Annotated in this window: 49 protein-coding genes and 7 pseudogenes (2 of these 56 cut by a window edge); 22 read left to right on the forward strand and 34 right to left on the reverse strand. The window is 41.9% G+C overall.

The features are described from left to right. Positions 1–1,409: the 3' portion of a glycosyltransferase family 39 protein gene (locus tag ACE3JL_RS12435; protein ID WP_375327607.1), read on the forward strand. Its footprint begins 313 nt before the window's first position; 1,409 of the gene's 1,722 nt are visible here — the last part of the coding sequence; its start codon lies beyond the left edge, outside the window; its stop codon occupies positions 1,407–1,409. On the opposite strand, the pseudogene ACE3JL_RS12440 reads toward ACE3JL_RS12435, so the two are convergent. Continuing rightward, positions 1,406–1,662, reverse strand: a pseudogene (locus ACE3JL_RS12440) (carotenoid oxygenase family protein); the annotation flags it as partial. The gene ACE3JL_RS12435 and the pseudogene ACE3JL_RS12440 overlap by 4 nt on opposite strands. A gap of 287 nt (positions 1,663–1,949) precedes the next feature. After that, a pseudogene (locus tag ACE3JL_RS12445) lies at positions 1,950–3,335 on the reverse strand (TIGR03032 family protein); the annotation flags it as partial. A gap of 211 nt (positions 3,336–3,546) precedes the next feature. Here ACE3JL_RS12445 and tumA point away from each other — a divergent pair. Both tumA and tumE read left to right on the forward strand, forming a co-directional pair. Continuing rightward, entirely contained in the window at positions 3,547–3,777 is a 231-nt protein-coding gene (tumA, locus tag ACE3JL_RS12450) for an antitoxin TumA (RefSeq protein WP_002771674.1), read from the forward strand. Beyond that, positions 3,767–4,150, forward strand: coding sequence for a toxin TumE (gene tumE / locus ACE3JL_RS12455; RefSeq protein WP_271991124.1), 384 nt, complete (start codon positions 3,767–3,769; stop codon positions 4,148–4,150). The genes tumA and tumE overlap by 11 nt, the downstream gene beginning before the upstream one ends. Positions 4,151–4,310: 160 nt before the next feature. On the opposite strand, the gene ACE3JL_RS12460 is transcribed toward tumE, so the two are convergent. From ACE3JL_RS12460 to ACE3JL_RS12485, 6 genes are all read right to left on the reverse strand, one after another. Further along, the gene (locus ACE3JL_RS12460) at positions 4,311–5,144 is read right to left on the reverse strand and encodes an IS5 family transposase (RefSeq protein WP_375327608.1); all 834 of its coding nucleotides are present in this window, start codon (positions 5,142–5,144) and stop codon (positions 4,311–4,313) included. A 30-nt stretch (positions 5,145–5,174) separates the two neighbouring features. Further along, complete coding sequence (locus ACE3JL_RS12465; protein WP_002733391.1) at positions 5,175–5,438, reverse strand: DUF3146 family protein; 264 nt, start codon at positions 5,436–5,438, stop codon at positions 5,175–5,177. An 86-nt stretch (positions 5,439–5,524) separates the two neighbouring features. Beyond that, a complete protein-coding gene (locus tag ACE3JL_RS12470; RefSeq protein ID WP_271992724.1) occupies positions 5,525–6,514 on the reverse strand; it encodes a DUF389 domain-containing protein in 990 nt (329 codons plus the stop codon). Positions 6,515–6,765: 251 nt separating this feature from the next. Continuing rightward, entirely contained in the window at positions 6,766–7,560 is a 795-nt protein-coding gene (locus ACE3JL_RS12475; protein WP_190359655.1) for an MlaE family lipid ABC transporter permease subunit, read from the reverse strand. Continuing rightward, positions 7,544–7,678, reverse strand: a complete 135-nt coding sequence (locus ACE3JL_RS12480; RefSeq protein WP_375327609.1) for a hypothetical protein — start codon at positions 7,676–7,678, stop codon at positions 7,544–7,546. Before ACE3JL_RS12480 ends, ACE3JL_RS12475 begins: the two co-directional genes overlap by 17 nt. A 6-nt stretch (positions 7,679–7,684) precedes the next feature. Beyond that, complete coding sequence (locus ACE3JL_RS12485; RefSeq protein ID WP_271992723.1) at positions 7,685–7,816, reverse strand: hypothetical protein; 132 nt, start codon at positions 7,814–7,816, stop codon at positions 7,685–7,687. Here ACE3JL_RS12485 and ACE3JL_RS12490 point away from each other — a divergent pair. Further along, on the forward strand, positions 7,815–8,999 hold the full coding sequence (locus tag ACE3JL_RS12490) for a class I SAM-dependent rRNA methyltransferase (protein ID WP_375327610.1): 1,185 nt from the start codon (positions 7,815–7,817) through the stop codon (positions 8,997–8,999). The two genes, ACE3JL_RS12485 and ACE3JL_RS12490, sit on opposite strands and share 2 nt — an antisense overlap. On the opposite strand, the gene ACE3JL_RS12495 is transcribed toward ACE3JL_RS12490, so the two are convergent. The 5 genes from ACE3JL_RS12495 to ilvA all read right to left on the reverse strand — a co-directional run bounded on the left by ACE3JL_RS12495 (position 8,966) and on the right by ilvA (position 13,363). Further along, complete coding sequence (locus ACE3JL_RS12495; protein WP_271992719.1) at positions 8,966–9,376, reverse strand: VOC family protein; 411 nt, start codon at positions 9,374–9,376, stop codon at positions 8,966–8,968. The two genes, ACE3JL_RS12490 and ACE3JL_RS12495, sit on opposite strands and share 34 nt — an antisense overlap. Positions 9,377–9,683: 307 nt before the next feature. Next, positions 9,684–10,394: a hypothetical protein gene (locus ACE3JL_RS12500; protein WP_271992717.1), complete on the reverse strand. Its 711-nt coding sequence runs from the start codon at positions 10,392–10,394 to the stop codon at positions 9,684–9,686. 365 nt (positions 10,395–10,759) lie between these two features. Next, entirely contained in the window at positions 10,760–10,927 is a 168-nt protein-coding gene (locus tag ACE3JL_RS12505) for a hypothetical protein (protein ID WP_271992716.1), read from the reverse strand. Between the two features lie 14 nt (positions 10,928–10,941). After that, positions 10,942–11,823 carry a 16S rRNA (cytosine(1402)-N(4))-methyltransferase RsmH gene (rsmH, locus tag ACE3JL_RS12510; protein ID WP_271992714.1) on the reverse strand — a complete coding sequence of 294 codons (882 nt, stop codon included), beginning with the start codon at positions 11,821–11,823 and terminating at the stop codon, positions 10,942–10,944. A gap of 28 nt (positions 11,824–11,851) precedes the next feature. Further along, positions 11,852–13,363, reverse strand: a complete 1,512-nt coding sequence (gene ilvA, locus ACE3JL_RS12515) for a threonine ammonia-lyase, biosynthetic (RefSeq protein ID WP_271992713.1) — start codon at positions 13,361–13,363, stop codon at positions 11,852–11,854. A gap of 197 nt (positions 13,364–13,560) precedes the next feature. On the opposite strand from ilvA, the pseudogene ACE3JL_RS12520 reads away from it, so the two are divergent. Further along, positions 13,561–13,830, forward strand: a pseudogene (locus tag ACE3JL_RS12520) (transposase family protein); the annotation flags it as partial. A 596-nt stretch (positions 13,831–14,426) separates the two neighbouring features. Here ACE3JL_RS12520 and ACE3JL_RS12525 read toward each other — a convergent pair. The 5 genes and pseudogenes from ACE3JL_RS12525 to scpB all read right to left on the reverse strand — a co-directional run. Then, a pseudogene (locus tag ACE3JL_RS12525) lies at positions 14,427–14,675 on the reverse strand (RNA-guided endonuclease TnpB family protein); the annotation flags it as partial. Positions 14,676–14,788: 113 nt separating this feature from the next. After that, positions 14,789–15,805 carry an RNA-guided endonuclease InsQ/TnpB family protein gene (locus tag ACE3JL_RS12530; protein ID WP_375327611.1) on the reverse strand — a complete coding sequence of 339 codons (1,017 nt, stop codon included), beginning with the start codon at positions 15,803–15,805 and terminating at the stop codon, positions 14,789–14,791. Beyond that, positions 15,777–16,369: pseudogene (locus tag ACE3JL_RS12535) on the reverse strand (IS607 family transposase). The gene ACE3JL_RS12530 and the pseudogene ACE3JL_RS12535 overlap by 29 nt, the downstream one beginning before the upstream one ends. A 497-nt stretch (positions 16,370–16,866) precedes the next feature. After that, positions 16,867–17,217, reverse strand: coding sequence for a DUF760 domain-containing protein (locus tag ACE3JL_RS12540; protein ID WP_002803308.1), 351 nt, complete (start codon positions 17,215–17,217; stop codon positions 16,867–16,869). A gap of 136 nt (positions 17,218–17,353) precedes the next feature. After that, the gene (gene scpB, locus ACE3JL_RS12545; RefSeq protein ID WP_271991680.1) at positions 17,354–17,872 is read right to left on the reverse strand and encodes an SMC-Scp complex subunit ScpB; all 519 of its coding nucleotides are present in this window, start codon (positions 17,870–17,872) and stop codon (positions 17,354–17,356) included. A 61-nt stretch (positions 17,873–17,933) separates the two neighbouring features. Between scpB and ACE3JL_RS12550 the strand changes: the two genes are divergently transcribed. The 4 genes from ACE3JL_RS12550 to ACE3JL_RS12565 all read left to right on the forward strand — a co-directional run bounded on the left by ACE3JL_RS12550 (position 17,934) and on the right by ACE3JL_RS12565 (position 25,137). Then, a complete protein-coding gene (locus ACE3JL_RS12550) occupies positions 17,934–18,746 on the forward strand; it encodes an inositol monophosphatase family protein (protein WP_271991683.1) in 813 nt (270 codons plus the stop codon). 152 nt (positions 18,747–18,898) lie between these two features. Further along, positions 18,899–19,663: an ABC transporter ATP-binding protein gene (locus ACE3JL_RS12555; protein WP_271991685.1), complete on the forward strand. Its 765-nt coding sequence runs from the start codon at positions 18,899–18,901 to the stop codon at positions 19,661–19,663. A 776-nt stretch (positions 19,664–20,439) separates the two neighbouring features. After that, the gene (locus ACE3JL_RS12560) at positions 20,440–20,910 is read left to right on the forward strand and encodes a DUF29 domain-containing protein (protein WP_375327612.1); all 471 of its coding nucleotides are present in this window, start codon (positions 20,440–20,442) and stop codon (positions 20,908–20,910) included. Positions 20,911–20,964: 54 nt separating this feature from the next. Further along, on the forward strand, positions 20,965–25,137 hold the full coding sequence (locus ACE3JL_RS12565; protein ID WP_375327613.1) for a DEAD/DEAH box helicase: 4,173 nt from the start codon (positions 20,965–20,967) through the stop codon (positions 25,135–25,137). 18 nt (positions 25,138–25,155) lie between these two features. Here the strand turns inward: ACE3JL_RS12565 and ACE3JL_RS12570 are convergent, their stop codons facing one another. Then, complete coding sequence (locus ACE3JL_RS12570; RefSeq protein ID WP_375327614.1) at positions 25,156–26,370, reverse strand: aminotransferase class V-fold PLP-dependent enzyme; 1,215 nt, start codon at positions 26,368–26,370, stop codon at positions 25,156–25,158. Between the two features lie 57 nt (positions 26,371–26,427). Then, positions 26,428–26,724 carry a DUF3082 domain-containing protein gene (locus ACE3JL_RS12575; RefSeq protein ID WP_271991695.1) on the reverse strand — a complete coding sequence of 99 codons (297 nt, stop codon included), beginning with the start codon at positions 26,722–26,724 and terminating at the stop codon, positions 26,428–26,430. Positions 26,725–27,214: 490 nt separating this feature from the next. Here ACE3JL_RS12575 and ACE3JL_RS12580 point away from each other — a divergent pair, with 490 nt between their 5' ends. Then, positions 27,215–27,409 (forward strand): hypothetical protein, encoded by a 195-nt coding sequence (locus ACE3JL_RS12580; RefSeq protein ID WP_150975929.1) that lies wholly within the window; start codon positions 27,215–27,217, stop codon positions 27,407–27,409. 26 nt (positions 27,410–27,435) lie between these two features. Here the strand turns inward: ACE3JL_RS12580 and ACE3JL_RS12585 are convergent, their stop codons facing one another. Beyond that, on the reverse strand, positions 27,436–27,852 hold the full coding sequence (locus tag ACE3JL_RS12585) for a DUF1816 domain-containing protein (protein ID WP_271991697.1): 417 nt from the start codon (positions 27,850–27,852) through the stop codon (positions 27,436–27,438). A 557-nt stretch (positions 27,853–28,409) separates the two neighbouring features. Here ACE3JL_RS12585 and ACE3JL_RS12590 point away from each other — a divergent pair. Both ACE3JL_RS12590 and ACE3JL_RS12595 read left to right on the forward strand, forming a co-directional pair. Further along, positions 28,410–29,516 carry a cell wall metabolism sensor histidine kinase WalK gene (locus ACE3JL_RS12590; RefSeq protein ID WP_271991699.1) on the forward strand — a complete coding sequence of 369 codons (1,107 nt, stop codon included), beginning with the start codon at positions 28,410–28,412 and terminating at the stop codon, positions 29,514–29,516. Between the two features lie 26 nt (positions 29,517–29,542). Then, positions 29,543–29,776 (forward strand): annotated as a pseudogene (locus ACE3JL_RS12595) (hypothetical protein). A gap of 107 nt (positions 29,777–29,883) precedes the next feature. On the opposite strand, the gene mutL reads toward ACE3JL_RS12595, so the two are convergent. The 5 genes from mutL to ACE3JL_RS12620 all read right to left on the reverse strand — a co-directional run bounded on the left by mutL (position 29,884) and on the right by ACE3JL_RS12620 (position 34,627). Continuing rightward, on the reverse strand, positions 29,884–31,536 hold the full coding sequence (gene mutL, locus ACE3JL_RS12600; RefSeq protein WP_375327615.1) for a DNA mismatch repair endonuclease MutL: 1,653 nt from the start codon (positions 31,534–31,536) through the stop codon (positions 29,884–29,886). Between the two features lie 12 nt (positions 31,537–31,548). After that, positions 31,549–31,887 carry a XisI protein gene (locus ACE3JL_RS12605; RefSeq protein ID WP_271991703.1) on the reverse strand — a complete coding sequence of 113 codons (339 nt, stop codon included), beginning with the start codon at positions 31,885–31,887 and terminating at the stop codon, positions 31,549–31,551. A gap of 44 nt (positions 31,888–31,931) precedes the next feature. Beyond that, positions 31,932–32,291, reverse strand: coding sequence for a XisH family protein (locus ACE3JL_RS12610; protein WP_271991705.1), 360 nt, complete (start codon positions 32,289–32,291; stop codon positions 31,932–31,934). A 136-nt stretch (positions 32,292–32,427) separates the two neighbouring features. After that, positions 32,428–32,883: a peroxiredoxin gene (locus ACE3JL_RS12615; protein WP_271974459.1), complete on the reverse strand. Its 456-nt coding sequence runs from the start codon at positions 32,881–32,883 to the stop codon at positions 32,428–32,430. A 49-nt stretch (positions 32,884–32,932) separates the two neighbouring features. After that, positions 32,933–34,627 (reverse strand): ABC-F family ATP-binding cassette domain-containing protein, encoded by a 1,695-nt coding sequence (locus ACE3JL_RS12620; protein ID WP_271991708.1) that lies wholly within the window; start codon positions 34,625–34,627, stop codon positions 32,933–32,935. Positions 34,628–34,900: 273 nt separating this feature from the next. Here ACE3JL_RS12620 and ACE3JL_RS12625 point away from each other — a divergent pair, with 273 nt between their 5' ends. Further along, on the forward strand, positions 34,901–36,544 hold the full coding sequence (locus tag ACE3JL_RS12625) for a CocE/NonD family hydrolase (RefSeq protein ID WP_375327616.1): 1,644 nt from the start codon (positions 34,901–34,903) through the stop codon (positions 36,542–36,544). On the opposite strand, the gene ACE3JL_RS12630 is transcribed toward ACE3JL_RS12625, so the two are convergent. Continuing rightward, complete coding sequence (locus ACE3JL_RS12630) at positions 36,527–37,102, reverse strand: hypothetical protein (RefSeq protein WP_150975942.1); 576 nt, start codon at positions 37,100–37,102, stop codon at positions 36,527–36,529. The genes ACE3JL_RS12625 and ACE3JL_RS12630 overlap by 18 nt on opposite strands. A 202-nt stretch (positions 37,103–37,304) precedes the next feature. On the opposite strand from ACE3JL_RS12630, the gene ACE3JL_RS12635 reads away from it, so the two are divergent. Then, complete coding sequence (locus ACE3JL_RS12635) at positions 37,305–37,520, forward strand: hypothetical protein (RefSeq protein WP_375327617.1); 216 nt, start codon at positions 37,305–37,307, stop codon at positions 37,518–37,520. A gap of 99 nt (positions 37,521–37,619) precedes the next feature. On the opposite strand, the gene ACE3JL_RS12640 is transcribed toward ACE3JL_RS12635, so the two are convergent. The 3 genes from ACE3JL_RS12640 to ACE3JL_RS12650 form a co-directional block, all read right to left on the reverse strand. Then, positions 37,620–38,579, reverse strand: coding sequence for an aldo/keto reductase (locus tag ACE3JL_RS12640; protein WP_375327618.1), 960 nt, complete (start codon positions 38,577–38,579; stop codon positions 37,620–37,622). Between the two features lie 61 nt (positions 38,580–38,640). Further along, complete coding sequence (locus ACE3JL_RS12645) at positions 38,641–38,817, reverse strand: hypothetical protein (protein ID WP_271991717.1); 177 nt, start codon at positions 38,815–38,817, stop codon at positions 38,641–38,643. Between the two features lie 120 nt (positions 38,818–38,937). Further along, positions 38,938–40,431, reverse strand: a complete 1,494-nt coding sequence (locus tag ACE3JL_RS12650) for an SLBB domain-containing protein (protein ID WP_375327619.1) — start codon at positions 40,429–40,431, stop codon at positions 38,938–38,940. 130 nt (positions 40,432–40,561) lie between these two features. On the opposite strand from ACE3JL_RS12650, the gene ACE3JL_RS12655 reads away from it, so the two are divergent. Then, positions 40,562–42,760, forward strand: a complete 2,199-nt coding sequence (locus ACE3JL_RS12655) for a phosphoketolase (RefSeq protein ID WP_375327620.1) — start codon at positions 40,562–40,564, stop codon at positions 42,758–42,760. A 68-nt stretch (positions 42,761–42,828) separates the two neighbouring features. Here ACE3JL_RS12655 and ACE3JL_RS12660 read toward each other — a convergent pair whose 3' ends face one another. Then, complete coding sequence (locus tag ACE3JL_RS12660; RefSeq protein WP_271991724.1) at positions 42,829–43,764, reverse strand: 2OG-Fe(II) oxygenase; 936 nt, start codon at positions 43,762–43,764, stop codon at positions 42,829–42,831. A gap of 84 nt (positions 43,765–43,848) precedes the next feature. Here ACE3JL_RS12660 and ACE3JL_RS12665 point away from each other — a divergent pair, with 84 nt between their 5' ends. From ACE3JL_RS12665 to ACE3JL_RS12675, 3 genes are all read left to right on the forward strand, one after another. Further along, positions 43,849–44,976, forward strand: coding sequence for an ABC transporter permease (locus tag ACE3JL_RS12665; RefSeq protein WP_271991726.1), 1,128 nt, complete (start codon positions 43,849–43,851; stop codon positions 44,974–44,976). Positions 44,977–45,095: 119 nt separating this feature from the next. Then, the gene (locus tag ACE3JL_RS12670) at positions 45,096–46,322 is read left to right on the forward strand and encodes a glycoside hydrolase family 10 protein (protein ID WP_271991728.1); all 1,227 of its coding nucleotides are present in this window, start codon (positions 45,096–45,098) and stop codon (positions 46,320–46,322) included. A 135-nt stretch (positions 46,323–46,457) separates the two neighbouring features. Further along, positions 46,458–49,337: a UPF0182 family protein gene (locus ACE3JL_RS12675; protein ID WP_271991730.1), complete on the forward strand. Its 2,880-nt coding sequence runs from the start codon at positions 46,458–46,460 to the stop codon at positions 49,335–49,337. A 150-nt stretch (positions 49,338–49,487) separates the two neighbouring features. On the opposite strand, the gene ACE3JL_RS12680 is transcribed toward ACE3JL_RS12675, so the two are convergent. Together ACE3JL_RS12680 and uvrB are read right to left on the reverse strand one after the other, a co-directional pair. Next, positions 49,488–50,555: a flagellar assembly protein H gene (locus tag ACE3JL_RS12680; protein ID WP_375327621.1), complete on the reverse strand. Its 1,068-nt coding sequence runs from the start codon at positions 50,553–50,555 to the stop codon at positions 49,488–49,490. 4 nt (positions 50,556–50,559) lie between these two features. Beyond that, positions 50,560–52,563: an excinuclease ABC subunit UvrB gene (gene uvrB / locus ACE3JL_RS12685; protein WP_271992475.1), complete on the reverse strand. Its 2,004-nt coding sequence runs from the start codon at positions 52,561–52,563 to the stop codon at positions 50,560–50,562. A gap of 192 nt (positions 52,564–52,755) precedes the next feature. On the opposite strand from uvrB, the gene ACE3JL_RS12690 reads away from it, so the two are divergent. The 4 genes from ACE3JL_RS12690 to ACE3JL_RS12705 all read left to right on the forward strand — a co-directional run bounded on the left by ACE3JL_RS12690 (position 52,756) and on the right by ACE3JL_RS12705 (position 55,081). After that, a complete protein-coding gene (locus ACE3JL_RS12690) occupies positions 52,756–53,247 on the forward strand; it encodes a hypothetical protein (RefSeq protein ID WP_271992474.1) in 492 nt (163 codons plus the stop codon). A gap of 81 nt (positions 53,248–53,328) precedes the next feature. Continuing rightward, positions 53,329–54,081, forward strand: coding sequence for a class I SAM-dependent methyltransferase (locus tag ACE3JL_RS12695; RefSeq protein WP_375329611.1), 753 nt, complete (start codon positions 53,329–53,331; stop codon positions 54,079–54,081). Between the two features lie 49 nt (positions 54,082–54,130). Next, positions 54,131–54,658 (forward strand): hypothetical protein, encoded by a 528-nt coding sequence (locus ACE3JL_RS12700; protein WP_271992472.1) that lies wholly within the window; start codon positions 54,131–54,133, stop codon positions 54,656–54,658. 24 nt (positions 54,659–54,682) lie between these two features. After that, positions 54,683–55,081 carry a hypothetical protein gene (locus ACE3JL_RS12705; RefSeq protein ID WP_375327622.1) on the forward strand — a complete coding sequence of 133 codons (399 nt, stop codon included), beginning with the start codon at positions 54,683–54,685 and terminating at the stop codon, positions 55,079–55,081. 12 nt (positions 55,082–55,093) lie between these two features. Here ACE3JL_RS12705 and ACE3JL_RS12710 read toward each other — a convergent pair. Continuing rightward, positions 55,094–57,671, reverse strand: a pseudogene (locus ACE3JL_RS12710) (response regulator) (it continues 361 nt past the right edge of the window).

Raw genomic sequence — 57,671 nt, forward strand, 5'->3', positions numbered from 1 at the left:
CCACGATTATTATCTCAGTAATTCTAGCCATATATGTTTTTATATGGTCAAAACAACTCTATGGAGTGTTAGCGGGATTTTTAGCTTTAATTCTCTATATTCTCGATCCTAATATTATCGGGCATTCACGGATAATTACTCAAGATTTATTCGGAGCAACTTCAATTTTTATTGCCGTTTATTATTTCTGGTCTTTCCTGAGATTTGGGGGCAGAAAAAATCTAGTTTTAAGTATATTAACTTTTGGAGTTGCCCAGATTTGTCGATTGACAGCCGTTTATTTAGTTCCCATCTATATAATTTTAGGTTTTGGTTTTTACCATCGGGAAATTATTCAATCTATTCAACAGAAAAATATTGTAGTTATTCAACAAAGAATTAAGCGCAGTATTTTCTACATATTGGCTCTAATTTTATCAACAATATTAATCATAAATATTGGTTATTCTTTCGAGAGAAGTGGTACACAATTGGGAGATTATCAATTTCTCAGTCATAGTTTTAAGCAACTGCAAACCTATCCTGTCTTAAAATCTTTGTCGATTCCCATTCCCGATGCTTATCTGCAAGCATTAGACTTCGGTAAGTATAAACAAGAAACGGGTTTTGGTAGTGGAATGCCCTATCTTTTGGGACAGTTAGGATTTATAGTTGATCCAGTACAAGGATTTAAAATTAAGGGATTTCCCCAATATTTTTTGATCGCTTTTCTCTATAAAGTACCCATAGCTACCCAAATATTTATCTGGTTGGGATTTATCAGTTTATTTTTCTGGAGAAAACAGTTAAATTTTTGGCAGAATGAAGCTTTTTTGATTATTCCCACTCTCTTATATTTCATCTTAATGAGTTTTAACACTGCTCAAATAGGTATTAGATATATTTTGATGATTTTCCCCTTTTTATTTGTCTTTGCTAGTCGGATTGTTACCGGTTGGCCAGCTTATAAAAGATCCTATCGCATTTTAATTATTGTCCTGACCTTTTACCTACTAATTTCCAATCTCTCCTATTTTCCCCATTATATTTCCTACTTTAACGAATTAGTTATTGATCGCAAAATGAACTATCAAGTTCTGGTCGATTCTAATTTAGATTGGGGACAAAATAAAAATTATCTGCAAGACTATCTCCAAAAACACCCCAACGCTCTCTTTATTCGTTATGACGGAGATAATAAACTTAATTTAGTCATCGAGAATCAAAAAGTTGCACCCTCACAGGTTTCTCTCGATAATCCGATTAATTTACTGGTGATAGAAGCTAATCAATTAATCGGTATTACCACCGATTCTAACCATTTTTACTGGCTGCGTTCCAGTCGTCAACCTATTGATCATCTTGCTTATAGTTACCTAATTTTCAATATTTCCTCTCAAGACGCAGCCAATATTTTTGGTAAAAACTAGAAACTGTTCACCAATACTTTTTCTGATTTTTCTTGCCAAGTACCATGAAAATGGGAGGGATAACACTGGGTAATTGCAGACAGCAAAGGGGTTCTTTTTCTAACTGCTGACTGTCATAGATTCTCCCTTGGCTGCTGTGATTATTGCCTAACCATTCCGTTTCTGGAGATAAACCATCGCAGACAAAAATCGGTTCACTTCCATAACAGTTATTTTCTAGATAAGCAATAGTTAACTTACCCGTGGAGTGATTAGAGTTCTTAAGTACAGGGTGAGAGCATATCAAACGCTATTGACAATTGGCCAATTTTGTGATCCGCTTGCTGTGTGAACATTTCAAGTGATACCAGTCAATTAGAATAGTTACGAAATCGACCAAATGGGTCGATTTTTGCTTAACAATTGAGATGGCAAATTCTCCTTGAATATGCCTAAATCGCACTCAGGGTAAGCAAATCACATAAAGTTCATTTTATCAAGGATTGTTAAGATGCGTTTACCCTGATAATTCCAGTGATCAATTGGCTATCCTGATCATCTAATCGCCTCATCTAAATCTCCCTTGCCAACTGCTATTATTCCCAAATTATTGTGAGTTTCTGCATAATTAGGGTTAATAAGTAAAGCTTGCTTGTAAGCCAAAATAGCTTGATCAATTTGTCCTAAACTATCCATAATTACCCCCAAATGATGCCAAGCAGCTGCATATTGAGGATATTGATTAATTAATTGTTGATAGAGAGCGATCGCTTCTTCAAGCTTAAGCTGTTTTTGCAAGGTGTATGCTTGCTGATAAAGGGTATCTGCTGGGGAAGTATCAGGCTGATTATTTGCTATATTTACCCCAACTAAAGGAGAAATAGGATCGAGAGTAATAATTTTACTAATGTCATCATTTTGGAATCCTAAAGCTTGGGGACGTTTAACTCCTTCTAAGACTTGTACATCATAAAGTTCAGTCACTTCACCTTCTAAGCGTATCCAGTTAATAACTTCACCTGTTTTTAAATCAATAATTAGCAGACCACAGCGAGGTTCTGCTTCTTTAGCTATTAAATTATTATCTAGTATTAACCCCGAAAAAGTCTTATCTCCCCCACGACTTTTAGATAATCCAACAATGGCATAATTTCTGACAAATGCTAAACCGCGCAGAAACCCAGGACAAAAAGTAACAGGCTCAAAAATGCCTTTGTCTTGATCAATATAACCAAAGTAACCCGTACCCGCATTTAATAACCATAACTTACCCTGATAAAATCGGGGAGAATGAGGCATAGATAAACCAGTAGCAATCACTTCATTAGACTGAATATCAATGACACAACCGCCAGTTTCCCTTCTGTCTCTCCACCCATCCACCACATCTGATTGACTACAAGCGGTGACATAACGCGCCTTGCCATCTACCAAAGCTAAACCATTGAGATGACAACGATCTTCATTGACTAAAGCGGAAATAAACGATGGTTTCCATAGAGGAATACAACTATGGCGATCGCTGACTGTGGCCAAACAATTTAACATGGTACTGATAAATATAATTCTTTCAGAGAGATTTTCTATTGCTAAATCGTGAATATCTAAATCCCCAGTGGTATAACCAATTCTAGGAATATAAAGTTTATCATAACCCTCATAAAGTTGTCCCGATGATAGCACATTATCTAGTTGCCAGATTTGATAGCGGGAACTAAGATAAATCCTTTCTGGGGTAGTATATAAACCCATGGCGCGGTCAAATATCCGCTCAAATCCCGACATCCCTCTTTCGGGGTTAACTCCTAAAAACATCAGTCGAGAACTTTGATAGGTAGTAAAAGCCAGACTAATCTGCTGAGACTCTAACCAATCAATGAAGTTACGGGAAGCAATTATCTCTACGGGGATAGATTGATTAGTATTGGGAGTTGATTGATTCATCATAACCACAAAGACACAAAGAACACAAAGATTAGCCTGTAGGGTGTGAAGCGCGATAGCATCACGCACCAATCTAATAATAGAGGTGGTGCGTTACGGCGGATTGTTAATTTTGGTTTTTTGACCGAATTGATGGCCGCCTAACGCACCCTACTAGATTGTTTGAGCGCGATCGTTTATAATCAAAATATCATTATTTTGGAGTAAAAGAAAAATGCGTAAACAGACCATTCAATATACATCATCTTTAGATGCTTTGATTGCTGTTGCCAAGCGACTTAGCGTCTATGAGAATCAACATAAAATGGATTCCGAAGATTTTTATAACCAATACAATCAGGGAACATTATCAGATGATATAATATTTATAGAATGGGCAAACGATTATCGTCATTACCTTGCTTTGCGTCAAGAATTAGAACAAATATTAAATCATGCTGCTTAAACTTTTATGTGATTACCTCAATCAAGTAGAGCAAGCAATTGTGCAGTGTGAAAATGCTTATGTAGAACGTTATCAAGAAGAAATACTGACATCACAAAGAGCCAACTTAAGAATTAGGTTGCGTTTCAAGCAGACCCATTTATTAGAAATAAACGAAGCTATAGTAATCACAGATAATTGCTTAGAATTCCTAGATTATCGTTACCATTTCCAAGATGAAAAAAACAACCTAGTTTTTCGTTATGATAGTACCCCTCACTTTCCCAATCTCTCTACTTTTCCCCATCACAAGCATTTACCAAACGATGTAGTTAGTTGTCACAAACCTGAAATTACTCAAGTCTTAAAAGAAGCAACAGAGTTATTGAGGTAAATAAAACGTATTTAATGCGATCGCCTGATCTGGTAGTGGACTATTTCAGCTAAAATAGGGCAATATATTTCGGCTTAAAGTCTTAGATTATAGAATTTATAGCATTTTTCTAATGTACCAAATTAGTTGAAACAATCCACTATATCTCTTGCAAAAGTAATCAAGATATATATTTTTCTCGGTAACGAAGTTCGTAATTGTAGATACCAGCAATCAAATTCAATCTCAGACCAAATCGCCGTCTGCGATTTCTGTATCTTGATGAAAGTATCCGAAATATTTTGAGACGACGATGAATATGTTCTATAACTATGCGCCGTTGTGATAACTGACGGTTGGCTTTTTTTTGCTCTTTACTTAGTTTTTCTTTTTTCTTTTTTTTATGAGGAATCTGACTGTTTTGATGGATTTTCTGAATCCCTTGATAGCCTTTGTCCCCTAATATTTCTATTTCCTTATTTAACCCTATTTTGCTCTCTTGACCCAGTCGAAAATCATGGACTCTTCCTTTCTCACAACGGACACAGATTACCTGCTCGCTTTTTTGGTCGCAACGCGCTCGCTGCGCGAGATCGGCAACGACTTGCGACTTTAATGTGTGGTATCCCTGCTTGCCACTATAGTATGATTTCTGTTTTTTTTTGGGTCTTTCTATCTCATGTTCTGACACATCCACCACTATTACTTCTATTTCACTATTACTTTCTAATAGGGCTTTTTTTCCAGGTAGATTAAACAGACCTGATTTGATGAGAATATTCTCTACTTTCCTAACAATTCTATACGCCGTTGATTCGTTAATACCCCAGCTATTTCCCAGATGAAAATAGGTGCGATATTCTCGCCAATACTCTAATGTTATTAGTAGTTGGTCTTCTGTACTCAATTTGCTCGGTCTACCTGTCTTTTTTTGCCAAAGTTTTTCTGCCTTTAGGACTGTTACCATATCCTTAAATGTATCTGGATACACGCCACACAAGTCTCGGTGAACCAAGAATCCCCACGCCTTTAGGCAACGGGAGTGTCAAAATTTTGATCGCACTGTAAATTCATAATCTCCTCCCGGTTCTAATTGATAATCGTAGCGTTCTAAAAACCGATTCAAGGGTTCAAAAATCAAAGCCCTACCTAGGGAAGGTTGTACTAATAACTTGCCTTGAAGAAAATGCCATTGAAAACGCCATTGATATTGTTCCGTCCGCACTTCTCCCTCTAATTTCCCCGTTTGCCAAGATTGCTTAATTATCCGCACATAAGCCGTGCTTTCTGGTCGATTGCCGCCACTCACCTGAACCCTACCTATAGATTAAATATCAAATATTAAGATAGCGAATTAATCCTTGTTTGTCATTACTTGACCTAATTTTCTCGACGCTATTCCGGTGAAGTGACTTCATTAACCTTAGAAACCAAGACATTTAATTGAAAAGGTCGCCCCATTTCCTTAGTAATAAATTCTTGCAATAATTCTACCTGTCTGGGGGTAATGCTTTCCGGAGTTCTTACTACTAATCTCACCTGGGGAGGTTGATTGAGCCAATTAATCGAAGATTCCAATAATTCTGTCCGTTGAAAAGTAACTGTTCGCTGTAATAAAGCTTTTTTGATTAGCCTTTCTAAGCGAGCTTGATTGGCCAGAGTTGCAAAACTTATTCCTAAGGGAATTAGCAGCACTGCTGTCAGGATAGAAGTCAAAATTAGAGCGTTACGCGCCCGATGAAAATTAGAATAACCTGCCAGCAAAAAGACCAACAAACAGGAGAGAGCAATACCTAATAAATTGGTAATATATAACAGAGTTGCCCCCAAACTTAGTATCCAATTCCCTTGGGATAATCCTAAACCAATAGTGCAAACTGGTGGCATTAAAGCCACGGCGATCGCTGTTCCCGCTAAAGTACCTGAAATTTTCGGCTCTATTTTAGCATAACCACTGATTGCCCCCGCGGTAATTGCCACTCCTAAATCTAAAAGATTCGGTTGAGAACGGGCTTGAATTTCACTACCAAATTCGGAAATTCCGATCAATAATCCCAGCAACCAAGCTATCGCTAAAGCAATAATCGTACCAACTAAAATCGCCAAGGATGACTTACGAATTAATCGCCAACTACCAATTAAACCACCAAAAGCCAGACTACGAATCGGAAACATTAAAGGGGCAATAATCATCGCTCCAATAATCACGGCCGCGCTATTAGCGACTAAGCCAAAGGTAGCGATCGCACAAGAACTAACAATCAAAGCTAGATAGGGAAAATCGAGGGACGCTTCTAACCATAAATCGCGCCACATAGCCCGCGATTGTTGCCAGGTCAAGGGTTTTCTTGAGAACCACGAGTAGAGCCGTTCTTTTCTCTTCATTGGTTTTAGTAAAATTGACTTTCCTTTTATTTATAGCTTTTTTTGTCCAATTAATGTACATTCAAGTGAGTGGCTTCAATTTAATTATAATCGGCTACTTAAGCTAAGAGGCATTCAAACCGCTTATTCTTAGGTTAGCCGAATCTGTCCCCCCCTTGCCTCCCCGAAGTCGGTGGGTGCTGCCTTTTGTCGTTTGGCATTTCGTCCGAGTTCACACCGAAGTCTCTTGTCTTCAGAAGCTAACTACTGTCTTAGCCGATTTCCACATTGCCTGTCCCTTGAAACATCAGCCAAGAGAGGAAAAAATTAGCCACAAAAATCGCTAATAAAGAAGTTACCACAGCCGTGGTAGTAGATTGACCAACTCCTTTAGCACCGCCGGTGGTTGTTAAACCCCAACTGCAGCCGATAATGGCAATTAAAATCCCAAAAATTAGGGACTTTAACATAGAACTAATTAAATCCCATGTTTCCAGAAAATTTTGGGCTGATTGCAAGAATAGGGAATAGGAAATACCGTAAAGACTATCAGAAATCAATAAACCGCCCAGTAACCCTGTGACTAAAGAGATAATAGTGAGCAGGGGTAACATTAAACTACAGGCAATCACCCTGGGAATGACCAAATAATCGATCGGATCGGTTTTTAAAATATATAAAGCGTCAATTTGTTCTGTTACTCGCATTGTACCAATTTCGGCGGCAAAAGCCGAGCCAACTCTCCCCGCCACCACCACTGCGGTTAAAACTGGCGCTAATTCCCTGGTTAAAGCCAAGGAAAGGACTCCCCCAACAAAACTACCCGCCCCAAAAAAAATAAATTCTCTGGCTACCTGAATAGTGAAAACCATACCCACAAAAGCAGCAGTAATTAGGGCAATTGTCAAGGATTCTGGCCCAACAATACTCATTTGTTCCAGAGTATTACGCCGGTGGATTTTGCCATTAAGAATATGTAAAAAAGTTTGTCCCGCTAACAAACTGGCAGCCCCCAAACGTTGGAACCATAAACTTAAACCACCGGCAGCATCACTTTTTCTTGGCATTTGTCGAGGGACTATCGCTAAAATCTAACTTATTATAGGCGAGAATTCCCTCTGATACTAAATCTGTTGAGTAACGCACAGAAAACGGGTTTCTCCGAGAAAACCGTTTTCTACTCATGTATGATTATCCCTTGATTGTGGGGACTTGCTTTGATGCCACTCGATCGAGGGATAACAAATTATGGTTTTGTGCTGCGGGCAGGGGATAATAGAATTTCCAGTAGCCGTCAGCTATCAACCCTGATTCTTTATCCATGCCAGATTTACCGAAAATTATCCTGAGAAACCATAAAATTGATGCCGTTAAACGATTCCATCCTTGGATATTTTCCGGGGCGATTAAGGAGATGGAGGAGGAAGTCAAAGAGGGTGCTATCGTGGAGGTTTATAGCGATCGAGGCGAATATCTAGCCACTGGACTGTATAATCCTAGCAATATTGCCGTTAAAATTCTTTCTTTCCCAAAAGTCAGCGATATTGCTCAATTATTTCTCGAAAAGTTCCAGAATGCCTATCAGCTGCGGCAACAAATCGGTTTAGTGGATAACCCGAAAACTAACTGTTATCGTTTAATTAACGCTGAAGGAGACGGTTTACCCAGTTTAATCGTCGATTGGTACAATGGCACGGCAGTTATTCAAGCTTATTCCTTAGCTTTATACCAACGTCTTGATCTGATTGTCGATTGCCTGAAAACTATCTACGCTGATAATTTACGGGCAGTTTACGATAAAAGTGCCGCAGTTTTGGCGAAAAGCGCCCATATTTCCGAAAATAAATACTTATTTGGTCAAAAAACCAGCGATGAGGTGTTAGAATCTGGCCATCGCTTTATTATTGATTGGGAAAAGGGACAAAAAACAGGATTCTTCCTCGATCAAAGGGAAAATAGAGCCTTATTATCTCAATATTCCCAGAATAAACGGGTTTTAAACACTTTTTCTTATTCTGGCGGCTTTTCTGTCTATGCTATGCAAGCGGGGGCTGCCCTAGTCCATTCCGTTGATAGTTCCCACGGTGCGATCGATCTTACCGAAAAAAATATCGCCCTGAATAATCTCAGCGAAGTTCCCCATCAATCCTACAGCACCGATGTTTTTAACTTTTTGCGCGACTGTGAGGAGGATTACGATCTGATTGTTCTCGATCCTCCCGCTTTTGCCAAAAGTATCCAATCCCGTCATCAGGCGGTTATGGCTTATAAAAGATTAAATCAGCAAGCTTTCCAGAAAATTCGCCACCAAGGTATTATTTTCACCTTTTCCTGTTCCCAAGTGGTTAACGAAGAGCATTTTCAGGGGGCTGTCATGGCTGCCGCTATTGAATCAGCCCGCCCAGTGCGAATTTTAGCACGTTTAAGCCAACCAGCCGACCATCCCACCAGTATCTATCACTCGGAAGGTTCCTACCTGAAAGGATTGGTTTTAGCGGTGGATTGATGGAAAATTAAACGATTACCATCCGGATCATAGATGTAGATTTCCGGACCGTGGGAAGCTTGGCTAATTTCTCCCCTAGCACCATAGCCGATTTCGCTCCAATGCTCGATCGCTTTTTCGAGACTCTCCACCTCGAAACAAATGCTCATGCCACTGCCCCTAGAATCGCTAAATTCCTCTCTGTGGGACTCTTTAGGGCAAAAAAGACCTAATTTAAGGTTAATCAGCCTAAATTCCGCATAAACGGCGACGAGATAGGGATTTGGTTCCTGTTGCAACAGTTGACGATAAAACTGCACCGAGCGATCGAAATTACTCGTGCCTAGGGCAATAAAAGCCTCTGTGTAATTGAATGGACTATCGGGGGGGTTATTCATTGGGGTTGGGGGAATTATGAATTATGAATTATGGTTCTTCGTTACTTGGTATGGTTTGATAGGGGGGGCATAAATCGACTAAATCCTTATCTGGCAACAGATTTAATTGATTAGTTCGCTCTAGATCAAAAGCAATTGACAAAAATCGCCAAATGCTTTTCTATATAAGGGTTCCATCCCTTATAATCCCCGTCCATTGCATGACACAAACTGAAGAACCTGAATTATGAAGTGGGGAAAAGGGAGAATAAGTAAAATAATCTGCCGAATCCTAACCCCACCAACAAACTTTTTTAGCCAACCCTATTTATTGAATTTTAACATTTAATTTATAGGTGGCATTGCCGCGAGTTCCCCCTACAATTATTTCATAATTTCCAGTAGCAGGTAATTTTAGACTAGATTGGGTAGCTTCTCCTGTCAATATTTCCCCATTCGGTGCAATCACATCAAATACGGCATTATTTTCTAAGGATGTAATTTTCAGATCCATTCTCTGTCCTCGATTTGCTCTTAAGAGATAAATATTTCTACTCCCTCGCACAACCGATTGATTAACGGTGGCGCTATTAGTTCCGGGTGCAAACTGGATTTGAGACAATAAACAAGGTTGTCTTTGATAAACGACCCGTCCCGTATTCAAAGAATCTGCGGTTAATGTCCAGATTTCTTGAGTTTTTTGGGTGTCTAACTCAATTTTTGTCGTGATATTTAAGTTTAACTGATTCCCCTTTTTTGTTCCTCGTAAAGTTTGAGTATAGGAAGTATAATAGGATTCTTGTTCATTCTGAATCGTAGCTTGTACCCGACCTGTGACTTGATTTCCCTGAATATAAATCCTTGCGGTAGCATCCAGACCATCATTAGTAGCGACTGAAAAACAATAACCTTGAATCGAAGAAGTGCTAGACGCTTGGGCAATTTGTCGGGGGGGATGATTTGCTATCCCTGGTGTAACATTGACTAAACTTGTAAAAATGACTAGACATCCTAATAATTTCATCATCATCATGACCATTTCAAGTTTTCACTAAGTAGTCGTGCAAAATTAATTTCTTAGTCGAGATAGGAGACGGAAGACAGCTATCAGGGATCGGATTTGAGTTTTCAGTTTACTGTTTACTGATCACAACAGAAGTTTAACGGAGTAGTGGCTTAGATGTGTAATTAATTTTGCTTAGATACTTAAGTAGTCGTGCAAAATAAATTTCCTAGTGAAGAAAGGCAAAAGGCAAGGGGGGGTTAGATATGTGTAATTAATTTTGCCTAGATACTTAATACTAAACTAATTATCGCCCCAGCCACCATATTTCTGGACTTCCCCGTTGACAAAAAGCCATAACCTTTGCTTTAGAAGGGATTAAGAGAATTTGTAGTACCCCGTTACTGGATACAAATCAGGGAAACTCCCAATAAATCTAACGCCTGTTGTTGCAGTTGGGTCGGTCGAGTTATCTTAGAAAAACGATAACTTCCCTCCCTAATCATACATTCCACTGTGTTTAAGCAAATTGTCCCCAGGTCTTCAAAACCGGAGACTTTGTACCTCATAATTAAGATAACTACTATAGGATAACCTCTGATTCGATCTTTTGGGCTATTCTTAGTTTAGCCGAACGAGAACGAGGATTTTTAGCCTGTTCTTCTCGGCTGGGAATAATCGGCTTTTTCGTGATAATTTTCAAGGAATTATTTTCGCGAAAACCATACTTGATCAGACGATCTTCTAGACTATGAAAACTGATCATAGCGATAATTCCCCCGAATTTTAGCCAGTGGGGGGCTTGATTTAACAATTGTTGCAGAGAATCTAATTCTTGATTAACAGCGATACGTAAGGACTGAAAAACCCGCGTTGCCGGATGAATACGTCCATAACGGTAACTAGCGGGTACAGAACTAGCGATGACGGCTGCTAATTCAGTGGTGGTAGTAAAGGGACGTTTTTGGACGATCGAGCGAGCAATAGGACGAGATAAACGTTCTTCTCCGTATTGATAAAAAAGATCGGCTAATTCTTTTTCCTGCCAATGATTAATAATATCGGCTGCTGTCAGGGATTGACAGCGATCCATCCGCATATCTAAGGCTGCCGTGTGGCGAAAACTAAAGCCGCGCTCGCTCTGATCGAATTGGGGAGAACTGACCCCTAAATCGGCGATAATGCCATCAAAACTGCTATTTTGTCCCTTATAATCGGCGAAGTTCCCCCACCAGAGGGTTAAACGGCTATCTAGATAGGGAGCGAGACTAATTTTAGCGGCTTCTAGGGCGCTTTGATCGCGATCAATTGCGGTTACTGTCGTTTCGGGATGGGCTTCTAAAAGCAAGCGGCTGTGTCCACCACCGCCTAGGGTAAGATCGAGATAATGACCCCCGGGTTGAATATTTAAACCAGCGATTAATTCTTGACTCAAAACGGAAATATGGGGAAAATCTTGATTCATCTGCTGATAACTTCCTGAAAATGGCGATTTAACCTAAAAATAACTGATAGGCCGGGTTTTGACTTTCATCCCAATAGCGATAGCCGAGAGTATCGAGAAAAGCTTGCCATTGATTCATTTCATCGGGGGGGACCTGTATGCCCACGACGATGCGCCCATAATCAGCCCCGTTATTGCGATAATGGAAAACGCTGATATTCCAGTGGGGACTCATGGAGGCGACAAATTTCATTAAAGCCCCCGGTCGTTCGGGAAACTCGAAGCGATAAAATAATTCATGATCGGCTAAATGCGATCGCCCTCCCACCATGTGGCGCAGATGCAATTTAGTCAATTCATCATCGCTAATATCAAGGGTTTTAAAGCCGCAAGCTTCAAAACTCTCGGCTAATTTCTTGGCATCGCTGCGATTTTCGATCTGGGCGCCGACAAAAATATGCGCTTCTTTTTCATCGGCAATACGATAACTAAATTCGGTTAAATTGCGTTTGCCGACACATTCGCAAAAACGCCGTAAACTGCCCGGTTGTTCGGGAATAGTCACAGCATACAACGCCTCGCGCCGTTCCCCTAATTCCGCCCTTTCCGCCACAAACCGCAGACGATCAAAGTTCATATTCGCCCCACAAGCTACAGCAACGAGCGTTTTATCCTCAATTCCTTCTCTTTCTACATAAGCTTTCGCTCCTGCTACCGCTAACGCCCCCGCAGGTTCTAAAATCGAGCGTGTATCTTGAAAAACATCCTTAATCGCCGCACAAATATCATCCGTATCCACGAGGATAATCTCGTCCACATACTGCTGACAGAGACGAAAAGTCTCCTCTCCCACCTCCCGCACCGCCACCCCATCGGCAAATAATCCCACTTGAGACAAACGCACCCGATAACCAGCTTTTAGGGATTGATTCATCGCGTCTGAGTCCACAGGTTCCACCCCGATAATTTTAATTTCTGGGCGTAAACGCTTGACATAGGCTGCAATACCTGATATTAAGCCACCGCCACCAATAGCGACAAAAATGGCCTCGATCGGTTGCTGATATTGTCGTAAAATTTCCATACCGATCGTACCCTGGCCGGCGATTACCTCCGGATCATCGAAGGGATGGATAAAAGTTAAGCCTTTTTCCGCTTCTAACTGCCGCGCGTAGGTGTATGAATCATCGTAGGTGTCACCGTGCAGGACGACAATCCCCCCCCGGGCTTTTACTGCGTCAATTTTGACTTGGGGAGTGGTGACAGGCATAACGATAATCGCTTGGGTTCCCAATTGCCGCGCCCCCAAAGCGACTCCCTGGGCATGATTTCCCGCCGAAGCAGCAATTACACCTTTTTGTAACAAATCCCTTGACAAATACGCCATTTTGTTGTAAGCGCCGCGCAGTTTAAAAGAGAAAACCGACTGCATATCCTCGCGCTTGAGTAAAAGTTGATTGTGCAAGCGTTGAGAGAGATTGGGGGCAGGTTCCAAGGGGGTTTCTTGGGCAACATCATAAACCCGTGCGGTGAGGATTTGAACCAGGTAATCGCAGTACATTATTCTTTTTTGGCGGTGGGGATTCGCGAATCGGGCTAGGATACAGAATAGATCATCGTCGGTTCAGTTAGCAATAGACCTCCTGCACAATTTTTTTATGGTATAACAGAGGCTTTTGCTTTTTTCTTGATTTTTAGATGGAAGTGGAAAACAAATAAAATGTGATCTTAGGTCAGGAAATCATCTATAATTTTGCTATGGTTATTAGAAAAATTATAGATTATCAAAACTTATCAGATGAACAGTTCAAACGTCGTTTTTGCTTGTATAAACAAACCTATAAAAAGATGGTGGAATCAGTAAAAAGTGTTGAAGTTGAATCTAATTCAGTATCTAAAAAGGGATCGAACCCTAAACTATTTATAGAAGAACAAGTTTTAGTAACGTTGGAATATTGGCGAGAATATAGAACATATCTTCAAATTAATACAAGCGGTCAAATATCAGAATCAACTATAGTTCGGATAACCTGCTGGCAGCTATTTATGACTATGAGTTAGGGATAGATATAGCAACTTATTAAAAGTTACCAAACATTGATCAAGTCAAGAAGAATTTACTCTCAATTATAAAAGAGGTTTTGATAACCAAATTAAAGCATATCTAAAAGACCTCTCCATAATATAATCTCAAAACTAAAAGTCTTTCTAGTTAAGGAATCTAACCGAATAAAAATTATTTTAATTGCCTCATATTTTTTCAGTAAAATTGAATTAGCAACGATAGATATACATTACAGATATCGAACTGTTTAGCTAGTACATAAACCAAAAGCAAGCTGTGACTGGGTTATAATTTTTGGAGATGTCTAAAGATTTTTGAGTTAAAAGTAAAACATTAGGTCTTCATCAAGAACAAATGTACAGACTAACTAATTTTACTCCAAAAATTAGTCAAACCATAACCTTAACATATAATTAATTTGCAAGAGTCCTAATGATTTAAGAGTCACTGATAATTGCTGATTGTCGGTGTTTCTGCAAATGTGTGATGCACCCTCTCTTTGGTTTGTCTAGTCTGATAAAAGTAAACATTATTAAGATAACTGCTATAGTTATAGTTACTAATTCTGTCCGCAAATATTGCATCTAGAATTAGCTTTGTACGCTTTGACCCGTACTGGGTTAACTACGAACCTCTCTATCGGATTCCCGCTAAAGGCGGCCTCTCCGACTACCTTTCTTCCAATATTTAAGGAACCATTAATATCTGCTCCATAGAAATAACCCGACGAGCTTCTGAATAGTCCTCTTTTAATTCTCTTGCCTAAATAGCTTTTTTGCTTTTGAATAGACTCTAAGTCCAAGAAACTACGGCTCTTCTGGTTTCTGTGTGGAAACGGGGTCTATACTGATAGTTTGTTCAGCAAAATAGTCCTAAAAGTCTTTCCAGGTAAATATTTCACGATTCTATAAGCAAAAATTATCACACAAAGTCGAGAAGAGCCAAACTACATTTAGAGGTATAGCTTTCATTAGTTGTTTTGACCTCTATTCCTACTAAATTTGCTTTATAGGTAAGTTGTTCGATAAACCTTGAATGAGGAATATTTACGAATGACTGGTTATTTCTATCTCCAATATTAAGGTTTTGTTTCCAGCCTTGATTATGACCAATAACTAAAAGGTTAATTTGATGAGCTAGTAATTTATCAATAATATATTTACTAGCGGTGTGGAGGTAATAATCCACCTGGCAATTACGCTTTAAAGTTAAACCTTGTATTCTTTTACTGGTCTTCTGGAGACTGGGTAATTCCGATTTGAGTTTAGCTAGTGTCTTGTTGTACTTTTGATTGCAGGATTTTAAGGCTTTTCCACATACTAACGTTGGCTGAAATTCGGGAATATTAGAGGTAACAGCAGCTAGGTTATTTAAGCCTAAATCGATAAAAGCATATCTTTCTCCCTCTTGACTTGATGAGGATGGTTGTTCATAGACAATCTCTAAACAATAAGCACCCAATTTAGGAATAATCCTAACCTCTAAGACTTCCTTTAAATTAGTTTTAAATTCTAAATTAGTCCCTGATAGCTTGATTAAACCTTGCTTCAACGCTTTTTTAGAAATGGCTTGATAGTTATAAGTTAAAACGTTTCTACCTTTTTTCTTGTCTTTGTATCTTGGCAACTTAGGCTCTCCTGTAAATTTATCTGGCGATTTTTTGTATTGTTCTTTCGCTTTTTGGTAGGATTTAAAGGTTTTTTCTACTTGCTTTAATACTAACTGACTTACTTTGGCGGGTAAGGCTTGATAATCTGGACTCATTTTTAAGGCATGATGTAACTCAGTCATTGTTAAAAATGGTTGATGTGAAAAGAAAACTTGACGGTTTAAATAAACAGCACAATTATACAGATTCTTCGATAAAAATCCTAATTTATCAATTACTGAATAATTTTTGTGATTAAATTTAATTAGATGTTTTTGAACTAATTTCATCATTCTCCTCAAGGCATTTAATTAAACATTCTGTCTTTCTATTTCGTCGTCTTAATGAGTATAATCGAGCGCAAAATGAGGTAATTATACTCACGAAGTCTGCATTAAATCGTCTTTTCTTTCTTCTGCTAGATTAACGACCTCTAGATCTCTATTTGTTTGAGTTAAAAGAACTTTCAGATAATTAAACCCTACTCTGCTTAAACGATCTTTGTGTTCTACGACAATCAAATTATAATCAGTTTGTTCTAGAAGTTTTAATAATAGCTTTCGATGCTCATTGACTCCACTTCCTACTTCTTTAACTACTCGAACAATTTGATAGCCTTTCGCCATACAATAAGCTTCCAATCTTTTTGCCTGAGTCTCTAAGTTAGATTTATTTTCTGAACTAGAAACTCGCGCATAAATAGCTACTTTATTTTCACCGCAAGAACGGTCATCTTCAAAAATAATAATTGTTCCTGTAGGAAGACGTTCTCCTTGTAACTGCCCTCGATTCCACATTCTCCAAGCAGTGTCATAACTGATCCCTTTTTTCTTAGCATAATCTGATAGTTTCATGTGAACTGCAACGTAAACTTGCACTAACCATATTAGCAGTTGTTTGCAGTCATTTGCATATATTTTTTTACAAAACCTTACAATACTAAATCCGTTGGGCATAGGCTACTTATAAGGACAGGTAAAAAACAACAGTCCCCGGCTGCGAGCGGATCGTTCGACAAAAGCTCACACCGAAGTCCTAACGGCAAAAGGGGGAATAAATAATCAGTTTTTAATAACAAGATTTAGTATGACTTTAGTGGTAGGAGAAAAACTGGTAAAAGGCTTTAAATTTTCCTTAAGCTTTGTTGAGGTAGCCGGAAGAGGGGGTTAGAGTGGGAAGTGATGGAATTTTGGGCATATTTTCCTATGACGCTGACTGAATTTGGATTATTAGCGGGTTTACTTGTCCCCGGTATCCTACTCTCGATTTTAGTGATGGTGAGTTTTGCCAAAGGGGGTTAAAAACTGATAGAGACACCGATGAAAGTGTCTCTATCTTTTTGGGGTGAGGATTAATCTATTTTTGGTTTTTTGCCTAATTTAATTGATTCTGTAGCTAACAAAATTGATTCTAAATGATGGCGCTTCTCCACTTGACCGAGGAAATAACCTGTCATCATCGCTGAAGCGAGAAGATTCGCCAAATTCTCGCGGTCTGTGGTAATTTGTACCGCAAAATCCTCTGAGGGCAACATTCCTACCAATCCCTTGACGTTTTGCGAGATAATATCTTTAATTTCGCTACTGACCGATTGGGCTATTCTCTCAAGGGTTTCAGGATGCTGCTGCTGGAGATACTGCATCAGACAGTTATCATTTTGTTCTTCGGTTTCCCAGGGAAAAAAATCAGGATTAAAAGTCATCAGAACTCCCACGCTGTAGTGGTTATTGGATCTAGGTTAACAAATCGCTCTTCTTGATTGCCTGAAGTTCCCCCCATTTTCTTCAAGTTTAGCTCAGTAATCAGAAATATTTACCCTTAATATAACCTCTATCTTCTTATTCCTGATCGGTAGATTCCAGAATACCCTGTTCTCTAAGATTGTCAACCTCGAAATATTGATGAAATTTATCGGTTACTTCTAACCAGTAGGATCTACCTTCATTTTGCTTGCGTTTTCTCACAAATCCTCGTTCTACCAAGTCCTGAACTTGTTGATAGGCCGTACTGCCCCGTAAATTAATTAAATCCGCTTGTAAAATCGGTTCTTTTATTGCGATCGCTGCTAAAGTGCGGAGAGTTCCCGTGCCTAATTCGGCCGGGATCAGGTCTTCGATCAAATTCTGATAAGCTGACCGCAATTGTAAACTATAACCGAGGGGGGTTTCCACCACTTCCAAGGCACTATCCCGGTGGGCATAATCGGACATTAATTCGATCATAGCATCTGCCACCGTCAAGCGATCGCTGTTGGTTAACGTCACCATCTCGGTTAACGGGACAGGCTGCCCTTTTAGGTAAAGTATCGCTTCTAGACGGGTAGCTAGTCTAATCTCTTGGTGGGCTTCCGCGCTCAATCTCGACTACCTAAGTTTAGACACTAAGCTAATATTCTACTAGAAGACGAACGAGAAAATTATGGAAACTTTTTGGAGTCAGGTTTTAGACTTTTGTTATCAGGCTACCGGCCAGGTGGGCGATCGCCTACTAGCCGATTTTGGCAAATTACAGGCCACCAATAAAGCAGACGGGACTTTAGTGACGGCTGCCGACCGTTGGTCCGATGGCGAACTGCGATCGCTAATTGCCCGCACTTTCCCAGATCATGGAGTCTTAACCGAGGAAACTACCCATATTTTCCCGGATCAAGAATGGTGTTGGGTAGTGGATCCGATCGACGGTACGACTAATTTTACTCGCGGTATTCCCATCTGGGGCATTTCCCTGGGACTTCTCTACCGGGGGACTCCCGTGTTCGGATTTGTTTATTTCCCCTGCCTGAAACAGTCCTATTATGGTTATTGGTACGGTGAGACGGGTTTAACCGGTCCAGAGGGAGCCTACCGCAACGGTCAACCGATTCACACCAGCGACGATTTTCCCAGCAAAAATCATCTGTTTAATCTCTGCGCTCGTAGTACGGATGTATTCAAAAACCCCTTTCCCTGCAAAGTGCGGATGATAGGAGTAGCTAGTTATAATCTGCTTTTGGTTGCCGATGGCACGGTTTTGGGAGGAGTGGAAGCAACCCCGAAAGTCTGGGATATTGCCGCAGTTTGGGCAATTCTACAGGCCGCAGACGGGGTATTTATCTCTTTAGGAGAAAAGATTTTTCCCTTACAGGTGGGGGAAAATTATAGCGATCGATCCTATCCCTGTTTAGCCGTAGCTCGATCGAATTTAGCACCGGTTTTCTTGCCTTTAGTCGGTTTTCTCAAGGATGTTGCTTGAATGGAGAATTGCTCAGGTTAGAATAGCTGCATTTATTCGTTTTATCTCTATTTACAGCGATTCTCACACCTGTGTGGCACAGTTAAACCTTTGCTGATTAAGCTTTTCAACATCGATAATGTACCTCTTGCGAACAGGAAACGCTATATTTCATGAGTTTTGATACTTCCTCTCTCAGCGAACGCAACGATAAAGCCGAAGTGTATCAACCGGTAATTATTCGCCTCGAAAATGTGTCTAAAATCTACGGCAGTGGCGAAACCATGGTTAAAGCCCTCAATAACGTCAATTTAAGCCTAAAAAAAGGGGAATATTGCGCTATTATGGGGGCTTCGGGTTCGGGAAAATCCACAGCCATGAATATTATCGGCTGTCTTGATCGTCCCACCTCGGGGTCTTATTATCTAGAAAATCTCGACGTTTCCACGCTGCCGGATGGGGATTTAGCTCAGATTCGCAATCGTAAAATCGGCTTTGTTTTCCAGCAATTCCATCTTTTACCCCAGATGAGTGCGCTAGAAAATGTCATGTTACCGATGATTTATGCTGGGGTTCCTCCCCAAGAAAGAAAGGAAAGAGCGATCGCTGCTTTAACAAAGGTAAAATTGGATAATCGACTGCACAATAAACCCAATCAATTATCGGGGGGACAACAGCAGCGCGTCGCTATTGCTAGGGCAATTGTCAATCAACCCATATTATTACTTGCCGATGAACCGACGGGGGCGCTAGACTCGAAAACTACCCAAGAGGTGATGGCTATTTTCTCGGAATTGAATAACAGTGGCATTACTATCGTCATGGTAACTCACGAGGCCGATGTGGCGCGTAATTCCTGGCGCATTATTTGGTTTAAGGACGGTGAAGTGGTTTATCCTAACCTCTCACCGACGGATTTACATGAGGTGATTGGGTAGGGTGGGGATTTTTCGGTTCTTCGTTACTTAGTATGATTCGATAGGGGGGCATAAATCGACTAAATCCTTATCTGGCAAGAGACTTCATTGATTAGTTCGCTCTAGAGCAAAAACAATTGACAAAAATCGCTAAATGCCTTTCTATATAAGGGTTCCATCCCTTATAATCCCCGTCCATTGCATAACACAAACCGAAAAGCCAAGAAAAGGACAACTTCCTAATTAGGGTTAGCTGAATAAATCTAAAAACCTTGTTGAGTAAAACTTTTAGACTTTTGGAAAATCAAAAAGTGCCAGCCCTTGCAGTGATCGGGAGGGAAATTTAGGCACTTTTTCCCTGAAAATGTAGGTATTGACCCCATTAATACTAAATCCGTTGAGTACAGGTTAGTTATGAGGAGAGGCAAAAGGCAAAGGGGAATAAATAATCAGTTTTTAATAACCGGATTTAGTATTAATCCTATTTTATGGCACTAATATCAGATTTTAACAGGTCAAAAGCCTTATTTTAAAAGGGTTTTACCATTATTCAGCAAGCCCTACTTAAACAATATTAGTGACTTTCTCTCTTTCCCCCCTTTTTAGCCCAGACGTTGCTCAAAATGTTTGTGTACTTTTGTTAAAAAGAAAAAGTTTTCTTGACAAAAAAATAACTTGTGCTAGGAGATAAATCTCTAACTTGGCAAAAATTCCCCAGACTAGAAGCCGATCGAGGATAGCGATCGAGCGTTATAATCGAGCCATTACCCCGCGCTCCCGGTCGGGATGAGAAATCTATGATGACCGCTCTCTACGAAGAAGATTTTGTTCTCTGGACAGAAAAAACCGCCGAACTGTTAAAGCGAAAAGAGTTTGACCTGGTGGACTGGGAAAACCTGATCGAGGAAGTGGAGTGCATGGGAAAAAGCGAGAGACAGGCAATAACGAGTTTATTAACCGTTTTAATCGAACACTTGCTCAAACTATCCTATTGGGAATCGGAAAAAGAACGGAATGCCCGTCATTGGATAGTGGAGATCGCCGCTTTCCGATCGCAATTAGAACAAAAAATAGATAGTGCCACCCTCGTCAACCATACCCGCGATTCTTGGAAAAAAGCCTATTTAACCGCCAGAAAATCCCTGATTAATGCGCGGATAGTCGATAAAAATGCGATTCCCCTAGAGCCTATATTCACTCTCCAACAGGTATTAGACGGGGACTGGTTCCCGATCGATATCGAACCTTTTTTGGAAACCCGTCCATAAATTGCCGCCATATCCCCGCCAAAAGATTAGGATTATCAGCGAATATAACCGAATATGCAAGATATCGAGCAAATCCGCCGTCAAATCATCGAACGCTACCAACAATTATCGGCACTAGATCAGGTGATCGTCCGTTTTTTTTCCCTAATCTATGAACCGATCGCCCGCAGCACTTTTCTAGAATGTTTAAATCAAGCTCATTACCGCGACGAGAACAACCGGCGACTTAACGGCCAAACCCTGAAATCCCATTTAGATCTCCTCCTAGAAGCAGAAGTCATCACCCAGGACAAAGGCTACGGGCCGCGCTGTCATCCCCTCCTCGTCGAGATTGCCAGCCGTGATAGCATTAGCAAGGGAGAATTCAAGCGTTTTGCCGAGATTATCAAGGCAAAACTGCCGCAGCCCCGAACTCGTTGGGATGAAAGCCTAGTTTTTCAGGGAAAAGAGCAATTAATCCGAGAAATCCGTCTGGCCATCTATCGTCAGGATTTCGACTCGGTCGAACAACAAATCGCCGATTATCAGAAAACCAGCTATTCTTCCCCAAAAACCAGCCTAGAAGACCTTCTTATCCTCATCTACGATAACCCCTTCGATGGGGATTGGTTACGGACGCAACCGACCAAATTTCAAGCCATAGCACTAAATAGCATTCTTGTCAAGGCTTTTGAAAAAATAACTCGCGCCGATGGAGCTTTTTCCCTCCTAGAAGAACTCTGTCAAGACCAGACCAGTGTTTCCGAAGCCCATTTGTGGCTCGAACAGGCAATCATCCGAGGACAAAGCGATAAAGTGCGTCGGTATCTCGATCGCCCCTTCCCGGAAAGCCAAGCAGCAGCAATCGGGGCGATACGGGGTTGGATTGCCTTTCTGGGCGGGGAAAACAGCAAAGCGATCCAAGAATATACCCTCGCCCTTAAAGCCCTAAAAAAAGCCAAAGGAAAACAAAAAATCTATTTTTCTTCGATTAGCGGCTTCTCCTTTATTTTTGCCCTCCTCAAAGAAGGAACCCCCGAACGTCTCGCCGAAGCCGCCAACTATATCAGTTGGGTGACGCGTCAAAACGATCATCCTTTCAGTCCTATCTATGCCCGTCTGGAAAAAATCATCGCTGCCCGTCAGGGAGATATGCAGGCCAAAGACGCAATCATCGACGCGACGATCAATCCCTACCAAATGGGCCAGGGTCTAGAGACTCTTATCTGTAGTATCTGTCTCTACTGGATGAGTAGCGGCATCGCTAAAAAACATCTGCCCCGCCTACTCTTGCCCCTCTACAAAGATGCCAAGGCGGCTGGCTACCATTGGTTAGCCCTAGAAACCGGGTCCCTACTGTCCCGACTCGATCGAGCGCCGGAAGCGGAGGTGCTTAAAAACCAGCGTCTCCCTTCCCCCCTGGTAGATGCGATCGAACCCCAAGAAGCTTGGCAACTGTGCCTGAATGCCTTGACTAATCTGTGCGCGCCAACACCAACCCCAGGTAAATCCAACCCCGTCGTCCGCCTTGCTTGGTTTCTCACTATCCATTCCGAGGATTATTTCCTGCAACCAAAAGAACAGAAACTCGACGCGCGGGGTAATTGGAGTCGTGGCCGTCCTGTTTCCCTTAAACGTCTGCGAAAAACTGGGGAAATTGACTATTTAACCCCGCAAGACCTGAAAATTTGCGCCCATATCTTCGTGGAATCCAGTTACTATGGCCAGAACGAGTATCACTTTGAGCGCCGGGCTATTATCGAACTGATCGGTCATCCCCTGGTGTTTTGGGAAGATTCCCCCGGAACGCGGGTAGAAATCGTCGCTGGGGAACCAGAATTGCGAGTAAGAAAGGAAAAATCGGGTAAATTAATCCTGTCTTTACTGCCCGATCTCAGCGATCGCCAAGAAGTGCTGATTTGGAAAGAAACCCCCACTCGCGTTAAGGTAATCGAAGTCAAGCCGGAACACCGAAGCATCGCCGACATTATCGGCAAAAGCAACCGCCTAGAAGTACCCGACAAAGGCCGGGAAAAAGTCCTGGCCGCAATCAATTCCCTGTCCGGGATAGTGACAGTACATTCCGATATCGGCGGAGGAAAAGCAGCCCGGTCAGTGGCAGCCGATAGTCAACCCCGGATTCATCTCTTACCGGCCGGAGAGGGTTTAAAAGTGGCGGTTCTCAGCCGTCCTTTTGGGGCAGCCGGTCCCTATTTCCAGCCCGGAAAAGGGGGAGAAACAGTAATCGCCGAGATCGAGGGGGAACGGCTGCAAACCACCAGAGATCTAGCCCTAGAGAAAAAACTGGCCCAAACAGCGATCGATTCTTGTCCGATCCTGATCAGTTTTGAGGAAGAAAATGGCGAATGGCGGCTAGAAAATCCAGAGGATTGTCTAGATCTACTGCTGGAATTGCGGGAATTAAGCGATAGCGTCCTTGTGGAATGGCCAGAAGGGGAAAAATGGCGGGTGTCGCGTCAGCTTCGATTACAAGACCTACACCTAAATATCCACAGTCAACGGGATTGGTTTGCCGTCAGTGGGGAACTGCACCTAGAGGAGAAATCGGTGCTGAGTATGCAGGAGTTGATGAAATTGCTAGAGGGAGCGCCGGGGCGGTTTATTCCCCTCGGAGATGGTCAATTTCTGGCATTAACCGAGGCATTTCGGGAACGGTTACAGGAAATGCGTGCTTTCTCGGAAAAGTCCGGCGACGGTTTGCGGTTTCATCCCTTCGCTGCCCCGATTCTCTCGGAACTCAGCGAGGAAGTGGGACAACTCAAGGCCGATAAACGTTGGCGCGATAATTTACAACGCTTTCAGGAGAGTCAGGATTTTACCCCAGAAGTCCCCTCAACTCTACAGGCAGAATTGCGTGACTATCAATTGGAAGGCTTTCGTTGGTTAGCTAGGCTGGCCCGGTGGGGGGCCGGGGCCTGTTTGGCCGATGATATGGGATTAGGGAAAACTTTACAAGCTCTGGCAGTGATCCTTACCCGCGCCTCGGAGGGACCGACTTTAGCGATCGCTCCTACTTCAGTATGTTTGAACTGGATTAGTGAGGCGGAAAGGTTCGCACCCACCTTAAATATCATCCAATTGGGAACAGGCGATCGGCAAGCACTACTCGATCGACTGCAACCTTTTGATCTGTTGGTCTGTAGCTATGGATTATTACAGCAGGAAGAAGTGGCTACCATGTTGGCCGGGGTGGAATGGCGGACAATCGTTCTCGATGAGGCCCAAGCGATTAAGAATTTCTCCACCAAGCGATCGAAAGCAGCGATGAATCTGCGGGGGGATTTTAAACTAATCACCACGGGAACACCGATCGAGAATCATTTAGGGGAATTATGGAATCTTTTCCGTTTTATTAACCCCGGATTGTTGGGATCCTTGGAAAGTTTTGATCGCCGTTTTGCCACCCCGATCGAAAAATACGGTGATAAAACTGCTCGCGAACAGTTAAAAAAACTGGTGCGGCCTTTCCTGCTTCGGCGCACAAAAAACCAAGTTCTGGCGGAATTACCGCCCCGTACCGAGATTTTAGTCCCGATCGAGTTAAGCGTCGAGGAGAAGGCGTTTTACGAGGCCTTACGGCGGCGCGCTTTGGAGAAATTAAGCGAGAGTGACAGTACCGCCGGAGCAAAACATCTCCAGGTACTGACAGAGATCATGAAATTACGCCGGGCCTGCTGTCACCCGCAGTTAGTGGCTCCAGATTTGGATTTACCCGGCTCGAAATTGTCCCGTTTCGGGGAAATTCTGGATGAATTATTAGATAATCAGCATAAAGCCTTGGTATTTAGTCAATTTGTCGATCATTTAGGGATTATCCGCAGTTATCTCGATCAAAGGCAGATAAAATATCAATACCTCGATGGTAGTACCCCAGCCAGCGATCGGCAGAAACAGGTGAAAGCGTTTCAAGCGGGGGAAGGGGACGTATTTTTAATTAGTTTAAAAGCTGGGGGGACAGGATTAAATCTCACCGCAGCCGATTATGTTATCCATCTTGATCCCTGGTGGAATCCCGCAGTGGAGGATCAGGCCTCCGATCGCGCTCACCGTATCGGCCAAAAACGTCCGGTGACGATTTATCGCTTGGTTGCCAAGGATACGATCGAGGAAAAAATTGTCGATCTGCACCATCATAAACGGGATCTCGCCGATAGTTTATTGGAGGGGACCGACGCAAGCGGAAAGTTATCTACTGACGAGTTATTACGCTTAATGGCCGAGGGATAAAAATATCCCCGACGCGCTTTAAACTAACTTTTTGATAGCCGCTACTAACTGCTCGATTTCTGAGGGCAAAGTGAAATAATGAACACAGGCACGCACACAGAGGGGGTCGAGGAGAGTTCGCAGTAAAAACCCTTGTTTTTCTAGCTGTTGTACTAAATTTTGTGGGGTGATGGCCGAGTCAATTTGAAAGGACAATAAACCGGATTCTGGCGGAGAATTTTTTAAACATTTCACCCCCTTAATCGTCTTTAATTCTTCCCAAAGATAAGCCGCTAATTGACAGATTTTTTCGTATCTTTGTCCCCCATCACCCCAGGCGTTATGTACCGCAATAGTTGCCCTTAAACCCTCAAATTGAGGATAGGCAGAAGTGGCCACTTCAAAGCGTCTAGCGTCTGGTTTCCAACCGATAGGCTGTCCTCGGTTATCTGTTTCAATACCGCGCCAACCGATAAAAGTGGGCTGTAAACTAGGGAAAATTTCGGGACGAATATACAATCCTCCCACACCGGCCGGTCCACACCACCATTTATGACCCGTAAAAGCATAACAATCGGCGCCAGTAGCGCTTAAATTTAAGGGCAAACAGCCCACGGATTGGGCAGCATCCACCACCACTAAAACGGGTTTTTCAGTGACAGAATTATCATGACAAAGCTGCGAGATTTCCTTGAGGGGTAAAACCTGTCCAGTATTCCAGAGAACGTGACTGACCACCAAAACCCTAGTTTTTGGCCGTAAATGAGCGGAAATAACTTCTATGGGGTTGCCGTAGTTTAAAGTTTCCCGAATAGGACAAGTGGAGATTTCCAGATGATAACGACGGGCAATTTCCCGAACTGTGGCGATAATTCCGGGGTGTTCACAATCGGTTAGTAAAATATGTTCCCCCGCTTGCCAATCCACTCCCCAGAGGGCGATATTACAGCCTACAGTGACATCCTCGGTGATAGAGAGATTGCTGGGATTGATTCCCAATTCTTGCGCCATTTCTTGCCTGAGAAGTTCCGTTTTTTTGGTAATCCAATCGTTTACCTGTCCTGAAAAAGGCCCCTTTTGTTGGAGAAAATTATGGGCATCGATAATCGCTTCTAATCCGGCCTTGGGCAAGGTTCCCTGACCACCGAAATTAAAATAAACTTTATTGCTAAGTCCCCGAAATTCCTGTCTTTGTTCGGCTAAATCGGGTTTACTAGGGGCGCAATCGAGGCTATTTTCGTCTAAATTCTGCATAAGCGAGGAGATGGGGTTTAGTTATCAATGGGAATTGGGCAGTTTAAAACTGTAATTTTACGAATTAGTTTGTTGATTGCGCTTAAGTAGTAATTGGATAGCCAAAAGAATTAAACCAATGGTGACAAAAGCAAAAATAAAGGTTCCTAGAGAAGCTAACCCAAAAACTAAAGTGCGGACAGCACTGCCAATTCTCAAGGCGATCAGACTGTGAGCAACCATCGGTTTTGAGTAAAAAGAATGACCGATCGCCGCCGTGAGATAATAGAGAATTGTCCCCAATGCTGCCGAAATTGCCGCACCAACTAAACAGCGAGTTGGGGTAACTTTTTGGGTTTCTAATTCTGTGGTCATTATTTTTTATTCCTCAACTATTAATTCTATTGCCTTATTGCTACGGCTAATCATTTTCAATCGATCGGCTATGATCGCGATTCGTTCCTATTCTAACCTCATGAGCGCGGGTAATCAGGAAAACGAAAATTTTCCAACCGACTAGGCTTAAACTAGCACAAAGAGTGGCTAATAAGCTGTTGACTATCTAAATTACTGGTTAAGACTGCACCAGAGAAGGGAGTGCCGGAGATTTTTTGCTCTGTTCGGTAAACAGTAAAACTCCTGCAAAAATCGCAACTCCGCAAAGTAAAACACCCAGATGTGAGGTACACCAGATTAACAGTGAACACTCATTATATATTAATAAATATAAATAAATGTGAAGTAATTTAAGTTTCAAGAAGAATGAACCCGATCTTTTTTAGGATGGTGGTAAAACTGATTTTCAATTTCTCAGGTTGAAAGATGAATCCAGATTAAGCTATCTGAATGATAAGAGGACAAGCCAATGTTTGAAGATTTTACCTATATTACTGATGAGGCTTTTTTAGAGAATTATTGGTGGGAAGAAAAAGTTATTTGTCCCCACTGCCAAGGCAAAGGGAGAATCTATCTAGAGACGGAGAATGAATCCGTCCCCTGTAAATTCTGTGAGGGTAAAGGAATTATTAAACGAAAACAGGAGGAAACTAACTATTCCTAAAAATCTGTATAATTAGATACCATACATTAAAAATCTTCTTGAGTTAAAACCTCTGGCTGACATTGTTTAATTTCGCTGTTAATTCCCAGAGCGGATTCTGATTGTAGGTCTTCGATATAACCAGATTGATGGGATAAAGCTTCAGAAAAACTCTCAAAAGGACCGAAATAATAGAGACATTTCGGCTGAGTGGTGGTGATCTCTATCCACCAGGGTTGAGAGGGTAAACTAGGCTTGATCGAGACAGTTTCTGGGTCAATAGGCCTTATACTAAGAATCTTGGCCCCTTGGCGCAGGAGGCGCTGTGTTTCTTGACTCATGCGGCTTTTAGGTACTCGCAGGACTGTCCGGGAGAAGCGTTGAGGCAAAGAGCCAGAAGAACCGGAAAAAACAACTTCATAGAGAAATATTTGATTCTCTCCCTGATTATTAGCCTCTAGCATACAGAAAAGATTCTCTTTTGGGGATAAGGGTTAAAAAAAACAGACGCTACTTTGAGCAGATGACTCAAGCAAAATCATCTCCTAACAGAGTATCGCATCTTGATACGATAGCATAGAGCGGCAAAAAGTTAAGTTTTGACCTACTCTCCCTTCACAGCATACCTTGAGGGGAGATTGTTCAAGATGCTGTAGCCGAATATATGACAGTTATCTTAATGGTGAGGTACAAAGTTTTCGTTGTGGGGAGTCGGTGGTCGATAGTAAATCCTGTTATACTTCATCTTTATGATAAACACTATCCATAGGGTTTGCTGAAAGTTTTTCTAGGGGTATGGTGTGGGGTTTTCCCCATTTTTAGGACGTTCGGCGAAGCTCAGTCGAGCCGTGGTCAATTACCTAATTTTCAGGGAAAAAGTACCTAAATTTTCCCACCGAACAGTCTAATGGCTGGCACTTTTTAATTTCAAAAAGACCTAAAGATATTATCCAACAATGTTTTTAGATTTATTCAGCAATCTGTCAAGAATATTCAAGACAAATAGAGTTTTTTAAAAAATATGCAGCTACCAAAATTAAGCTTAGGAACCAGATTATTTTTATCCCATCTCCTGGTTATGGTGGTGGGATTGAGTAGCTTTATTATCATTGCTAAGTTATCTTCTCCACGAATGTTTGTTTTGCGTTTAGAACAGTTAGAAAGGCAGGGATTTTTTACCGTGCGCTCGGCGAGAACTTTCTTAGTTAGGGGTTTTGAGACAGCTTGGGATAGTAGTGCTATTTGGTCATTTATTGCGGGGGGAAGTACGGCCGGTTATCTAAGTTTTTTGGTTTCTCAACGCATTATGAAACCGGTAAAACAAATGAAACAAATCACTAAAAATTTTGCTGAAGGGGATTTATCGGCGCGAGTTCCAGAAAGCGAAATCCCAGAATTAAATCAATTAGCCATTAGTTTTAATCAGATGGCGATTAGTTTAGCCGATGTGGAAAAAAGGCGCCAGGAATTAATCGGTGATCTTACCCACGAATTACGCACCCCTTTAACTGTGGTGCGGGGATATTTAGAAGAATTAGCCGATGGTGCGATCGAACCTAATCCAGAACTTTATCAGAAATTAGTGAAAGAAACCCGCAGGTTAGAACGTTTAACCCACGATCTACAGGAACTATCGCAAGCGGAATCTGGTTATCTATCGATTAAACTACAACCGGTTAATTTATTACCTTTGTTAAATTCTCTCATCGAAAAATTTGCCGATCAACTATTAGAAGATGGACCGACTTTACAGTTAGACTGTTCCCCCAATTTACCCTCAGTTATGGCCGATCCCGATCGCCTGGAACAAATCTTAGTCAATCTGCTCGGTAATGCGATTCGTTACACCGATCATGGTGCAATTACCCTGCAAGTGACAAGGGACAAAAACCACCTACAAATTGCCGTTATCGATACGGGAATTGGCATCGCAGCGGAGGATTTACCTTTTATTTTCGAGCGCTTTTGGCGGGCCGATCGTTCTCGTTCCCGTTATTCTGGGGGTAGTGGTATTGGTTTAGCAATTACCCGTCGTTTAGTGGAATTACACCAAAGTCAAATCGAGGTGGAAAGTGAATTAGGTAAAGGCAGCACTTTTCGTTTTTCCCTAGCAATATCTACGAATTGAGAGATGGGAATTATGAATTATGAATTATGAATTATGAATTATGGTTCTTCGGTTTGTTTTATGAAACGGACAGGGTTATAAGAGATAAAACCCTTGTATAGAAAGGCATTTAGCGATTTTTGTCAATTATTTTTGATCTAGAGCGAACTAATCAATTAAATCTCTTGCCAGATAAGGATTTAGTCGATTTATGCCCCCATATCGAACCATACCAAGTAACGAAGAACCTGAATTATGAAGTGGGGAGGTGGGAATTATGAATTATGAATTATGAAGTGGGGAGGTGGGGAAATTGAACTAAAACCCCAAAACCCTGAAACCCCAACCCCTAACACCTAAAACCTGTATCCTATCTCCTGATAACTGATTAAATGCCGTGACTTTTGCCGATTACCCAATGACGACGGAAGAAGCGAGAGAGCGAAGTTTCTTCTAAGGATAAGTAAATTGGTCTTCCGTGGGGACAGGTGCGGGGATTACGGGTATTTTGCCAATCATCGAGTAAATTCTGCATTTCTTCTAAACTTAAAGCTGTACCGTTGCGGATCGCACTCCGGCAAGCGGTGGCAACCTGAGCAGTTTGTAAATCCCCCCCTAAACTTAATTCTAGTAAAGCATCAGCCCGATCCTCCCGTTCTTTTAATAGAACAGGAATACTACGAACCGCCCAAGAGCGATCGCCAAAACTAGCAATTTCTAATCCTAAACGTTGTAATTGTTCGATTTGTCGAGGAGTTAACTGATTTAAGATGATCGGAGTATCTAAAGGCACGATTTCCCAGTTATCCTCTAAACGTTCGTATAAAACCCGCTCATGGGCAATATGTTGTTCCACTAACCATAATCCGTTAGGATGTTCGGCAACTATATAGGTTTGGTGAATTTGAGCTAGTGCCTTTAATTCCAGCCGATTTTTCGGGGATTTCTCCCCTATTATATAAGTGCTTTTTTCTTCGGCAACCTTGAGAATTTGACTGACGCGCTGATTTTGCGCTTTTTCGGGTATGTGTTCAGGATTTAGTCCTAAAGCTTTGTCTATGGCTAAAATTATCTGTTCTTGCCAAAAAACGAGGTTATGCAGGTATATTTCCGCTTTAGCTGGGTGACGATTCCAGTCGATCGAACGAGGGTTAAGATGTAGATGGAGAAAACAAACGGGATAGCGATCTTTAGGGACTGTGCGAGCGAAAGCTTGAAATGTTGCCTGTTCTAACTCCGATGAGCGCACCATTCGCCCATTAACAGCAATTCTAACCCAATCCGGTTGATGGCGAGAAATGCGATCGGGCAAACCGATGACTAATTCAATTTGGGCAGATTCTGCGTCAGGAGTCGTTAAATCAAGGTTTAGGGATGCTAAATCGTTAAAATGCAGAGATTTAACTAATTGTGGTAATATTTGACTGGCATCCTTACTCGGACTAATGCGTAACCAGTCTTGATGATCTTGGAAAACCTGCCAAGTAATTTGGGGATGACAGAGGGCAAAATTATGAATTAAAGTCTGTATATCCTTTAATTGTTTGTTAATTGACGGTAAAGCTTGACGACGCACGGGAAAGTTACCAAAGAGATTCTCTACCGTGACGATAGTGCCGATAGCTATAGGAATCGTTTCTAAATTATCCGGCTCGCCTTGGTGATTGTAAAGACAATAACAACCTAAATCATCGTCATGGCGACTGGCAACCCGCAGACGCGCCACCTGTGCGATACTGTGCAAAGCTTCACCACGGAATCCGAGACTGGTAATCTGCCAAAGATCGTCCCGTTGGCGGATTTTGCTGGTACTGTGGGCATAACTACACAGTTGCAAATCTTCTCTAGACATTCCCCGGCCGTTATCCGATACTTGTATTCGCCAGTTTTGGGGAGATATATCGATAGTAATCCTATCTGCCCCCGCATCAATGGCATTTTCGACTAATTCTCGCACCACAGCGCCTAAAGAGTCGATTACCTCTCCCGCGGCAATTAAATCGATTACGTCTTGGGGTAAAACTTGTATGGGCAAGGTCATCAATTAATGGTTTTAGCCAAGGGCAAACTCGGTATATTGTCGCACATGGGGCGCATGGTAGGCTAAAACGATGTCTTGTTTGGGGACTCCCCTCCCTAGCAATTTATCAGCGATCGCTTCTTCCGTGCCGTCGTGCTGCACCCAGATTTTATTATTGATAATATCAACGTGAATTATACAGCCATAAATGCGCGTGCTGCTGTCCCTCCAACCCACATGAACCAAGAGATAACGATCCTGTTTGGTATCAAAAACTGTTTCAGTTTTGACGGGATCACTAGGCGCTCTCAGTTTGGCTCTTTCGATCATTAATTCTTGAATATGTTGGCGATATCGGTTTATTTTATCCATTGTAATTTCTCCTTTTTTTCGCTGTCATAGACTATCAAGGGAATCTAGTTTTTGTGAATTACTGTCTGAATAAATGTATTCTGAAAAAAGCGTTTGTATATATCTGCGGGAATCGCTAGATAAAGTAAGCGTTTAGGATCATTATCTTCTAAAGCGATACGATAGTTAATAAATTGACCAATAGCTGTATGAAATTCTGAAATTGCCGAAGCTGCTAAAAATGTTTTAATTTCTACTGCTATTTTCTCATCGTCTTTTATAGCAGCTAATAGCCTTTCTGCACCTAAATCTAGATAAAAATCAACAAAACCTAAGTCGATAGTGTAAGGATCATGAGTGATTGTCCAACCCTCATTTTCCAAGTCATGCTTAACCAATCCATGAAACTTATCTCTTGCAGACATGAGTAAAAACAAATTTAGAGATAGAAGGTAGATTGAGGGTGTGTTAGTCTCAATTAACACACCATTAATTTTATTTTTAAGTCAGAACTGGACTAATTATGGGATAGATGCTTTTATTTTTTACATAATCATCAACCTAAAAAGATTTAATCGTGTTCAAAGATTCGGTAACGTGAGCTTTAAAATCTAACATAGAATCAAAAATATGTCTGACAATTCCCTCTTTATCAATGATATAAGTAACTCGTCCGGGGAGGACAAATAAGGTAGCGGGAACACCGAATAATTTCCGGACTCGGTTATCGCTATCACTTAAAAGGGTGAAGGGAAGATTATATTTTTGGGCAAATTGTTGATGAGATTGGGGACTATCGGCACTAATACCAATAACTTCCGCACCCGCGTCGGTAAACACTTCGTAACTATCGCGGAAAGCGCAGGATTCTGCGGTACAACCCGGAGTGTCATCTTTGGGATAGAAATAAATGACTAGGGATTTTTTACCAATTAAATCGCTGATATTAACCGTTGTCCCTGTTTGGGAAGGGAGAGAAAAATCGGGAACTCGATCGCCTACTTTTATAGCTGCCATAAGATTGATTAATGAATAGATAATCGTGGATAGGGTGATACTTTACATTCTAACCTTTTTTGGCCTTTTGTTTAGCCCGTTTAGCGGCAGCTTTGGCCGCTTTTTCTGCTTCAATGCGTTTTTGTTCAGCTTTTTGTTTTTCTTCGTCTAGTTTTTCTAGATAATAGTGATAATCTCCCGCGTAGGCAATTAATTCCCCATCCCGAATCTCGACAATTTTGTTAGCGACCTGGGAGATAAAATAACGATCATGGGAAACAATTAAAACTGTGCCTTCATAAACTTTTAAAGCTGATTCTAACATTTCCTTGGCGGGAATATCGAGGTGATTGGTGGGTTCATCGAGAATTAATAAGTTAGCGGGAGCAAGTAACATCTTGGCCAAAGCAAGACGCGCTTTTTCGCCACCACTCAAGGATTCTACTTTTTTTAATACCGTTTCCCCACTGAATAAAAATCGCCCTAAAAGACTGCGAACTTCCACATCTTTCCAATTGGGAACTTCATCATGAATGGTATTTAAAACAGTTTTAGTTAAGTCTAAAGCTTCCGCTTGGTTCTGCTCAAAATAACTAGGAATAACGTTATGTTTACCGATTTCGATCGAGCCTTCTGTGGGGGTTTCTAACCCAACAATTAAACGTAAAAGCGTCGATTTTCCCGCACCATTCGGACCTAAAAACGCCACTCGATCGCCTCTTTCTATTTCCAGATTTGTTCCCAAAAAGAGAATTTTATCATCGTAAATGTGAACGAGATTTTTAATAGTTACCACTTCTCGACCACTACGAACTGCTGGAGGAAACTGGAATTTTAAGGTACGCACATCGGCGATTGGTACTTCAATTTTTTCCACCTTTTCTAATTGTTTTTCCCGGCTTTTTGCTTGGGTACTGCGGGTGGCACTGGCCCGGAACCGATCGACGAAAGCTTGCTGTTTTTCTAGTTCTTTTTGTTGACGTTCGTAGGCACTTAACTGAGCAGATTGCTGTTCGTATTTTTGCTGTAGGTAGGCAGAATAATTACCTAAATAAGTGGTAGAAACTCCCCTTTCAGTTTCGACAATTTTGGTACAGAGGCGATCAAGAAATTCCCGGTCGTGGGACACTATGACCATGGGAGTGGTTAAATCCTTGAGGAATTTTTCTAACCATTCAATGGTTTCTAAGTCTAAATGGTTAGTCGGTTCATCGAGGAGTAAAATATCGGGGGTTTGCAGGAGAATTTTGCCTAAACTCATCCGCATTTGCCAACCACCACTAAAGGAACTTACCAAGCGATCACCGTCATCAATAGTAAAGCCCATTTCTGGTAAAATTTTCTCGATGCGCGCTTCTAATCCATAACCATCTAACGCTTCAAATTGTCTTTGTAGGCGATCCAATTGATGAATTAAGCGATCTAATTCTTTAGGATCAGCTTTTTCCATCTGCTGGGGAATTTCTATTAGTTGATGGTGGACTTGATTCGCTTCTTGAAACACCGTCCAAAATTCCTCACGTACCGTCCGACGGGGATCTACTTCAAATTCTTGGGTAAGATAACCGATATGGAGACTGGTAGGACGGATAATCTCCCCAGCGGTGGGTTCCACTTCCCCCATAATAATCTTCAGTTGGGTGGATTTTCCGGCCCCATTGACTCCCACCAACCCGATGCGATCGCCAGTTTTTACTTCCCAAGTGACATCTTTTAACACTTCTCCCGTCGGGTAAATCTTACTAATTTTCTCTAGTCGTAGCATCGCTGATTTTTCTCCAGTCCTAGGCAGTTGAGGCAGTCCGTCTTTATTGTAACATTTAGTTAAGCTTTATCTGGTCTTTGTCAAGTTTTCTCGATTTAGCCACCTGACAGTATTTTTGATCTGAAAGAGATAAGTAGCTGCTTATAATTAAATTAAAAATGGATTTTAGGTTCGATCCCCCTGCTCCCCTTGATAAGGGGGGTGCCGATTCCCCCCTAGTCCCCCCTTAATAAGGGGGGTGTCTGATAATTTTTAACGACTACCTACTTAATAATGTTTAATCCCTACCCCATAAAAAAAGAAACAGCTAGTTTGATCACCAAAGATGGAATTAGTTTAGCTGCCGATATTTATCGTCCCGATAGTAGGGAATCTTTTCCCATTTTACTAATGCGACAACCCTACGGAAAAACGATCGCTTCCACGGTGGTTTATGCTCATCCTAGCTGGTATGCACGTCAGGGTTATATTGTAATAATTCAGGATGTGCGGGGACGGGGAAACTCGACGGGAAATTTTAATTTATTTGCCCATGAAATTAGCGACGGATTAGAAACTATTGAATGGGTTTTAACTATTCCTAATAATACGGGTGTGGTGGGAATGTATGGTTTTTCCTATCAGGGAATGACCCAATTATACGCGGCTGCTAATGGTCATGGTGCTTTAAAAACTATTTGCCCAGCGATGATTGCTCACGATTTATATCGAGATTGGGGCTATGAAAATGAAGCATTTAATTTACAATATAATCTCGCTTGGGCAATACAATTAGCTGCGGAAACAGCTAGATTAAAAGGGGATGAAACTGCCTATCAAAAACTCTGGGTAGCTTCCCGAAATTTACCACTTTTTGATCCTATTCCTGCCTCTCCCCAAATTCTACAAGATTTAGCCACCGATTCTTTTTATCACGATTGGATTACTCGTTATCTTCCCGATGACTATTGGCAAAATTTATCACCGCAACACCTTTTAAAAAATATCGATTTACCGATGTTACATATCGGAGGTTGGTTCGATCCTCATCTCCGGGGAACTTTGAGTTTATACCAAGAAATGCAAGCGCGTTCTATCTATCCCCAACGACTAATTATTGGCGCTTGGACTCATCTACCCTGGGGGAGAAAAGTAGGAGAGATAGATTATGGTCAACAGGCAATTAGTCCTGTGGATAAAATGCAGCTGCAATGGTTTGATTATTTCTTAAAAGGTCAGGAAACGGAGTTATTAAAAAATTCTCCTATGTATCTATTTCAAATGGGGTCTAATCAATGGCGATATCTGGAAAATTTTCCCAGAGAAAATCAGCAAATTTATTATCTTGCTAGTCAAGGTTTAGCCAATCTGCGCGAGGATGAGGGGAAATTAAGCGCGATTTTGTTAGAACCTGCGATCAAAGATACCATAGTTCACGATCCTTGGCGACCGGTCCCATCTTTAGGAGGTCATAGCGCCCTACCGGGGGGAATATTCGACCGCACCATGCTAGACTGTCGCAGTGATGTGATTACCTATACTTCTCCCCCCCTAGAAAAAGATTTAACGATTTTGGGTAGTCCCCGTCTGGATTGTTATTGTCAAGCAGATGCGGTTAGTTTCGATATCTGCGCGGTGGTTTCTCAAGTTACCCCCGATGGTCGAGTTTTTAATATCACTCAGGGTTATAAACGGGTAAATAATCCCGAATCGCCCCTAAATATTGCCATGCAAGCCACTTTTATCACTATTCCTCAAGGTTATAGCTTGCGTTTGAGTCTCAGTGCCTCTTGCTTTCCCGCACATCCCGTCAACGCGGGAACTGGCAGCTATCCCCACGCAAGTCGAGCGATTGATTTTTCTATTATCACAATTAAGGTTTTTTGTCAAGGAAATTTTCCTGCAAAATTGTTATTACCTTTAGTCGGGGAAAGCTAAACCGCTGCGGGGATCGCGAATGTACAAACCTAACACCAAGGAGGAGATAACCGTATCCCACACGGGGGTGAATTTGTCCGCATCATCGACCCAATAATCCATAGTAATTAAACATTGAACCCCAGAACCAATACCCACGGCAATGCGCGAATAAGCGGGCCGATTTTCTTGGGGGTCGATGAATTGAATTTGCACCCAAACAATGCGGACAGTTTGGCGTTTTTCTTGGATAACTTCGCCGATTTCGTGAGGATTGCGGCCATCTTCACGAGCTAATTTTTTAACCATTCCTTTTAGGGGTAATTCCTTCCAATCTCCGGGGGGAAGTAAATTATAAGAAACCTCTAAACGACAATCATCATCGGGGGGTTTTCTATCCAAAAAACGAAAGGAATTATCATCGGGTTCAAAATGCCAATCTTGAGGAACTTCAAAGCGCACTGCACCGCGGCCAGCTACAAAAATACTGTTACCCGGACTAGATTTCCAGTTATGATCTGGATTTAAATCGAGGGTTTCTTTAATCCATTGCAGATTGTGTTTTTTGGATTTAGCCATAGGGATAATTCTGCGGTAAGAATCGGACTATAGCTATCATTATACAGGCTTTTTCCTGAGAATTAAATAGGGTGCATCTCACTTTTGTAAATCTACTAAGTAAAACGTAGGGTGCGTTACTAACGCACCACCTATCATCAACTAAGTAGCCAGTTACAATCAAAGAACAGGAACTGAATCTCACTTTCGTAAATCTACTAAGTTGGGATTTTTAAAGGGAAACTCTCTTTTAAAATTGGGCGTTACTTCCGATTTTATCACTCAATCCAAGCTTTTGGGGGGTTCTACCCCCCAAACCCCCCGTTGGGGTCGTGGCGCGGTCACTGAGCCTGTCGAAGTGCCGCCCCCAAACCCCCCGCGCATTAGTTTTTCGGTGGGATGCTTAGACGCGATTGTTCATATTTTTGTAGCAATTTAAGAGTCACTGATAATTGCTGATTGTCGGTATTTCTGCAAATGTTGAGATGCACCCACCAAAACTTCTGTCTTCACCCTTAGGATAACTGCTGCCTAATTTTTAAAAATCCCACAGCACAGGATTATCATCCAAGAAATCAGTTACCTGTTTACCAATATTATCAATTAGTTCTATGTCTTCTGGGGTTAAATTAATTGACATTGCTTGAGCGTTATTAACTGCTTGAGCAGCATTTCTTACCCCAGCAATTGCATTAGTTTGAGGTTGCTTAATTAACCAAGCAAGAGATAATTGAGCTAGGGAACAATTATAGCGGTTAGCAATCGGTTCTAATTGAGTTAAAGCCCCTTGTACCCTCTGAAAGTTTTCGCCATGAAAGAGTTTATTTTTAATTCTATGATCCTCCGGTGCCAACTGATAACCGTTTCTAAATTTTCCTGTCAATAAACCTTGGGCAAGGGGAGAATATGCCAGAATGGAAATATTATTCTCTAGACAATAGGGCATAATTTCCTTTTCTACCGAGCGCCAAAAGAGAGAATAGGGAGGTTGAATACTCTCAATTCTACCGTATTGACTGGCTTCTTCCAGTTGAGAGCGGGAGAAGTTGGAAACCCCTATAGCGCGAATTTTTCCCTGTGCTTTTAGATAATTAAGAGCGGTCATAGTTTCAGAAATGGGCACTATTTCCGTGTTCCATGAGCCACTGGGCCAATGAATTTGGTAAAGATCGATATAATCAGTTTGGAGGTTTTTTAAAGAGCGATCGCAAGCTGCGATAACTTGCTCATATTTGAGGTGATTAGCAAAGACTTTGGTGGCATAAATTACCTGTTCTCGCACATCGGCTAAAGCTTGAGCGACAATCGATTCCGAGTGACCTTGCCCGTAGATTTCAGCTGTATCTACAGTGGTAATTCCTGCCTCAAAAGCGGCACGAATGGCCCTAATACTTTCCTCATCTTCAATACCTGCCCACATCTTTTTTCCTGCTTGCCAAGTACCCACGAGAAGGGGAGTAATTTCTATATTAGTCTGACCGAGATAGCGTTTTTGCATAACAGTTTTTTTGATGGGTTAAGTATGCTTAGGATTTTAGTCGGGTTTAGGGCTGAAAATCTCAGCTAAAGAGGACTAAAGTGACAAGGATAAAAACTTTCACCAGTAGTGGTGTAAAGAACAAACTTAACAAGCCACAAAAAAGACCTAATAAGCGGGTACTGAGGCTAATTATTTCGCCGTGAACATTATAGCTAATCGACAGGGCGATTAGGGCTATAGTAAGGAGAAAAATCATAGTTTTCTTTCCTGAGTCTATCGAGCAGAAAAGCCGTGACCGCTCACGACTTTTTGCCGTTTCTATATCTATTATTAGCTCGATTACTTAGCTCATGACATCGGGTTAAAGTAAACTTTTTTAACGGAAAAGATTAAAAAATCCGTTGAAGAGGCCTGTCAGACCAGTAAAGGGACTTAAAACCGTGCCGAGGGTGTCGGTAGCAGAGGCCAGACCACTACGATGAACCACCACCACATCATTATTGCGGAGAATCGGGTTAGTTTTCTCGTTGATACCCTGGGAAAAATCGATGTTAATTGAGGTTTTGGTGACGGTCCCGTTAGGATTGAGACGAATTAATTCCACTGTGGACTGATTAGCGCGACGCTTATCAAAGTCTCCTGCGGTTAAAATTGCCTGATTGAGAGGGGTATTGGGAGGAACTTCAATTGTCCCCGGTCTTTTCACCTCTCCGACCACTTTCACGTTAATGGTTTTAGGGGCAAAACTTGCCGATGCTAGGGTTTCCGATTCCTTGGCCGAGATTTCAGTCGCAGTGGGGATAATCACCGTATCTCCTTCTTGGAGGATAATATCAGCAGTTATATCACCTTGTTCGAGCAAACTCCAGAGATCTACAGGAATTTTCTGTTGGGAACCGTCACGAGTATAACGCAGCACTTGCACCTGTCGGATATCGGCGAGAGGTTTGATGCCTCCCGCTTGTTGGATAGCTTGGGTTAGTCGGGCCGGTTGTCGTCGAATTCCCCGATTATCCTCTGTGGTGACGGTGTTAACTTGATTGGGGACAATACGATGAGACCCCGGACGATAAACTTCCCCCACCACAGTAACATTAATTTCTCGATCGCTATCTAGTCCAAAATTGGCATCGGCTAATTGATTGACTTCTCCGACGCTAAGGGTCGTTTTAGTGGGAATAACGATGCTGTCACCATCTCTAAGACTAATATCCTGGTTTTTATCGCCTTTTTGGATTAATTGCCAGAGATTGGCTTGAATTAGCTGTTCTTGTCCCTTGATGTTGCGTCGAATTTGAACTTGACCAATATCGGCCACGGTGGTTACTCCCCCCGCTTTCTGGATTATTTCGGTCAATAGGGGCGTTTTTTGGCTTTGTTCGGGGTTAATTGTATAAGTACCCGGGCGATTTACTTCCCCCGCGATGGCGATTTGCAGAGGCCGGGGGGTGAGAATGCTAACAGTAACCACGGGACGTTTGAGATAGGTGGTGTAACGTTTAGCGAGGGTTTGGCCAGCTTCGGTGACGGTCATTCCTTCCACTTTGACGCTACCAATCAGAGGTAAAGTTAGGGTTCCATCGGCTAAAACAAGGAAATCGCCGCTTAAATCCGCCACTTGGTAGATGGTGACGCGCACTTTATCCCCTTCTCCTAGGGTGTACTCTTTGCTTTCTGCGGGGATAGGGGCAATCGCTTCTTTAGGGGGTGCAGCGCTACTAGGAGGAGTAGCTTGGACTGGGCGAGCTTCTAAGGAAGTTAGAGGGGCAATAGTGCCGATAACTAATAGATAACGCAGTGATTTGCTGATTAAATGCTGTAATTGGCTGCTATTTAACATGATCAATAGGATTAATTTTATCGTTAACATTGGCGATCAGTGTAGCACAAATAGTCGATCGCCTATGGAAACCCCCTGTAATATCGTATCTATCGAGAGTTACCGCTAACTGTAAGATAGTTTTAACGATTGCCTGTATGTAAAGGGGTATATTAATTTTATGACAGCTACTAGCACAATTCCCGATTTTTGTCAAGGGATAAAATATTTTGGGGCTTCCTTACCCGAATTTGATAAATATGCAGGAAAAGCCGCTATCGCTGAGGGAAAAACCGCTATTATTGCCGCTAATGACCCAAATGCTATCTATCAAACCCTCCTAGCCGCCGATGCTTTGCGTTACCTCACCCTACAAATCACCGCTACCAAAGAATCGGGACACCCCGGCGGTTTTGCCAGCGCTGCCGACGTGATTGCCTCTTTGATGATGTTAGGCCAGAAAAATATTTTCACCGAAGTGGGCCATCATGCCCCCGGTTTTTATAGTAACGTCTTTCTCGATCGCTCTCTGGAAGCCATGGGCATCAGCAACGTCACCCAATTGGGAGAACGTTTTCGGGAAAAACACGGACTTTTAGGGCATCTTTCCGGACAAATCCCCGGACTGCTCGGGCCCGCTGGTCCTTTGGGCCAAGGGCAACATTTCGCCATGGCAGCGGCCAAATTACACCCTAATACCCTTTTCCCTGTGACTATCGGGGATGGTGGTTTAGGAGAACCCTACATTATGAGTAGTTTTGGTCATTTTCACACTGCTTATCCCGAAATTACCAATTTTCTGCCGATTTTAGTTTGGAATGGCTATTCCCAAGAACACCATAGCATGGTGTCCCTGAAAACTAACGCCGAAATGGAAGCCTATTGGCGCGGTAATGGTTTCGAGGAAGTGATTCTCATTAATGCCAAAGACTTCGATGATGCTAATCAAAATGGGGAATATGTAGATAGCACCAAATTCTCTTTTAACCAGCGTCTGGAGTTCATGAAAGCGGTGTTAATGGCCACGGATAAAGCCGCCCAATTAGCCCTAGGTGGTAAACTAACGGTGATCATTATTAAACAACTGAAAGGGGCGGGAGTTCACAAACGGGGAGCGGCTTCCCATAATCTTTATCCCGGCGATTCTTTAGAAAAAGATTATATCGTTGCTGCCTTACAAGAACGCGCTTTACCCCCAGAAGCTTGGGCAATTGTTCGTACTAATTTTGAGCGCTCTGGAGGTGGTCCAGGAGCGGGAACAGTGGTGACAGAAAAAGTCTTCCCGCTGCCGGATTTAGGAACCTTACCGATGACCGAATATACTGTGGGTGGCGATAAAAAAGTAGCCACCACTGCCATGGGGGAATTAGTGGTAGCTGTGGGTAAAGCTGACCCCAATTTTGTTGTCACTAATGCTGATGGTAATGCCGCTTCGGGAATTAATAATATTAACGTCGGTTTAAAGATTATTCACCCCACCAGCGATGATACCTATTTCCAGGGCCCTAACGGTCAAGTTTATGAACCTTTAAGCGAGGATGCCTGTGCTGGGTTAGCCGTCGGTTTATCTCTCTTGGGAGCGCGGACTTTATGGTGTTCCTATGAGTCTTTTGCTATCAATGGTTTACCGATTTGGCAGACTGTAACCCAAGCGATGGCTGAGTTACGTCGTACCACCCCTTCTACTATTACTTTATTTACCGCTGGAGCCTTGGAGCAAGGGCGTAATGGTTGGACACACCAACGCCCAGAGATTGAAAATTATTTCGCTGCTATGATGCGAAATGGTAATATTTTTCCGCTCTTTCCCTGCGATGCTAACAGTATTCAAGTCTGTTATGAATGGGCGTTAGGAACTAGCAATAAAGGCATTACAATCACCGCTAGTAAATCGCCTTTACCAGTACGAACCAGCTTTGAGCAAACCCGTCAAGCTTTGGAAAAAGGCGGCATAATTCTCCACGAATCGGAAGGCAGTAAAAAAGTCGTTTTTGCCGTCATTGGTGATATGACTTTATTACCCGTCTTTGAGTCGGCACAACAGTTAGAAGCGGCAGGAATCGGTGTAAAAATCGTCTCGGTAATTAATCCTCGTCGTCTCTATCGTCCTAGCGATGTGATGAGTGAAACTAGCTCGGAAGCTGATAATAATTTCCTTGATGATGCTGGTTTTGACAGTCTCTTTGCTGGTGATGCTTTAATCGGAGTAACCGGTGGTACAAGCGCCATGTTAGAACCGATTATGTTACGCAGTAATGTGCGTCGGGATGTCTTCGCTTGGAAACGGGGAGAAACCACCGCCAGTGCCGGGGAAATTATGGCCTATAATGGCTTAACTGCCAATGCTTTAACTACCCGTGCTACCCAGTTATTAGGCTAAGTTCCCAGTTAGTTTTTTTGATTATTCCCTACTTTCTTTGATTGGAAAGTAGGGATTTTTTTCTCAGGTCACTTTTGCCAACGGGGTAAACTTTTAATAATTTTCCATAGGCGAGGATATTGGAGGGATAAATAGCGTTTAATATGGGATTTTAAACTAACTAAATCCTGAGATTCTTTTAGTTCTCTATCTTGATAAAAACGAATTAAATCATCCCGTCTTTTCAGTAAAATTTTAATTTGTTGATAATCTTCCGAGCTTAAAACTTGATGGGGTTGAATATTTTCTGGCAGCGGACGCGGGATGTAAAAAGTTGTATGAGATGGGGATAATTCTTCGATAGGACGTTCTTTGGTATAGAGATAGATAGAAAGAGATTTTCGGGATAAATGCCGTTGATTTTCTGGTAAATTAATCTGAGAAAATCCATGCCATGAATATTCATTGGTTTCAAAAATAAGACAACGATTAAAGATAGGCACAAAAGATTTAATCTTATTTTCTTCCGGTTGACGGGGATTGGAATGTAACTCTAGATTCCCTCCCCAATCTGCTTGCCATTGGGGATTTAAATAGATTAATAAATTCAAGCGGCGATGATACCAGTGACGCTCATCAAGGTTAAAATCAATGTGAGGGTCTAATTCTTGACCGTGTAAATTTTCGTGGGTTCCACCCCCATAAAAACTAGGGTCTGGAATTAAATTATCGATACCAGTCAATTGGGAAATTAACTCTAAAAACTCTTGAGCTTGAATGTAGCGGCCAAACTGTTGATAAACACCCCCTAAACCGATTAAATCCTCATTAACCGCCTTCCCGCCAACTTTTCCTAACTCACTAATGGCTTTTTGCGGATTAAAACTGGGAAAATTTTCCAGCAAAATTTGCGCTTGCTCCCTAACTAAAAAATTATCGATGACCAAATGCTTAAACGGTTGCGCTGTCTCAAAATCTTGACGATAGACAGAAGATTTCTCATAAACAAGGGGATTGATAAACATTAGACAGCTTTTTTGTTGGTATGATAAATTGTAGCAATCAAACTAGCAAAATAAAGATTAACTCTCCTATTGACCTCATCGCCTATGGACTGGTGGCACAAACTCAAAGATAATCCTCTCGCCCGTTGGGGAGCAGTTTTACTGTTAATCTTCTATTTAAGCGTAATAGGGGCGGATTTTGTCGCTCCCTACTCTCCCTACTCCTCCCAACCCGGTCAGTCTCTCCTCCCTCCCACCCAAATCTTTTGGCGCTCGCAGTCGGGAAGTAACCAGGGTGAGTGGATTGGCCCCCACGTCTATCCCACCACTCAAAGTGCTATTAATATAGAAACTGGTGAGCGGAAGCTAATTAGAGATTTTAACAACCCCTTGCCGCTACGTCTCTTGGTTAAGGGTGAACCCTATAATTTTGGTCAAATTCGCCTACCTTTGCCGCCAAAATGGGAGGAAGTAACTTTATTCCCCGGTATCCCTTTTGATCGCCATCTGTTCGGGGTCATCGGCGATGGTAGAATCAATATATTGGGAACTGACGAATCAGGACGCGATAGTTTTAGTCGCTTGATTTTCGGGGGCAGAATTAGTTTATTTATCGGTTTGGTCGGGATTTTAATTTCTTTCCCTATCGGTTTATTTGTTGGTGGCGTTTCTGGTTATTTTGGCGGTTGGTTAGATGGAATTTTAATGCGTTTTGTGGAAGTTTTAATGACTATACCCGGCATATATTTACTTGTGGCTCTGGCAGCCGTTTTACCCGCAGGATTAACCAGCACCCAGCGCTTTTTATTAATCGTCCTGATTACTTCTTTTATCAGTTGGTCGGGATTAGCGCGGGTAATTCGCGGTCAAGTTTTATCCCTGAAAGAACAGGAATTTATTCAGGCTGCTAAAGCTATGGGAGCAAAACCTCTTTATATTATTCTGCGTCATGTGCTGCCCCAAACTGCCAGTTATATCATTATTTCCGCTACGTTAGCCGTGCCGGGGTTTATCGTGGCCGAATCGGTTTTAAGTTTAATTGGTTTGGGAATTCAACAACCGGATCCTAGTTGGGGAAATATGCTTTCTTTGGCTACCAATGCCTCAATTATTGTTCTACAACCCTGGTTAATTTGGCCACCTGCTTTGTTAATTATTCTCACCGTTTTAGCTTTTAATTTACTCGGTGATGGTTTACGCGATTCTCTGGATCCTCGCAATTTGGAGAGATAATTTAGTTATTTTAACAGTCAGGAGGCGGTCGGCAGGAGATTATTTTTATTTATTCTCTCTTCTCCCTTCTCCCCACTTCCTAATTCATAATTCATCATTTATAATTCCTACTTCCCATTATGAATAAAATTAGTAAAACCTTTAATAATTTCGCCGATGGTTTGGTGATTTATAGTCAAAGATACGGGAAAATAAGCTGGTTAATATTTTTAATTATCTTTGCTTGTATCATGACGATAACCTTTAATTATCCGGCACAATCAACCAATCAACCCCAAGAAAAACCCGAAATTCGTGGAGTTTGGTTAACTAATATCGATAGTGAGGTATTATTTAAACCGCAAACCCTAAAAGATGCCCTTGATAGGTTGGCTGATTTAAACTTTAATACTATTTATCCCACGGTCTGGAATTGGGGTTATACACTCTATCCTTCTAAGGTAGCAGAAAAAGTGACAGGACGAGCGATCGATCCCCATGAATCCTTAAAAAATCGCGACTTTTTAAAGGAAATGATTAGCCAAGGTCATCGGAAAAAATTAAGAATTATTCCCTGGTTTGAATTTGGTTTTATGGCTCCTGCGGATTCAGAATTAGCCAAACGACATCCCGATTGGTTAACCCAAAGACAGGATAAAAGCGTGATTTGGTGGGAAGGAAAAGTGCATCAACGGGTGTGGTTAAATCCCTTACATCCGCAAGTACAAAACTTTATCACCGATTTAGTCAGCGAGATTATTACTAACTACGATGTAGAAGGAATTCAGTTTGATGACCATTTTGGTTATCCCGCCGATTTTGGCTATGATGAAATCACCATCAAACTCTATCAAAGCGAACATTCGGGACAATTACCACCGCAAGATTATCAAGATAAAGCATGGATTCAATGGCGGGCCGATAAAATTACTGACTATATGAATAGTTTAGCCCAGACGATTAAAAAGCAGCAGCCTAAAGCGATTATCTCCCTATCTCCTAATCCCTACACTTTCTCCCTAGAATCCTATCTTTTAGATTGGCAAAAATGGCAAGAAAAAAACTTGATTGATGAATTAATAGTACAAGTGTATCGAACTGATATGAACGCCTTTGACTGGGAATTATCCCAACCAGAATTACAGCAAGCTAGACAATCTATCCCCGTAGCTATTGGGATTTTATCTGGTTTAAAAGGTCGTCCGATTCCGATGGTTAATATTACTCAACAAGTAGAAAAATCGAGACAACAAAATTTTGGTGTTTCTTTCTTTTTCTACGAAACTTTATGGAATATCAGCAATGAATCCCCTTCCTATCGACGCAGGATTTTTCGAGAAATACTCCAGTCTGCTAATCCTAGCTAAAATGGCTGACTTTAAGCGAAATTATTGACCTAACTTAGCTATCGTTTCTTAAGTTTATCTTTAAATGAAGAAAAAGCAGCAGGGAGAAACTAAAATCGCTAGAATGAAAAAAGACTCTCCCTTATCACTTTATCCATGTTGATCAGACATAACCGAAGCTCGATCGCTAAACCTATTTTACTGTTTCTCGGCTGCCTTGTGATCGGGGAGTTGGGGGTATTAGTGGTAGCCAATAGCCTCTGGTTTACCGAGATGGGTTATTTAAACACTTTCCTGAAACAATTATCTTGGCAACTAGGATTAGGTTGGGGAAGTGCGATTCTTTCTCTACTCTTTATTTTTACTAATTTACGTTTAGCTCAGCGTTTTCGTTGGCAAAAACATCAGGAAGATAGTTATCCTCTTAGTCCTCAGTCTCCCAGTATTAATTTACTCAGCCTTTTGATTATCGCAACGGGAATTGGAGCTTGGATTGGGTCAATGTTATTGTATTACAGTAAACTAGCCCTCAGTCTCTGGACACCAGATTTTAATCTCCCTAACCTTAGTTCTTCCCTAAGTTCTCCTCTGGAAATAGTTTGGATTAGGCAAGTATTAACCGATATTTCCAGTAATCTTTGGCAAGGGATAATCATCGCTCTTTTAGTCTTGGGATTATTAATTAAAACTGAGTATTTTTTGCGAATAATATCTATAGTATTTACTATAGTGCTATCTTTTATAATTGCTGGGCAGTGGGCGAATTTTTTAAAATATTTTTATGGTGTTCCTTTCAATATTAACGATCCTCAATACGGGAATGATTTAGGTTTTTATATCTTTCAATTACCCCTGTGGCAGTTACTAGAATTATGGCTCAGTGGTGTGGGAATATATACTCTTTTTGCTGTTAGTTTAACCTATCTTTTTTCGGCCGATAGTCTTTCTCTGGGAACCTTTCCGGGGTTTTCTCGTCCGCAACTTCGTCATTTATACGCCCTGTGGAGTGGGTTAATGGCGCTGCTAGTATTACATCATATTATTCAGCGTTACCTGCTACTTTATTCTCCCGAAGGAGTAGTTTATGGTGCGGGTTATATCGATGTTCATGTTGGTCAATTTATTGAAATTATTCTGGGAGTTATTGCAGGAATAACCTCTATATGGTTAGGAGAAAAAGCATTATTTGGTAAAAAAGACCGTCGCAAGTTATACAAAAACACTAAGAAAAAGTTGGTATTTTCCCCCTACTTAGTTCCTGTATTTCTCTATTTAATTGTTTGGATAAGTGGCACAATTATCAGTGGACTATTACAAAGAACTGTCGTACAACCGAATGAATTAGTGAGAGAAAGACCCTATATAGAAAGAAGTATTCAATCCACAAGAGCGGCTTTTTCCTTAGACAGAATTGATGCTCAAGTTTTTGACCCACAGGCCGAATTAAATGCCGAAGTTTTAGAGAGAAATCATCTAACTATCGATAATATTCGTCTTTGGGACACCAAACCACTGCTAGAAACTAACCGACAATTACAGCAAATTCGCTTATATTATAAATTCCCCGATGCTGATATTGATCGCTATCGGGTACGAGTAGGACTGCCCGAAAAAATCGAGGAACGTCAAATATCTGAAAAACAACAGACAATTATTGCCGCTAGAGAATTAGATTATAGTGCGGTTCCCACTTCTGCTAACACTTGGGTGAATAAACATCTCGTTTATACCCACGGTTATGGTTTCACTCTTTCCCCGGTTAATTTAGTAGCTGCCGGGGGTTTACCCTACTATTTTGTCAAAGATATCGGCACAAATAAAGACGAAGGAGCCCTACAAACCTCTAGCGAATTAATTGATTATAGTATTCCCATTGGTAAACCCCGCATTTACTACGGGGAATTAACTAATAATTATGTGATGACTCCTACCACCGTAGAAGAATTGGATTTTCCTAGCGGGGATGGAAATGTCTATAATACCTACGATGGAAAGGGAGGAATCCTAGTGGGGACGGGGTGGAGACGTTGGCTATTTGCCCTTTATCTGCGGGATTGGCAAATGTTATTTAGCCAAGATTTTACTCCCGAAACTCGCCTATTAATGCGTCGTGATATCCAAAATCGCGTACAAACTATCGCACCTTTTTTAAGTTATGATCGCAACCCCTATTTAGTAGCGGCAGATGTGGGCGATAGTAGTAGTAAATTACATTGGATTATTGATGCTTATACTATCAGCAATCGCTATCCCTATTCTGACCCAGGTAAAGATAAATTTAACTATATTCGCAATTCGGTGAAAGTGGTAGTGGATGCCTATCATGGAACGGTGAATTTCTATGTTGCCGATCAAAATGATCCAATCATTCAGACGTGGAGTAAAATCTTTCCTCATCTCTTTAAATCTTTAGCAGAAATGCCGAAAACTCTCCGCAGTCATATCCGTTATCCTGAAGATTTATTTAGTACCCAAGCAGAAAGATTATTAACCTATCACATGACCGATCCGCAAGTATTTTATAATCGGGAGGATCAATGGGAAATTCCCCTAGAAATTTACGGCACGGAACCCCAGGCTGTATCACCCTATTATTTAATCATGAAACTGCCCGATGCCGACAAAGAAGAATTTATTCTCCTCCATCCTTATACTCCCTCTAGTCGGCAAAATTTAATCGCTTGGTTAGCAGCTCGTTCAGATGATAGAGAGTATGGTAAGTTATTACTCTATCAATTTCCTAAACAAAGGTTAGTGTATGGACCGAATCAAATTGAGGCTTTAATTAACCAAGATCCAGATATTTCTCAACAGATTTCTCTTTGGAATCGGGACGGTTCTAAAGTTTTGCAAGGACACCTATTAATTATTCCCATTGAACAATCGCTGCTTTATGTAGAACCTTTGTATCTAGTGGCAGACCAAAATAGTGTCCCGACAATCGCTAGAGTAACAGTTGCTTATCAAAATAAAATTGTCATGGAGCCAACCTTGAAGGAAGCTTTAGAAAAGTTATTCTCAGGCCATCAGAGTTAAATTGCCGCTAATTTGGCCACAAATTAGCAAGAAAGCTGATGCTGGTTCCAGAAAGATCCTCAATATCCCCGAATTTGCCCAGAAAATTGACTGCTCTGGTTAATCAGCCAATTTTCTAATCTGGTATCATCAAAGGATTGAGTTATGCTTTTAATTAGAAAAGTGGGCAATTAATTCTGTGCGAGATGAATTAATTATTAAAGGGGTAAACTCCTCCACTGGTAATAATAAAATGCGCTCGATGATTACGGACAAATCTGGGTCTAAACTACCAAAACGAGCTTTCAATAAATTTTCTATCACCAGACGTTCTCCTTGTTGAAGACCCTGTTGAAGACCCTGTTGAAGACCCTGTTGAAGACCCTGTTGAAGACCCTGTTGAAGACCCTGTTGAAGACCCTGTTGAAGACCCTGTTGAAGACCCTGTTGAAGACCCTGTTGAAGACCCTGTTGAAGACCCTGTTGAAGACCCTGTTGAAGACCCTGTTGAAGACCCTGTTGACGGCCAGCATCCAGTTCTTCCTGAAGACGGGAAGTGTATAAAGGTGATAATCTCATAATTAACTCTCTGTCCTCCTGTTCAAGCTCTTGATCGTTAGTTAAAGAAGTTCTCAAGTTTAATAATAATTCTAGAGCATTTACCCGAAAAGGATGATCCTCTGGTAACGATTCTAGCTCATCGATCGCCCTTGCTTGTACTTTTCCCCGGCCTAAAATTCTTAACCAGAGAGTTGCTTCTGTTGGGGGTAATTGATGGATAACGGTGATTGCCGTGCGTAAAGAGGGAGCTAAAAAATAGATACCTTTCCCCCAATTCTCCTCATCTAATTTAGCTCCGAATCCTTCCAACAGTTGCGAGGAAGCGGTGGGAGTCAAAATCCAGAGACGGGGGATTTCCCCATCGTTAACATTCGTTTTCTGACGATTTGCTCGACGATTAATTTCTCCTTCCACTTCCAACAGTTTTAACAGACAAGTCCTAATTTCTGTAGCAGTGACAGGATTGCGAAAGGGTTCAAATAAACAGGGATTAATCGCCATTTTTCCCAGTAATCCTAGCAGTTCTCTCGGATTATTATCGAACATCTGGGGTGAAAACCAGACATCGATTTCTCGTACTTCTCCTCGTACAACCCGTGCCGATTTTACCTCTCCCAGAGAAGATAATAATTCTTCGAGATAATCTTTAGCAAACTGGTCATGAATAAATCTAGTCATAGGTTTATCTAAGATGATTTAATAACTTATCTCGCAATTGCTTAATCCGATCACGATATTTAGCCGCTGCCTCGAATTCTAGATTTTTCGCCGCTTCTTTCATTTGCGCTTCTAATTGTTGAATTAACTCGGGAATTTGTTCTAAAGAAAGTTCTTCTATATTTTCACAAACCTGCTCTAATTGTTGGGAATTTAGACGACGGGAAATATCCAGAAAAGCCAAAATTGAATTACTCGACCTTTTAACAATCGGTTGCGGAATAATCCCATGTTTCTGGTTATATTCATCTTGAATAGCGCGCCGTCTCTTGGTTTCTTCGATCGCATTAATCATACTATCGGTGAGATTATCTCCGTAAAGAATTGCCTGACCACGAATATGACGAGCAGCCCGGCCAATAGTTTGAATTAAAGAGCGGGTAGCCCTTAAAAATCCTTCCTTATCTGCGTCTAAAATCGCCACTAAAGACACTTCCGGCAGGTCTAACCCCTCGCGAAGCAAATTTACCCCGATCAGCACGTCAAAGACCCCTTCTCGCAGGTCTTGAATAATTTCAATCCGTTGAATTGATTGAATTTCCGAATGTAGATATCTAACTTTAATTCCCCTTTCTTGCAAGTATTCGGTTAAATCTTCGGCCATGCGTTTAGTTAAAGTGGTAATCAAAACCCGTTCATTTAACCGCACTCGTTCCTTAATTTCTCCTAATAAATCATCCACTTGTCCCTCGGTTGGTCGCACAAAAATCTCTGGGTCTAAAACTCCCGTCGGTCGGATAATTTGTTCAACAATGCGATTTTCTGACTGTTCTAATTCCCAATCTCCCGGAGTGGCCGAAACAAAAATACATTGATTAACTTTCTGCCAAAATTCTTCCGACTTCAAAGGACGATTATCGGCTGCACTGGGTAAACGAAACCCGTGATCGATCAAAACTTTTTTTCGTGATTGATCGCCATTATACATCCCACGAATTTGCGGCACACTGACATGAGACTCATCCACAACTAATAACCAATCTTGAGGAAAATAATCCACCAAACATTCCGGCGGTTCCCCCGCTAACCTACCCGCTAAATGCCGCGAATAATTTTCCACGCCATTACAATAACCCACTTCCTGCAACATTTCTAAATCATAACGAGTCCGTTGATCCAACCGTTGCGCTTCCAGTAATTTGCCCGCTTTTTCTAACTCCAATAAACGATTATCTAACTCCGTTTTAATATCCCGACAGGCCACCTCTAAACGTTCCTCCGGGGTAACAAAGTGACGGGCCGGATAAATACTAATTCGCTCTAATTTTTGCAAAACTTCCCCCGTCAGGGGATCGAGATAACGAATACTTTCAATCTCATCGCCAAAAAAATCAATTTTAATCACCCGATCCTCGTAAGCGGGAACAATTTCCAAAATATCGCCCTTCAGACGAAAACGACCGCGAGTTAACTCCAAATCATTGCGATTGTACTGCACTGATACCAAAGCGCGTAATAATTGCCTTTGGTCGAACTCTTGACCAACTGTTAAGGAAATCGCCGCTTTTAGGTATTCCGCCGGCATTCCCAAACCATAAATACAACTAATCGAAGCGACGACGATCACATCCCTGCGTTCAAACAGCGATCGCGTGGCCGAATGGCGCAGCATATCGATCTCATCATTAATCGAAGAACTCTTTTCGATGTAGGTATCGCTGACGGGAATATAAGCCTCCGGCTGATAATAGTCGTAATAGCTGATAAAGTATTCCACGGCGTTATTAGGGAAAAATTGCCGCAATTCGTTACACAATTGGGCGGCCAGGGTCTTATTATGGGCTAAGACGAGGGTAGGCCTGCCAATTTTTTCGATCACAGCGGCAATGGTGAAGGTTTTGCCTGTACCGGTTGCTCCCAGGAGGGTTTGGAAACGATGCTGGTTTTGCAGGGAATCTACTAATTTATCGATCGCTGCCGGTTGATCCCCGGTGGGTTGAAAGGGTGCTTGTAGTTGAAAAGCGGTCATTAGCGGCTAGGTGTAGAGAACAGGCAAAATAAATTATCAATCAAATTACCAACACTGATAGGGTTTTGGGGAAAGAAAGATGTATCTTAATATTAGAGAGGATTTTAAAAAAAGATTAAAAGTCTTCGACAATACCCTAAACTTAAATCTTATCGTTTCCCCGAAGCTATTAACGGAAAGGAGTATCAGGTTATGACGGTGGAAAATCTAGAAACGAACGGGACTCAAACCCCAGCAACTACAGAAGAAAAAACCAGCAGCTCGCGCGGTAAAGCTACTACAGCTAAAACCGCCAAGGATAAAGAAGTGGTCGCTCTTTCGGTCAAAGGTAGTGCCGATAAGGAATCCAAGGGATTAAAACTCTATCAACCCGAAGACCGACTACCGGAAAATCGTCCCATCGGTACTAGCCATCTTCATTTTAAAGAAGATGAAATGTTACCGGGAGGCCGTCCCGTGGAAGTTAGCCATCTGAAAGTGGTTAGTACCTATTCTTCCGTCGGTAGCGCTCGTCCTGTGGTATCCAGTGGGATGGAAGTTAGCAGCACCCTAGCGATCTCCGGCAATCGTCCAATCGCTCTCAGTCATCTGCACATTAGCGAAACTTATACAGTCATGGGCAATCGTCCCGTTGCTTCCAATGAAATCGATGATCCCGAAACTTTAATGGGATTTTTAGACTAAATTGCTTTGTTGATCAAGATGGATGTTTTCCCTGTCCCCGACGGGGAATTTATTTTTTCTAGCCCACCGTTTTTAATCCCGATGCTGTTTAAGCAAAAATTTTTCTTAATTGTCTCGTTTCTAATAGTGGTTTTCTGCGGTTTCGGATTATTAAATCTTACCTACGATGCTTCAGTTTCAGCGCAGCAGCAATATTATCAGATTCGATCGCTTCATAGTCGCGATGGTATCGGTAAATTTTATCTAGGACGGGAAATCGCTAAAGTCATGGGACACCAAGAAATGTTATGGTTAGAACGTCCTAGTCGCCGTTTCACAGAAAAACCCGATGATCTGATCACCGCACTACATCTAAAACCCACAGATCTAGTGGCAGATATCGGCGCAGGTACAGGTTATTTTAGTTTTCCTATGGCGAATTTAGTAGAACAAGTTTTCGCTGTCGATGTGCAACCGGAAATGTTAGGGGCAATTGATTTTTTAGCCGAGGAAAACCAAGTTAAGAATGTCACCACAATTCTCGGGACAGAAACCGAGCCTAAATTGCCTATAAATGCGATCAATTTAGCTTTAATGGTGGATGCTTATCACGAGTTTTCCTCTCCCCGCGAGATGATGGACAATCTGGTCAAATCCTTAAAACCTGATGGTAGGGTGGTATTAGTAGAATACCGTCGTGAAAACCCTCTGATTCCCATCAAGGCCCTTCATAAAATGACCCGCAGACAGGTAGAAAAAGAAATGGCCGCCGTCGGTTTAGTGCCAGCAGAAATTATCGAGACTTTGCCCCAACAACATTTAATGATTTTCCAAACGGCTGATTCTTCTGGTTAATTTTATCGGCAAGCTTGGGTATCATAAGATTGTCTAGGTAAAGAGGTACATGAAAATGGACATCGATGATCGAGTAGATTCTCTCTATAAACTAGCTAGAAATTATCCAGATAATCGGGAGTTAAAAGAAGCGGTTGCTGTAATTAAGTCCCTGCGAAGCTCTCAAGGACAATATAAACGATGGAATCAGCAATATCGAGATGATAATAGTCATTTAAAAGACCAAATTGTTGAAATATCTGCCACTAATATTGACCTGCAAAAAGAATTAGATTCTTTAACTTCAGAAATGCGGAATTTAACTGAAGAAAAAGCCAAAATTACGGCGGAGAGAGAGAAAGTTATTGCTGAATTAAAACAGATCGAAATGGAAGTAAAAGTGGCGGCTCATAATGTCCGTAGTACCAAGTCTGTATATGGAAAGCTAACTATTTTATGGACTCTAGTGAAATCTCTATTTCTCGATGATAACTGGGAAGATTTTGGTTCGATCGATAATAACTTGCCTTCCGATCCTGACCGGCCACAAATGGGGAGTGGTCAGTCAAATATCAACAAATCTTTGCTAGATAAATAAATCAGTTAAGGAGTAAAATCAATCATGTCTAGAATCAGTAAATTAATTGCTAACCTAGAAGATTTGCACCAGCAGGATCTAAAAAATGCCGCCCAAGTTTACGGAATTACGGCCACTTTGACGGTTCGCTTGCAAGAGGTTTTAAATAGTTTAAGCGATCATGATTTAAATATTGCCCATAAGTCTTTGCCCGAAGGAAATTTAACTAAAGATGATATTATCTCCCTTTACGGTAACTATAATAATGCCTATAAAGCCTATAAAGAAGCCTACAATATTAAATGCTCAAAGGGATGGAAGGCATTTTTACAAGCGATTCATGGTTTAAAACCTCCCAGTCCTTCTCTTAGTTTAGAGCAGCGGGTTGAACAGTTAGAGAAAACGGTAAAAACCTTAGTGGAAATTCTCCTCGATAAAACTTAAATCCAACTGAACTTAATCCACGGAATTTTCTTTCTGGATTAATACCTCACCAGCGATTAAACGTTGGGCTGCTGAAAGTAAAACATCCTCAGTATAGGGCTTGACAAAATAACCCTTTGCCCCTTTAGCGGCGGCGAGATGCTGCATTTTTTGCGTCCCGCGCGAGGTAATTATCGCCACTGGTATCCCCTGAAGTTGTTCATCCTCTTGCAGATGAGAGAGCAATTCTAACCCATTCAGGCGAGGCATTTCGATATCGCAGAGAAACTGTCAATAATCGTTGTATCGGGGGATCAAGACGGGTTAGGAGTCGCTTTAATACTATTAGCTAGTAACACCTCCCCCGCAATCATTCTTTCAGCTGCCGAGAGTAAATCTCTTTCCGTGTAGGGTTTGGTAAAATAGCCACTAGCTCCTAATTTCGCCGCCACCTGACGATGACGTTCCGAGCCTCGGGAGGTCAACAAAGCCACGGGAATCGCCGCTAATCGGGGGTCTTTTTGCAAATTAGACAGTAATTCTAGGCCATTCATGCGGGGCATCTCGATATCGCAGAAAACGATATCACAGGGCAAACCGCCGCGTAATTTTTCCCAAGCTTCTTGACCATCCCGGGCCTGTTCCACACGATAACCGGCTTTACTAAAGCTTAAAGAGAGCAATTCCCGGACAGTAATCGAATCATCGACAATCAGAACCATAGCCTCGGATTTTTGGCTAATTTCCACATCTACAGGCGGTACAGGTTGGGGCAAAAGACCAACGTTATCGATACGCAGACGACCTCTAGCGATGTCGATTAACTCTAACACATCGCCGATCGGCATCACCGTACCATCGCCTAAAACCGTCGCCCCAGCAATCCCCGGCGTTTTCGGAATCGGTCCTTCAATCTGTTTGATCACGATCTCCTGTTCCCCGATCACTTGATCCACCTGTACCGCAAGGAGATTATTACCACCACGCAGGATCACGATCGAAAAAGAGTCTTCCTCCTGTTTGCCAGTGTAGAAACTACCGCGACTTAGTTGCCGATTGTAGGAAAGCAATTCCCTTAAGGGTCGGAAGGGTAGTAAAGTATCTTGCCAGAAAACGCAGCACCGTCCCTCCTGATCGATTTGCATCTCGCTGGCCCGGAAATCCTTCATATCTTCCACTCCGTCCATGGAGAAACCGATGCGCGCATGATTACTAACACAACAGAGGGCCTTACAGATACTTAGGGTTAGGGGTAAACGGATGGTAAAAGTGGTTCCTTTCCCCAGTACCGAGTCAATAGTAATCGTCCCGCGCACGTCGATTAAACTGGTACGCACCACATCTAAACCCACCCCACGACCAGAAAAATCATCGGCCTGATCTTTGGTACTAAAACCGGGGTGAAAGAGAAGTTCATAGACTTCTTGGGGACTGAGGTTTTCCGCTTCCCGATCGCCGATCAGTCCCTTTTCGATCGCCTTGCGTTTCACCTGATCAGCATCAATACCGGCCCCATCATCACCAACGGTGATCACGGTTTGATTGCCCTGTAGGAATGCCCGAACCCAGATGGTTCCGTGGACAGGTTTCCCTTTGTCCCTACGTTCTTGGAGTGATTCAATACCGTGGGTGATCGCATTGTTAACCAGATGGATCATGGGACTATTGAGATGTTCAAGGATCATCTTATCGATGAGAACATCACCCCCCTCCACTTTTAATTTGGCTTGTTTATGCAGTTTTAGGGAAATATCATGAATTGCCCGGGGTAGATGATCAGCAGTTTCACTAAAGGGAACCATGCGCGATTTAGTCATCCCTTCCTGTAGTTGGGTGGTGGCCTGTCGCAGACTGCGCGTCACCCGATCGGTTTCATCGACGACAAATTGAATATCAGAGGTCGATTCTCGCACGCGCACGATCAATTCGATCATCTCTTGGGATAATAAATGGAAATCGGTAAAACGATCGATCTCTAGGGCATCTAGTTCGCCAGTCATGGACGAATCACCCTGATTTTCTCCCTTAACTTTACCGTAACCGATGGCAGCGCCAGAATTGTTACTAGCCAGTAAAGCCCCTTCTAGGAGGGTTCTTTCATAGAGATCTTGCATCCGAATGCCCACATCGCTCAGATTTTGGACGCAGGTTAGCAAATTGTCTAAAAAGAGACGCAGGCGCTCCTGTTCCTCTTCAATGCGATTGCGTTTAACCACCAATTCCCCGATCAGATTACTAAGGTTATCCAATTGTTTGATCGGCACCCGCATGGTCTGTTCAAAAGCTTTACTGACAAGGGGACGCAGGTTATTTGATCCCACTGGTGGACTAAAACTAGCAGCCGGATTTGTTGCCATCACCTGATTGCTTTCTTCGAGAAGTTTTTCTAAATCGTTAAATTCATCCTCTAGAAGACTTTCTGGCGCAATTTCCAGTGATTCTAGTCCTTGGCGAAGTTCTGTCTCAGCCACCGGATTCGCTGCTGGGGATTCCCAGAGGAGAACCTCTAGAGATTCAAAGATCTCTGCTAGTGGCAATTGCGCTGGTGGTGTCGGTTTTTCTAAAAAAGCTTCTAAGTCTTCAAGGCTGTCGTAAAAATTAGGGTGGCTGA

The sequence above is a fragment of the Microcystis sp. BLCC-F210 genome (genome assembly GCF_042134685.1).
Taxonomy (GTDB): domain Bacteria; phylum Cyanobacteriota; class Cyanobacteriia; order Cyanobacteriales; family Microcystaceae; genus Microcystis; species Microcystis aeruginosa_D.

Bases quoted from the DNA above. Each gene is read 5' to 3' on its own strand.
- tumA (WP_002771674.1), top strand. From the start codon at position 3,547: ATGCGTAAACAGACCATTCAATATACATCATCTTTAGATGCTTTGATT.
- tumE (WP_271991124.1), top strand. From the start codon at position 3,767: ATGCTGCTTAAACTTTTATGTGATTACCTCAATCAAGTAGAGCAAGCA.
- ACE3JL_RS12470 (WP_271992724.1), bottom strand. From the start codon at position 6,514: ATGAAGAGAAAAGAACGGCTCTACTCGTGGTTCTCAAGAAAACCCTTG.
- ACE3JL_RS12475 (WP_190359655.1), bottom strand. From the start codon at position 7,560: ATGCCAAGAAAAAGTGATGCTGCCGGTGGTTTAAGTTTATGGTTCCAA.
- ACE3JL_RS12480 (WP_375327609.1), bottom strand. From the start codon at position 7,678: ATGAGTAGAAAACGGTTTTCTCGGAGAAACCCGTTTTCTGTGCGTTAC.
- ACE3JL_RS12490 (WP_375327610.1), top strand. From the start codon at position 7,815: ATGCCAGATTTACCGAAAATTATCCTGAGAAACCATAAAATTGATGCC.
- ACE3JL_RS12485 (WP_271992723.1), bottom strand. From the start codon at position 7,816: ATGGATAAAGAATCAGGGTTGATAGCTGACGGCTACTGGAAATTCTAT.
- ACE3JL_RS12495 (WP_271992719.1), bottom strand. From the start codon at position 9,376: ATGAATAACCCCCCCGATAGTCCATTCAATTACACAGAGGCTTTTATT.
- ACE3JL_RS12500 (WP_271992717.1), bottom strand. From the start codon at position 10,394: ATGGTCATGATGATGATGAAATTATTAGGATGTCTAGTCATTTTTACA.
- ACE3JL_RS12505 (WP_271992716.1), bottom strand. From the start codon at position 10,927: ATGAGGTACAAAGTCTCCGGTTTTGAAGACCTGGGGACAATTTGCTTA.
- rsmH (WP_271992714.1), bottom strand. From the start codon at position 11,823: ATGAATCAAGATTTTCCCCATATTTCCGTTTTGAGTCAAGAATTAATC.
- ilvA (WP_271992713.1), bottom strand. From the start codon at position 13,363: ATGTACTGCGATTACCTGGTTCAAATCCTCACCGCACGGGTTTATGAT.
- ACE3JL_RS12530 (WP_375327611.1), bottom strand. From the start codon at position 15,805: ATGAAATTAGTTCAAAAACATCTAATTAAATTTAATCACAAAAATTAT.
- ACE3JL_RS12540 (WP_002803308.1), bottom strand. From the start codon at position 17,217: ATGACTTTTAATCCTGATTTTTTTCCCTGGGAAACCGAAGAACAAAAT.
- ACE3JL_RS12550 (WP_271991683.1), top strand. From the start codon at position 17,934: ATGGAAACTTTTTGGAGTCAGGTTTTAGACTTTTGTTATCAGGCTACC.
- ACE3JL_RS12555 (WP_271991685.1), top strand. From the start codon at position 18,899: ATGAGTTTTGATACTTCCTCTCTCAGCGAACGCAACGATAAAGCCGAA.
- ACE3JL_RS12560 (WP_375327612.1), top strand. From the start codon at position 20,440: ATGATGACCGCTCTCTACGAAGAAGATTTTGTTCTCTGGACAGAAAAA.
- ACE3JL_RS12565 (WP_375327613.1), top strand. From the start codon at position 20,965: ATGCAAGATATCGAGCAAATCCGCCGTCAAATCATCGAACGCTACCAA.
- ACE3JL_RS12570 (WP_375327614.1), bottom strand. From the start codon at position 26,370: ATGCAGAATTTAGACGAAAATAGCCTCGATTGCGCCCCTAGTAAACCC.
- ACE3JL_RS12575 (WP_271991695.1), bottom strand. From the start codon at position 26,724: ATGACCACAGAATTAGAAACCCAAAAAGTTACCCCAACTCGCTGTTTA.
- ACE3JL_RS12580 (WP_150975929.1), top strand. From the start codon at position 27,215: ATGTTTGAAGATTTTACCTATATTACTGATGAGGCTTTTTTAGAGAAT.
- ACE3JL_RS12585 (WP_271991697.1), bottom strand. From the start codon at position 27,852: ATGCTAGAGGCTAATAATCAGGGAGAGAATCAAATATTTCTCTATGAA.
- ACE3JL_RS12590 (WP_271991699.1), top strand. From the start codon at position 28,410: ATGCAGCTACCAAAATTAAGCTTAGGAACCAGATTATTTTTATCCCAT.
- mutL (WP_375327615.1), bottom strand. From the start codon at position 31,536: ATGACCTTGCCCATACAAGTTTTACCCCAAGACGTAATCGATTTAATT.
- ACE3JL_RS12605 (WP_271991703.1), bottom strand. From the start codon at position 31,887: ATGGATAAAATAAACCGATATCGCCAACATATTCAAGAATTAATGATC.
- ACE3JL_RS12610 (WP_271991705.1), bottom strand. From the start codon at position 32,291: ATGTCTGCAAGAGATAAGTTTCATGGATTGGTTAAGCATGACTTGGAA.
- ACE3JL_RS12615 (WP_271974459.1), bottom strand. From the start codon at position 32,883: ATGGCAGCTATAAAAGTAGGCGATCGAGTTCCCGATTTTTCTCTCCCT.
- ACE3JL_RS12620 (WP_271991708.1), bottom strand. From the start codon at position 34,627: ATGCTACGACTAGAGAAAATTAGTAAGATTTACCCGACGGGAGAAGTG.
- ACE3JL_RS12625 (WP_375327616.1), top strand. From the start codon at position 34,901: ATGTTTAATCCCTACCCCATAAAAAAAGAAACAGCTAGTTTGATCACC.
- ACE3JL_RS12630 (WP_150975942.1), bottom strand. From the start codon at position 37,102: ATGGCTAAATCCAAAAAACACAATCTGCAATGGATTAAAGAAACCCTC.
- ACE3JL_RS12640 (WP_375327618.1), bottom strand. From the start codon at position 38,579: ATGCAAAAACGCTATCTCGGTCAGACTAATATAGAAATTACTCCCCTT.
- ACE3JL_RS12645 (WP_271991717.1), bottom strand. From the start codon at position 38,817: ATGATTTTTCTCCTTACTATAGCCCTAATCGCCCTGTCGATTAGCTAT.
- ACE3JL_RS12650 (WP_375327619.1), bottom strand. From the start codon at position 40,431: ATGTTAACGATAAAATTAATCCTATTGATCATGTTAAATAGCAGCCAA.
- ACE3JL_RS12655 (WP_375327620.1), top strand. From the start codon at position 40,562: ATGACAGCTACTAGCACAATTCCCGATTTTTGTCAAGGGATAAAATAT.
- ACE3JL_RS12660 (WP_271991724.1), bottom strand. From the start codon at position 43,764: ATGTTTATCAATCCCCTTGTTTATGAGAAATCTTCTGTCTATCGTCAA.
- ACE3JL_RS12665 (WP_271991726.1), top strand. From the start codon at position 43,849: ATGGACTGGTGGCACAAACTCAAAGATAATCCTCTCGCCCGTTGGGGA.
- ACE3JL_RS12670 (WP_271991728.1), top strand. From the start codon at position 45,096: ATGAATAAAATTAGTAAAACCTTTAATAATTTCGCCGATGGTTTGGTG.
- ACE3JL_RS12675 (WP_271991730.1), top strand. From the start codon at position 46,458: ATGTTGATCAGACATAACCGAAGCTCGATCGCTAAACCTATTTTACTG.
- ACE3JL_RS12680 (WP_375327621.1), bottom strand. From the start codon at position 50,555: ATGACTAGATTTATTCATGACCAGTTTGCTAAAGATTATCTCGAAGAA.
- uvrB (WP_271992475.1), bottom strand. From the start codon at position 52,563: ATGACCGCTTTTCAACTACAAGCACCCTTTCAACCCACCGGGGATCAA.
- ACE3JL_RS12690 (WP_271992474.1), top strand. From the start codon at position 52,756: ATGACGGTGGAAAATCTAGAAACGAACGGGACTCAAACCCCAGCAACT.
- ACE3JL_RS12695 (WP_375329611.1), top strand. From the start codon at position 53,329: ATGCTGTTTAAGCAAAAATTTTTCTTAATTGTCTCGTTTCTAATAGTG.
- ACE3JL_RS12700 (WP_271992472.1), top strand. From the start codon at position 54,131: ATGAAAATGGACATCGATGATCGAGTAGATTCTCTCTATAAACTAGCT.
- ACE3JL_RS12705 (WP_375327622.1), top strand. From the start codon at position 54,683: ATGTCTAGAATCAGTAAATTAATTGCTAACCTAGAAGATTTGCACCAG.